This window comes from Alicyclobacillus herbarius DSM 13609 (assembly GCF_000430585.1).
GTDB classification, from domain to species: domain Bacteria; phylum Bacillota; class Bacilli; order Alicyclobacillales; family Alicyclobacillaceae; genus Alicyclobacillus_G; species Alicyclobacillus_G herbarius.
This window is the reverse complement of the sequence record NZ_AUMH01000011.1, coordinates 57,672-115,342: the sequence shown is the minus strand read 5'-3', so window position 1 is coordinate 115,342 and position 57,671 is coordinate 57,672. Positions and strand designations below refer to the sequence as shown.

58 protein-coding genes (2 of these 58 cut by a window edge) are annotated in these 57,671 nt (G+C 57.8%); 57 read left to right on the top strand and 1 reads right to left on the bottom strand.

Annotated features, from left to right (window positions below):
• From topA to H522_RS20515, 44 genes are all read left to right on the top strand, one after another.
• A protein-coding gene (topA, locus tag H522_RS0109340) for a type I DNA topoisomerase (RefSeq protein ID WP_026962107.1) crosses the window boundary here: on the top strand, positions 1 to 1,974 show its 3' portion. 156 nt of this gene lie to the left of the window's left edge; 1,974 of the gene's 2,130 nt are visible here — the last part of the coding sequence; its start codon lies off the left edge, out of view; the stop codon is at positions 1,972 to 1,974.
• Between the two features lie 8 nt (positions 1,975 to 1,982).
• Complete coding sequence (gene trmFO / locus H522_RS0109335; RefSeq protein ID WP_026962106.1) at positions 1,983 to 3,296, top strand: methylenetetrahydrofolate--tRNA-(uracil(54)-C(5))-methyltransferase (FADH(2)-oxidizing) TrmFO; 1,314 nt, start codon at positions 1,983 to 1,985, stop codon at positions 3,294 to 3,296.
• 4 nt (positions 3,297 to 3,300) lie between these two features.
• Complete coding sequence (gene xerC, locus H522_RS18600) at positions 3,301 to 4,233, top strand: tyrosine recombinase XerC (protein ID WP_081412019.1); 933 nt, start codon at positions 3,301 to 3,303, stop codon at positions 4,231 to 4,233.
• A 3-nt stretch (positions 4,234 to 4,236) separates the two neighbouring features.
• Positions 4,237 to 4,779, top strand: a complete 543-nt coding sequence (gene hslV, locus H522_RS0109325) for an ATP-dependent protease subunit HslV (protein WP_026962105.1) — start codon at positions 4,237 to 4,239, stop codon at positions 4,777 to 4,779.
• 26 nt (positions 4,780 to 4,805) lie between these two features.
• Positions 4,806 to 6,194, top strand: a complete 1,389-nt coding sequence (gene hslU, locus H522_RS0109320) for an ATP-dependent protease ATPase subunit HslU (RefSeq protein ID WP_026962104.1) — start codon at positions 4,806 to 4,808, stop codon at positions 6,192 to 6,194.
• Between the two features lie 194 nt (positions 6,195 to 6,388).
• Positions 6,389 to 6,775, top strand: coding sequence for a flagellar basal body rod protein FlgB (flgB, locus tag H522_RS0109315; protein WP_026962103.1), 387 nt, complete (start codon positions 6,389 to 6,391; stop codon positions 6,773 to 6,775).
• 5 nt (positions 6,776 to 6,780) lie between these two features.
• Complete coding sequence (flgC, locus tag H522_RS0109310) at positions 6,781 to 7,215, top strand: flagellar basal body rod protein FlgC (RefSeq protein WP_026962102.1); 435 nt, start codon at positions 6,781 to 6,783, stop codon at positions 7,213 to 7,215.
• Between the two features lie 69 nt (positions 7,216 to 7,284).
• The gene (gene fliE / locus H522_RS0109305) at positions 7,285 to 7,590 is read left to right on the top strand and encodes a flagellar hook-basal body complex protein FliE (RefSeq protein WP_026962101.1); all 306 of its coding nucleotides are present in this window, start codon (positions 7,285 to 7,287) and stop codon (positions 7,588 to 7,590) included.
• Between the two features lie 210 nt (positions 7,591 to 7,800).
• Positions 7,801 to 9,318 carry a flagellar basal-body MS-ring/collar protein FliF gene (gene fliF / locus H522_RS0109300; protein WP_026962100.1) on the top strand — a complete coding sequence of 506 codons (1,518 nt, stop codon included), beginning with the start codon at positions 7,801 to 7,803 and terminating at the stop codon, positions 9,316 to 9,318.
• A 15-nt stretch (positions 9,319 to 9,333) separates the two neighbouring features.
• The gene (gene fliG / locus H522_RS0109295; RefSeq protein ID WP_035453279.1) at positions 9,334 to 10,350 is read left to right on the top strand and encodes a flagellar motor switch protein FliG; all 1,017 of its coding nucleotides are present in this window, start codon (positions 9,334 to 9,336) and stop codon (positions 10,348 to 10,350) included.
• Position 10,351: 1 nt separating this feature from the next.
• Positions 10,352 to 11,128 (top strand): FliH/SctL family protein, encoded by a 777-nt coding sequence (locus tag H522_RS0109290; protein ID WP_035453277.1) that lies wholly within the window; start codon positions 10,352 to 10,354, stop codon positions 11,126 to 11,128.
• The gene (locus H522_RS0109285) at positions 11,118 to 12,434 is read left to right on the top strand and encodes a FliI/YscN family ATPase (RefSeq protein WP_155836312.1); all 1,317 of its coding nucleotides are present in this window, start codon (positions 11,118 to 11,120) and stop codon (positions 12,432 to 12,434) included. Before H522_RS0109290 ends, H522_RS0109285 begins: the two co-directional genes overlap by 11 nt.
• Positions 12,431 to 12,883 carry a flagellar export protein FliJ gene (locus H522_RS0109280; protein WP_026962096.1) on the top strand — a complete coding sequence of 151 codons (453 nt, stop codon included), beginning with the start codon at positions 12,431 to 12,433 and terminating at the stop codon, positions 12,881 to 12,883. The genes H522_RS0109285 and H522_RS0109280 overlap by 4 nt, the downstream gene beginning before the upstream one ends.
• A 46-nt stretch (positions 12,884 to 12,929) precedes the next feature.
• Entirely contained in the window at positions 12,930 to 13,574 is a 645-nt protein-coding gene (locus H522_RS0109275; RefSeq protein ID WP_162143500.1) for a magnesium transporter MgtE N-terminal domain-containing protein, read from the top strand.
• 281 nt (positions 13,575 to 13,855) lie between these two features.
• Positions 13,856 to 15,052, top strand: coding sequence for a flagellar hook-length control protein FliK (locus H522_RS0109270; RefSeq protein WP_162143499.1), 1,197 nt, complete (start codon positions 13,856 to 13,858; stop codon positions 15,050 to 15,052).
• A gap of 36 nt (positions 15,053 to 15,088) precedes the next feature.
• The gene (locus tag H522_RS21945; protein ID WP_211230669.1) at positions 15,089 to 15,493 is read left to right on the top strand and encodes a flagellar hook capping FlgD N-terminal domain-containing protein; all 405 of its coding nucleotides are present in this window, start codon (positions 15,089 to 15,091) and stop codon (positions 15,491 to 15,493) included.
• An 83-nt stretch (positions 15,494 to 15,576) separates the two neighbouring features.
• The gene (locus H522_RS0109260; RefSeq protein WP_026962093.1) at positions 15,577 to 16,407 is read left to right on the top strand and encodes a flagellar hook-basal body complex protein; all 831 of its coding nucleotides are present in this window, start codon (positions 15,577 to 15,579) and stop codon (positions 16,405 to 16,407) included.
• A 105-nt stretch (positions 16,408 to 16,512) separates the two neighbouring features.
• A complete protein-coding gene (locus H522_RS0109255) occupies positions 16,513 to 16,728 on the top strand; it encodes a flagellar FlbD family protein (protein ID WP_026962092.1) in 216 nt (71 codons plus the stop codon).
• A complete protein-coding gene (locus H522_RS0109250; RefSeq protein WP_026962091.1) occupies positions 16,725 to 17,159 on the top strand; it encodes a flagellar basal body-associated FliL family protein in 435 nt (144 codons plus the stop codon). The genes H522_RS0109255 and H522_RS0109250 overlap by 4 nt, the downstream gene beginning before the upstream one ends.
• Positions 17,160 to 17,174: 15 nt before the next feature.
• A complete protein-coding gene (gene fliM / locus H522_RS0109245) occupies positions 17,175 to 18,197 on the top strand; it encodes a flagellar motor switch protein FliM (protein ID WP_026962090.1) in 1,023 nt (340 codons plus the stop codon).
• On the top strand, positions 18,160 to 19,377 hold the full coding sequence (gene fliY / locus H522_RS0109240) for a flagellar motor switch phosphatase FliY (RefSeq protein WP_026962089.1): 1,218 nt from the start codon (positions 18,160 to 18,162) through the stop codon (positions 19,375 to 19,377). Before fliM ends, fliY begins: the two co-directional genes overlap by 38 nt.
• Positions 19,378 to 19,391: 14 nt before the next feature.
• Complete coding sequence (locus tag H522_RS0109235) at positions 19,392 to 19,754, top strand: response regulator (RefSeq protein WP_026962088.1); 363 nt, start codon at positions 19,392 to 19,394, stop codon at positions 19,752 to 19,754.
• Positions 19,755 to 19,770: 16 nt separating this feature from the next.
• Positions 19,771 to 20,388, top strand: coding sequence for a FliO/MopB family protein (locus H522_RS20520; protein WP_051344109.1), 618 nt, complete (start codon positions 19,771 to 19,773; stop codon positions 20,386 to 20,388).
• A 50-nt stretch (positions 20,389 to 20,438) separates the two neighbouring features.
• Positions 20,439 to 21,164: a flagellar type III secretion system pore protein FliP gene (gene fliP, locus H522_RS0109225; RefSeq protein WP_035453320.1), complete on the top strand. Its 726-nt coding sequence runs from the start codon at positions 20,439 to 20,441 to the stop codon at positions 21,162 to 21,164.
• 43 nt (positions 21,165 to 21,207) lie between these two features.
• The gene (fliQ, locus tag H522_RS0109220; protein ID WP_026962086.1) at positions 21,208 to 21,477 is read left to right on the top strand and encodes a flagellar biosynthesis protein FliQ; all 270 of its coding nucleotides are present in this window, start codon (positions 21,208 to 21,210) and stop codon (positions 21,475 to 21,477) included.
• Positions 21,478 to 21,481: 4 nt separating this feature from the next.
• On the top strand, positions 21,482 to 22,261 hold the full coding sequence (fliR, locus tag H522_RS0109215) for a flagellar biosynthetic protein FliR (protein ID WP_245578068.1): 780 nt from the start codon (positions 21,482 to 21,484) through the stop codon (positions 22,259 to 22,261).
• Positions 22,262 to 22,265: 4 nt separating this feature from the next.
• Positions 22,266 to 23,357 carry a flagellar biosynthesis protein FlhB gene (gene flhB, locus H522_RS0109210; RefSeq protein WP_026962084.1) on the top strand — a complete coding sequence of 364 codons (1,092 nt, stop codon included), beginning with the start codon at positions 22,266 to 22,268 and terminating at the stop codon, positions 23,355 to 23,357.
• Positions 23,354 to 25,390, top strand: a complete 2,037-nt coding sequence (flhA, locus tag H522_RS0109205) for a flagellar biosynthesis protein FlhA (protein ID WP_026962083.1) — start codon at positions 23,354 to 23,356, stop codon at positions 25,388 to 25,390. Before flhB ends, flhA begins: the two co-directional genes overlap by 4 nt.
• Positions 25,390 to 26,316 carry a flagellar biosynthesis protein FlhF gene (locus H522_RS0109200; RefSeq protein WP_026962082.1) on the top strand — a complete coding sequence of 309 codons (927 nt, stop codon included), beginning with the start codon at positions 25,390 to 25,392 and terminating at the stop codon, positions 26,314 to 26,316. The genes flhA and H522_RS0109200 overlap by 1 nt, the downstream gene beginning before the upstream one ends.
• Complete coding sequence (locus H522_RS0109195) at positions 26,313 to 26,897, top strand: hypothetical protein (RefSeq protein ID WP_026962081.1); 585 nt, start codon at positions 26,313 to 26,315, stop codon at positions 26,895 to 26,897. The genes H522_RS0109200 and H522_RS0109195 overlap by 4 nt, the downstream gene beginning before the upstream one ends.
• Before the next feature lie 2 nt (positions 26,898 to 26,899).
• On the top strand, positions 26,900 to 27,376 hold the full coding sequence (locus tag H522_RS0109190) for a chemotaxis protein CheW (protein WP_051344107.1): 477 nt from the start codon (positions 26,900 to 26,902) through the stop codon (positions 27,374 to 27,376).
• The gene (locus tag H522_RS0109185; RefSeq protein ID WP_026962079.1) at positions 27,373 to 27,996 is read left to right on the top strand and encodes a chemotaxis protein CheC; all 624 of its coding nucleotides are present in this window, start codon (positions 27,373 to 27,375) and stop codon (positions 27,994 to 27,996) included. Before H522_RS0109190 ends, H522_RS0109185 begins: the two co-directional genes overlap by 4 nt.
• Positions 27,986 to 28,477, top strand: a complete 492-nt coding sequence (locus H522_RS0109180; protein WP_026962078.1) for a chemotaxis protein CheD — start codon at positions 27,986 to 27,988, stop codon at positions 28,475 to 28,477. The genes H522_RS0109185 and H522_RS0109180 overlap by 11 nt, the downstream gene beginning before the upstream one ends.
• A 100-nt stretch (positions 28,478 to 28,577) precedes the next feature.
• Positions 28,578 to 29,180, top strand: coding sequence for a hypothetical protein (locus H522_RS0109175; protein ID WP_026962077.1), 603 nt, complete (start codon positions 28,578 to 28,580; stop codon positions 29,178 to 29,180).
• A 179-nt stretch (positions 29,181 to 29,359) separates the two neighbouring features.
• A complete protein-coding gene (gene rpsB / locus H522_RS0109170; protein WP_026962076.1) occupies positions 29,360 to 30,076 on the top strand; it encodes a 30S ribosomal protein S2 in 717 nt (238 codons plus the stop codon).
• A 125-nt stretch (positions 30,077 to 30,201) separates the two neighbouring features.
• Positions 30,202 to 30,855, top strand: a complete 654-nt coding sequence (tsf, locus tag H522_RS0109165) for a translation elongation factor Ts (protein WP_026962075.1) — start codon at positions 30,202 to 30,204, stop codon at positions 30,853 to 30,855.
• An 87-nt stretch (positions 30,856 to 30,942) separates the two neighbouring features.
• Entirely contained in the window at positions 30,943 to 31,674 is a 732-nt protein-coding gene (pyrH, locus tag H522_RS0109160) for a UMP kinase (RefSeq protein WP_026962074.1), read from the top strand.
• A complete protein-coding gene (gene frr, locus H522_RS0109155; protein WP_026962073.1) occupies positions 31,667 to 32,224 on the top strand; it encodes a ribosome recycling factor in 558 nt (185 codons plus the stop codon). The genes pyrH and frr overlap by 8 nt, the downstream gene beginning before the upstream one ends.
• Positions 32,225 to 32,261: 37 nt before the next feature.
• Positions 32,262 to 33,047, top strand: a complete 786-nt coding sequence (locus H522_RS0109150; RefSeq protein ID WP_081412014.1) for an undecaprenyl pyrophosphate synthase — start codon at positions 32,262 to 32,264, stop codon at positions 33,045 to 33,047.
• 8 nt (positions 33,048 to 33,055) lie between these two features.
• Positions 33,056 to 33,844, top strand: a complete 789-nt coding sequence (locus tag H522_RS0109145) for a phosphatidate cytidylyltransferase (RefSeq protein ID WP_026962071.1) — start codon at positions 33,056 to 33,058, stop codon at positions 33,842 to 33,844.
• Between the two features lie 63 nt (positions 33,845 to 33,907).
• Entirely contained in the window at positions 33,908 to 35,071 is a 1,164-nt protein-coding gene (locus H522_RS0109140) for a 1-deoxy-D-xylulose-5-phosphate reductoisomerase (RefSeq protein ID WP_026962070.1), read from the top strand.
• A complete protein-coding gene (locus H522_RS0109135; RefSeq protein ID WP_026962069.1) occupies positions 35,068 to 36,345 on the top strand; it encodes a M50 family metallopeptidase in 1,278 nt (425 codons plus the stop codon). The genes H522_RS0109140 and H522_RS0109135 overlap by 4 nt, the downstream gene beginning before the upstream one ends.
• A gap of 107 nt (positions 36,346 to 36,452) precedes the next feature.
• A complete protein-coding gene (locus H522_RS18585) occupies positions 36,453 to 40,871 on the top strand; it encodes a PolC-type DNA polymerase III (RefSeq protein WP_051344106.1) in 4,419 nt (1,472 codons plus the stop codon).
• A gap of 69 nt (positions 40,872 to 40,940) precedes the next feature.
• Positions 40,941 to 41,867 (top strand): prephenate dehydratase, encoded by a 927-nt coding sequence (locus H522_RS20515; RefSeq protein ID WP_051344105.1) that lies wholly within the window; start codon positions 40,941 to 40,943, stop codon positions 41,865 to 41,867.
• Positions 41,868 to 41,988: 121 nt separating this feature from the next.
• Here H522_RS20515 and typA read toward each other — a convergent pair whose 3' ends face one another.
• A complete protein-coding gene (gene typA, locus H522_RS0109120; protein ID WP_026962068.1) occupies positions 41,989 to 43,833 on the bottom strand; it encodes a translational GTPase TypA in 1,845 nt (614 codons plus the stop codon).
• Positions 43,834 to 44,218: 385 nt separating this feature from the next.
• On the opposite strand from typA, the gene rimP reads away from it, so the two are divergent.
• From rimP to H522_RS0109055, 13 genes are all read left to right on the top strand, one after another.
• Positions 44,219 to 44,692: a ribosome maturation factor RimP gene (gene rimP, locus H522_RS0109115; protein WP_026962067.1), complete on the top strand. Its 474-nt coding sequence runs from the start codon at positions 44,219 to 44,221 to the stop codon at positions 44,690 to 44,692.
• 34 nt (positions 44,693 to 44,726) lie between these two features.
• On the top strand, positions 44,727 to 45,854 hold the full coding sequence (gene nusA, locus H522_RS0109110) for a transcription termination factor NusA (protein ID WP_026962066.1): 1,128 nt from the start codon (positions 44,727 to 44,729) through the stop codon (positions 45,852 to 45,854).
• Between the two features lie 47 nt (positions 45,855 to 45,901).
• Positions 45,902 to 46,183, top strand: a complete 282-nt coding sequence (rnpM, locus tag H522_RS0109105) for an RNase P modulator RnpM (protein WP_026962065.1) — start codon at positions 45,902 to 45,904, stop codon at positions 46,181 to 46,183.
• Entirely contained in the window at positions 46,176 to 46,556 is a 381-nt protein-coding gene (locus H522_RS0109100; protein WP_051344104.1) for a L7Ae/L30e/S12e/Gadd45 family ribosomal protein, read from the top strand. Before rnpM ends, H522_RS0109100 begins: the two co-directional genes overlap by 8 nt.
• 19 nt (positions 46,557 to 46,575) lie before the next feature.
• Entirely contained in the window at positions 46,576 to 49,224 is a 2,649-nt protein-coding gene (infB, locus tag H522_RS0109095; protein ID WP_342664396.1) for a translation initiation factor IF-2, read from the top strand.
• A 70-nt stretch (positions 49,225 to 49,294) separates the two neighbouring features.
• Positions 49,295 to 49,654 (top strand): 30S ribosome-binding factor RbfA, encoded by a 360-nt coding sequence (gene rbfA, locus H522_RS0109090; protein ID WP_026962062.1) that lies wholly within the window; start codon positions 49,295 to 49,297, stop codon positions 49,652 to 49,654.
• A 4-nt stretch (positions 49,655 to 49,658) separates the two neighbouring features.
• Positions 49,659 to 50,654 (top strand): DHH family phosphoesterase, encoded by a 996-nt coding sequence (locus H522_RS0109085; protein ID WP_026962061.1) that lies wholly within the window; start codon positions 49,659 to 49,661, stop codon positions 50,652 to 50,654.
• 16 nt (positions 50,655 to 50,670) lie between these two features.
• Complete coding sequence (gene truB, locus H522_RS0109080; RefSeq protein ID WP_026962060.1) at positions 50,671 to 51,621, top strand: tRNA pseudouridine(55) synthase TruB; 951 nt, start codon at positions 50,671 to 50,673, stop codon at positions 51,619 to 51,621.
• Complete coding sequence (locus H522_RS0109075; protein ID WP_026962059.1) at positions 51,612 to 52,574, top strand: bifunctional riboflavin kinase/FAD synthetase; 963 nt, start codon at positions 51,612 to 51,614, stop codon at positions 52,572 to 52,574. The genes truB and H522_RS0109075 overlap by 10 nt, the downstream gene beginning before the upstream one ends.
• Positions 52,575 to 52,752: 178 nt before the next feature.
• On the top strand, positions 52,753 to 53,019 hold the full coding sequence (gene rpsO / locus H522_RS0109070; RefSeq protein WP_026962058.1) for a 30S ribosomal protein S15: 267 nt from the start codon (positions 52,753 to 52,755) through the stop codon (positions 53,017 to 53,019).
• A 241-nt stretch (positions 53,020 to 53,260) separates the two neighbouring features.
• A complete protein-coding gene (locus H522_RS0109065) occupies positions 53,261 to 55,366 on the top strand; it encodes a polyribonucleotide nucleotidyltransferase (RefSeq protein WP_026962057.1) in 2,106 nt (701 codons plus the stop codon).
• A 129-nt stretch (positions 55,367 to 55,495) separates the two neighbouring features.
• A complete protein-coding gene (locus tag H522_RS18575) occupies positions 55,496 to 56,428 on the top strand; it encodes a polysaccharide deacetylase family protein (protein WP_051344103.1) in 933 nt (310 codons plus the stop codon).
• 82 nt (positions 56,429 to 56,510) lie between these two features.
• Positions 56,511 to 57,671, top strand: partial view of a M16 family metallopeptidase gene (locus H522_RS0109055; RefSeq protein WP_026962056.1) — the 5' portion only. Its footprint extends 93 nt past the window's final position; 1,161 of the gene's 1,254 nt are visible here — the first part of the coding sequence; its start codon is at positions 56,511 to 56,513; its stop codon lies off the right edge, out of view.

Genomic DNA, 57,671 nt, shown 5'->3' with positions numbered 1-57,671 from the left:
AAATACATTACGATTCGCGGCAAGGGTGATGTCATCAAAGGACTGCGTGAGGCTGGAAAGAAGGCCAAGCGCATCTTTCTCGCGGCCGACCCGGACCGCGAAGGGGAAGCCATCGCGTGGCATTTGGCTCACTTGTTAAATGTCGATCCGTCGGATGCCTGCCGGGTTGTGTTTCACGAGATTACGAAGGATGCGGTGAAGGCGGCTTTCCAGCACCCGCGTCCGTTGGATTTGGATTTGGTAAAGGCGCAGCAGGCACGGCGAATCCTCGATCGCCTGGTGGGCTACCGGCTGAGTCCACTGCTGTGGAAAAAGGTCAAAAAAGGGCTGTCCGCCGGACGCGTGCAGTCGGTCGCGGTCCGATTGATTGTGGATCGAGAGCGGGAAATTCGCGCCTTCCAGCCGGAAGAGTATTGGACTGTGGACGCCACGTTCACAACTGATAAAGGGACGTTCACGGCGCGTTTTTATGGCTATGAAGAGGAGAAGACGCCCCTCCCGAACCGTGAGGCAGTCGATGAGTTGCTGCGGGCGGTTGAAGACGAGACGTTTGTCGTTCAGTCGGTGAAGAAGGCGGAGCGGCGTCGGAACCCCAGTCCGCCGTTTACAACTAGCAGTCTCCAGCAAGAGGCGGCGCGGAAATTGGGGTTTCGTGCTTATAAGACGATGTCCGTGGCCCAGCAGCTGTACGAAGGCCTGGATATCGGGGACGGGGGTACGGTGGGTCTAATCACGTACATGCGAACCGATTCTACCCGCATTGCGGAGTCCGCTCAGGCTGAAGCGCGTGAATACCTGCGGCAGCGGTTTGGTGCTGAATATGTCCCAGACACGCCGCGCCAGTACGCGACAAAAGGAGGCGCGCAAGACGCCCATGAGGCGATTCGCCCCACCTCCGCCTTGCGAGAACCGGATTCGCTGAAACCATTTCTCTCGCGAGACCAGTATCGACTATACAAGTTGATCTGGGAGCGTTTTATGGCCAGTCAAATGGCCTCCGCGCTGCTCGACACGACGACTGTGGAGATTCGGGCCGGAAAGGCGCACTTCCGTGCCACCGGCTCCATTCTGCGCTTTCCCGGGTTTATGGCGGTGTACACCGAAAGCCGCGATGACGGGGGTGGAGATGAAGAACAGACCCGTCTGCTGCCGCCGCTGGAAGCGAACCAGCGACTGGATGCGCCGCGGTTGCAGCCGGAACAGCACTTCACACAGCCGCCGCCGCGTTACTCTGAGTCGAGCCTCGTAAAGGCGATGGAGGAACTGGGCATTGGCAGGCCGAGCACCTATGCCCCGACCATCGACACCATTCTCAAGCGGGGGTACGTCGTTCTCGACCAGAAACGGTTTTACCCCACGGAGCTTGGGGAAATTGTGGTGGACCTTTTGCTCCAGTACTTCCATGAGCTGATTGACGTGGACTTTACGGCCAATTTAGAGAAGGAACTGGACTTGGTGGAAGAAGGAAAAATTGATTGGGTCAAACTGCTCAGCGAATTTTACGCCTCGTTTGAGGCGCATTTGAAGCAAGCAGAAGACCTTTTGGGGCAAGTGGAACTTACCGACGAAGAGTCCGATGTCGTCTGTGAAAAGTGCGGGCGTAAGATGGTCTACAAGCATGGGCGATATGGGAAGTTTCTGGCTTGTCCAGGCTTTCCCGAGTGCAGAAACACCAAGCCGATTGTCAAGGAAGTGGGCGTGAATTGTCCACAGTGCGGTAAGCCGCTGGTGGAACGTCGGGGCAAGCGCCGTGTGTTCTACGGCTGCAGTGGGTATCCAGAATGCGAATATGTGTTATGGAACCGCCCTACCGGGGCCATGTGTCCGGTCTGTTCTCATCCAATGGTGGAAAAGCGGGTGAAGGGCGAAGCGGTGGTTGTTTGCAGCAACGAAGCGGCACACCCGGATGCGGGTGAGTTGGTGGCAGAAGAACGGCCCAATCCGCTTGAAACCTCGCCGGGGGCTCGAAGATAGGGAGGTTGATGGCAATGGATGTAACGGTAATCGGAGCCGGCTTGGCAGGTTCGGAGGCCGCATGGCAAGCGGCACGCCAGGGGGCATCGGTGACCCTTTACGAAATGCGGCCAACGGTTAAGACGCCGGCCCATCACACCTCTTGGTTTGCGGAATTGGTATGCACGAACTCGCTGCGTTCGAACGTGTTGACCAATGCTGTAGGACTCCTCAAGGAGGAAATGCGGCGTTTGGACTCCTTGATTTTGCGCTGCGCGGATGCCCACGCCGTACCAGCCGGCAGTGCGTTGGCTGTGGACCGCGAAGGGTTTTCCCAGGCCGTGACGGAGGCGCTGGAACGTCATCCGCGCATTACCGTGCGTCGGGAAGAAGTCAAGGAGATTCCCGCAGAGGGGATTGTCATCGTGGCGACCGGCCCTCTAACTTCGCCCGATTTGTCTCAGTCTATCGAGCGGTTTGTCGGCAGACGGTATCTCTATTTTTATGACGCCGCCTCGCCTATCGTGACGACAGAGTCCATCAACATGGAGAAGGTATACGCTGCGTCCCGCTATGGCAAAGGGGAAGCGGCGTATCTCAACTGCCCGTTTACGGAGACGGAGTTCCACGCCTTTTACGAAGCGTTGGTGAACGCGGAAACGGCCCCTTTGCACGATTTTGAAGAAGAGAAGTATTTTGAAGGGTGCATGCCGATTGAGGTGATGGCGCGCCGTGGTTGGAAAACCCTGTTGTTCGGACCGATGAAGCCGGTGGGCTTGGAAGACCCAAGGACGGGTCGGCGCCCGTATGCGGTGGTGCAGCTCCGGCAGGACAATGCGGCCGGCAGCCTATACAACATCGTAGGCTTTCAAACGCACCTGAAATGGGGCGAACAAAAACGGGTGTTCCGTATGATTCCAGGTCTGGAAAACGCGGAGTTCGTCCGCTATGGGGTAATGCACCGCAACACGTACATCAACAGCCCGAGCATTTTGTTGCCCACCTATCAGACCCGCACGCGCCCGGACCTCTTCTTTGCTGGGCAAATGACGGGTGTGGAAGGGTATGTGGAATCGGCAGCCGCCGGCTTGGTGGCTGGCCTTAATGCGGGGCGCATGGCGATGAACAAAGACTTGATTGTCCCGCCCAGAGCCACCGCCATTGGCAGCTTGGCTCATTACATTACCGAAGCAGCGCCCGATAATTTCCAACCGATGAACGCTACGTTTGGGCTCTTTCCTCCGCTGTCGGAGCGGATCCGTGACAAACGGGAGCGGTATCAGAAGATGGCGGAACGGGCTTTGTCTGAATGGGACCAAGTGCTGCGCGGAATCGAGGTGTGAGCGGATGTCTGTCGTGTCTGCGCATGTCACCGCGTTTTTACAGCGGCTGCGAGATGAGCGGGGGGCCTCACCCCACACGGTGACCGCGTACAATCAGGACTTGACGGTTCTCTGTCGGTTCCTGTCGGAACGAGGAAAAGTGAGTCCGACCCAAGTGACGATGACGGATATTCGCGCCTTGTTGGCCCATGAAGTACGACGAGGACAGGCCAAGCGGACGCTTGCTCGGCGTTTATCGTGTTACCGGAGGTTCTTCGATTTTCTTTGCGGTGAAGGGGTGATGGCAGAGAATCCCGCGCGAGCGGTGCAGCTGCCTAAGCTGTCCAAACCGATTCCAGACTTTTACTATCAAGAAGAAGTGAAAGTGCTCCTCGAATCGATTTCCCAAGATGACCTCTGGTCCGCCCGGGATCGCGCACTGCTGGAATTGCTCTACGCGACCGGTGTGCGGGTTAGCGAATGTGTTGGGCTCAACATGGGGGATTTGGATTTGACCTCGGGCGTGGTGCGGGTTCTCGGCAAGGGCAATAAAGAACGGTATGTGATCATGGGGTCCTATGCGATACAGGCGATGCAAACGTATCTATCTCACCGTGAACCGGCGCTGGCTGCGGATTCACCGGTATTTATCAACCAACGCGGAACGAGGTTGTCAGACCGCAGTGTGCGCCGCATTCTCGACCGTCACATTGTGCGCGTCGGGCGTCTGCATCACATCAGTCCGCATGCCCTTCGGCACAGTTTTGCCACGCATATGTTGGATGGAGGCGCGGATTTGCGGGCGGTTCAGGAACTGTTGGGGCACGCCAGTTTGTCTTCAACCCAGATTTACACGCATACCACTCGTGATCGGTTGGCTCGCGTTTATGACCGAGCCCATCCGCGGGCGCGCCGTGCCGAGGCAACACAGTTGGAAGACGCGATGAAGGGGGAATAAAGGATGTCGGACATGCACGCGACCACGATATTTGCGGTGCTCCGAAATGGACGCGGCGCGATGGCTGGCGATGGTCAGGTCACACTCGGGAACACCATGATTATGAAGCAGAATGCGCGAAAGGTTCGGCGTTTGTATCAAGGACGTGTGATTGCCGGTTTCGCCGGGTCGGTCGCAGATGCTTTTACGCTGTTCGAGAAGTTCGAATCTCGGCTGGAGGAGTTTGACGGAAACCTGCAGCGAGCCGCGGTCGAGCTGGCCCGGGAGTGGCGTTCTGACAAGGTTTTGCACAAACTCGAAGCTATGCTCATCGTTATGAACGAGCAACACCTGTTTATCCTGTCTGGGAGCGGTGAGGTGATTGAGCCGGACGATGGGTTGTGCGCGATTGGATCCGGTGGGGCGTACGCCCTCTCCGCAGGGCGAGCACTGGTTCGCCACACGTCGCTCGATGTAGGGGATGTCGCGCGCGAGGCTTTGAAAATTGCTGCAGAGATTTGTGTCTACACGAACGAGCATATCATCGTGGAAGAACTGGGCGTTTAGTACGTGCATGGTTTGGAGGGCGGAAAATGGCCTATCGGGAATTGACTCCAAAGCAGATTGTGGAAGAGTTAGACCGCTATATCGTCGGTCAGCGGGCTGCCAAGCGCGCTGTGGCGGTGGCGCTACGCAATCGTATGCGGCGAGCGAAGCTGCCGCCGGACTTGCAGGCAGAGGTGACGCCGAAGAACATTCTCATGATTGGTCCGACGGGCGTGGGAAAAACGGAGATTGCACGACGTCTGAGCCGGTTGGTCGGGGCTCCGTTCATCAAGGTCGAAGCCACCAAGTTTACGGAGGTTGGGTACGTGGGCCGGGATGTGGAATCTATGGTCCGCGACTTGGTGGAAACCGCAATTCGCATGGTGAAGGCGGAGCATATGGAGCGCGTCAAAGATCAGGCGCGTGAACACGCTGATGAACGGATTGTGCAGGCGCTCGTCCCAGACCCCAGTGCAAAGCGTGGCATGAAAAACCCGTTTGAGATGTTGTTTGGCGCGGGTCCCGGCGGGCAAACGGAGACGGAGACGCCTTCGGAAAGTGTCCGCAACGAGCGGCGGCGCGTGCGCCAACAGTTGCAGAGCGGTCAGTTGGAGGACCGGGTGATTGAAATTGAAGTGGAAGAACAGGCCGCCCCAATGATGGGCTTTATGCCCGGCATGGGACCGGAAGGCATGGGAAACCTGCAGGAGATGCTGGGAAACCTGTTGCCCAAGCGGATGCGCAAGCGCCGAATGGCGGTTCATGAGGCTAGGCGGGTGTTGGAACAGGAAGAGGCGCAGAAACTGATTGACATGGACTCCGTTACGGCTGAGGCGATTCACCGCGTCGAGAACCATGGCATCATCTTTATCGACGAAATGGATAAAATCGCTGGCCGTGAGCAAAACACCCGGGATGTGTCGAGGGAAGGGGTGCAGCGAGATATCCTTCCTATCGTTGAGGGGTCTACTGTGGTGACGAAATACGGTCCCGTGTCCACCGACCATATCCTGTTCATCGCGGCAGGGGCGTTCCACATTTCCAAGCCGTCCGATTTAATTCCTGAATTACAAGGGCGATTCCCGATTCGTGTGGAATTGGAGAGCCTCACAGCTGACGACTTTGAAAAGATTCTCAAAGAACCTCAACACGCCTTGCTCAAACAGTACACGGCGCTCCTAGAGACCGAGGGTGTCCGTGTCCGATTTACGGATGACGCGATTCGCCGGATTGCGGAACTGGCTGTGCAGGTGAATAAAGAGACCGAAAACATTGGTGCCCGCAGACTTCATACTTTAGTCGAGAAACTGTTGGAAGACCTGTCGTTCGAAGCCCCGGATGTTCATTTAGAGGAAGTTGTCATCACACCCGAGTATGTACAAGAAAAACTGCAAAAGATTGTTGTCAACCGCGATTTGAGCCAGTTCATCCTGTAATTCCTTATTAACCTTGCCTATCCACGGACTTGGGGCCGCACGGAAAAAGTGCGGTCCTATTTCTTTCATAGGAAATTATGTCGAATCGTGCAGGAATCTGCGGTGGCGTGACGAATTAGTAGTCTTCAGAGCTAGTGGTCTTTACACTGGCATCACACCCCAGTCTTGAGGGAGCCGCGTCAAGGGGTGACAGGATGAGTTTCGATATTGCGACGTTTCAACTATTGCAAAACGCGCTGACCGCTTCAAACCTTCGTCAACGCGTCATTGCGAATAATATTGCCAATGTGGATACACCTGGATACCAGCGGCAGGACGTTTCCTTTGAGGCGCTGTTGCAAAAGGAGCTCGCTGGACTCCCAGGCTCTTCTTCCATCTCGGCTTCGCAGGTTGCCAACCTGGCCGCGGTTCAACCCCAGGTCGTGACCGATACGGCCGCGCAAATTCAAAACAACGGCAACGATGTCGACATTGATGCCGAGATGAGTGAGCTGGCTGCGAATCAGATTCGCTATAACGCGCTCTTGCAGGATGTGAATTCCCGCATTACTCGGTTCCGCGAAGCGATTCAGGGAGGTTGACGCACATGTCATGGTGGGGCGATTTAGGCATCAGTGCGTCCGGGTTAACTGCGGAGCGGCTGCGTATGGATGTCATCGCCAATAATATCGCGAATGCCAACACCACCCGCACGCCGTCGGGCGGACCCTATCGCCGGGAAATGGTTGTGTTGGCGCCTCGTACGAATACTTTTCAGGACGCATTGGCGGCGGAGCAGTCGACCGCGAGTGGCACAGCCGGTGTACAGGTAGTCGGCATCGTACAGGATCCAAGTCCGTTCCGGCTGGTCTACGACCCGAGCAACCCGGACGCGGTCAATGGGTATGTACAAATGCCCAACGTCGATATCGCTACGGAAATGGTCGACATGGTTTCGGCCGCGAGAGCTTATGAGGCCAATGCGACCGCGTTCGACGCCACCAAGCAGATGGAATCCGCAGCGATTTCCTTAGGGAAGTAGCGTTTACTGGATGACATCTTGATGGCAGGACGGTGCGAGCAGTGACTTCTTTGGCGAGGAGGAACAACCGTGGCCATCTCAAACATCACTAACGTCGTGCCCAGTTCAGCAACGGTGGGCACGGTCACCGGAATGGGCTCCCAGGGGCACCCCACCAGCAGCTTTAGCGACGTGTTGGGGGAGGCGCTCGATGAGGTGAACGGCGTCTTGCAGCAGGCGGATCAACTGGCGGCTTCCTATGCTGCCGGAGGCCCCACGACGATTGACCAATTGATGGTGGCAGAACAACAGGCATCCCTGGCTCTCGACCTAACCGTGCAAACTCGGGATCGAATCGTGAGTGCGTATCAGTCTTTGATGAACATGCAGATTTAACCTATTTTGTAAACATACTCAGGCAGACATAGAGAACCAGAAGATTAGAGAGAAAAGAATTGTACATAGGGACTGAGATGCTTCGTTTCATGCTGCATCTATGCAAAATCCGGGCGGCTGACAACCTGGATATGGGGAGACGCCCACCCTGCGTTGAGGATATAGGGGAAAAGGGGTTTCTTTCAAGAATGCGAGTAAGGGTGAACCAGTTTGAATGCAACGGTGCGCAGTTGGTGGCAACAGTGGAACTCACGCTTTAGCAGCTTGTCTGGTCGGCAAAAACGAAATTTAGCCATTGCTGCCGCAGCGTTGGCTGCTTCCATCGCCGCTTCCGTTTGGATCTTGTCGAGACCCCACTATGTCACCATCATGAGTGGGTTGGACGCCAAGTCATTGGGAGAAGTCCAATCGAAGCTAGAAGACCTCAAAATTCCTTCCGAGATCAACGGCACGTCCGTCTTGGTGCCGCAGCGTGATGCGGATGAAGCCCGCATCCAGTTAGCTATGGCTGGGCTTCCGGATTCTGGATATGTTGGATATGGATCTGTCTCCAGTTCATTTGGGATGACGGAAGACCAGTTTAACATACAAGTCTTGGACGCCCTCCAGCAAAGTCTCGATCATACCATTGAAAGCATTGACGGCATTGAGAATGCGCAAGTCCATATTGTGATGCCGCAGGAACAGGTCTTTGTGTCGCAGCCGCAGGATACGGCTAAGGCCTCCGTATTCGTTCAACTCGGTACGGGGGTACAGCTCTCTTCCGCACAGGTAGCTGGTATCCAACAATTGGTTGCCCATGCGGTCAAGGGCCTCACGGCAGACAATGTGACGGTGGTCGACCAGAACGGGGTGAACTTGTCGAGTTCATCGGCGCAAGGGGCTACCACGGGCGGGACGGAGTTAGCCGAGCGGCAGCAAATGGAACAGAACTTGGAGCAGAAGTTGACAGCCGGCTTGGATCAGATTGTGGGTCCAGGCAATGCGGTGGTAGTCGTTCACGCGAATGTGACGTTTGACCGGGTAAAGAGTAAATCGCATGTGGTCCAGCCGGTGCCCGGGCAAGACACCGGACTACCGAAGAGTCAGCAGGTGATTCGTAATTCGACCAACACTCAGGGGACAGGCGTCGGCGGACCAGCTGGACAGTCTTCGACCAATCCGGGTTTGCCCACCTACGCCGGAAACAGCAGTACGGGTTCCTCGTCGCAGTCTACAGACGATGAAACGACGACGACGTACGACAATAGCTATACTGATACAACCACGGTTCATGACCCAATCCAAATTAATGGATACGATGTGGGGGTCATGCTGAACTCCGGCAACACGAAATTATCTCCGGCCGTACTGCGCCGGGTTCAGCAGTTTGTCCAGAATGCCGTGGGTACGACAGCGGGGGCTGGCGCCCGTAACTCGGTCTCGGTGATGCAGGTTCCGTTCCAAACTCCCGTACAGGCAACGGTCAATTCCCCGTTGCGGGTGTGGTGGTTTGCGGCGGCGCTTGGTGCGCTCTTGGCCGGGGCCGGGGTGTGGCTGTGGCTTCGCCGGCGCAACCGGTCCGAAGCCGTTGAGCCTGAACCGTTCCGGATGCCGGTTGTGGAGAATCCTTTGCCGGAGACGGAGTTGACGGAAGAAGAACAGATGAAGCGTCAACTGTCGCGATTAGCTGAACAGCGGCCGGAGGAATTTGCAAACCTCATCCGGACGTGGCTTGTCAGTGATTAAGGTTTGGGGGTGAGGATGGTGCCTCGGCGTAGACGAGAATTGACCGGCAAACAAAAGGCCGCCGTCCTGCTCATCAGCCTGGGTCCAGAGATCGCAGCGCGGGTTTACCAACACCTGTCCGAGGATGAAATCGAGCAGTTGACTTACGAGATCTCCAACCTGCAAAAGGTGGATACCGACCAAGAGCAACAAGTCTTGAAGGAGTTCCACGACATAGCGGTGGCGAAAGATTACATATTAACCGGTGGCATTGAATACGCCCAGGAGGTTTTGGAGCGCGCCTTGGGGCGAGAACAGGCGGAACGCGTGTTTCAGAAGTTGACCTCGTCCCTTCAGGTGCGACCGTTTCACCAGATTCGCAGGGCAGACCCCCAGCAGCTGGCCACGTTTCTCCAGGACGAGCATCCGCAAACCATGGCGTTGGTGTTGTCGTACCTGGATGCGGATCAAGCGGCATTGGTCCTATCCGCTCTGCCGCCTGCTCTTCAGGCAGATGTGGCGCGACGGATTGCCTTGATGAACAGCACCTCACCGGACGTGGTGGCGGAGGTCGAACAGGTGCTCGAAAACAAGCTGGCGATGATGACCAACGTGGATACGCAACACACGGGTGGGGTGGACACGGTCGTCAAAATTCTGAACAACGTGGACCGCGGGACGGAAAAGTCCATTCTGGAAACCTTAGGTCAAGAAGACCCCGAGCTGGTCGACAACATCAAACAGCGCATGTTCACGTTTGATGACATCGTGCTGCTGGATGCACGCTCTATCCAGCGGATCATCCGCGATGTCGATCCGAAAGACCTGCAGTTGGCTTTGAAGGTGGCGGGTGAACAGGTGCAGGAAGTGATTTTCCGCAACATGTCGAAACGGATGGCAGAGTCTTTCCGGGAAGACATGGAATATATGGGCCCTGTCCGCTTACGGGATGTGGAAGACGCCCAGCAGCGTATTGTTGGGCTGATTCGCAGGTTGGAGGAAGCGGGTGAAATCATCGTAACTCGGGCGGGAGGAGACGACGTCATTGTCTAGGGTGCTCAAGTCACGGGTTGGCGCAACGTGGCGTGTTGTCGATTCGGTCACCATTGAGGGCCCCTCGCTCCATCAATTTGTTCATAGGTCTCAGGAGGCGTCGGCGAATCAAGTCAGTGTGACTGAGCCCGATACACCTGCCGCAGAGACGGCGCTCGAACAGGCACGGGCCGAGGCAGAAGCCCTGCTTGCCGCCGCTCGGGAGCAAGCCCGCCAGCTCACCGCGGAGGCTGAGCAGGAGGCGGACCAGATTCGCGCTGAAGCGGAGGCGCAAGGCTTCTCCAAAGGCTATCAGCACGGCATGGAGAAAGGGGAGGCCGAAGCCCGCCAAGCTTGGCTGGAACGCTTAGAGCAAGCGCAGGCGGTGATCTTGGGGGCGGAAAGAGAGCGACGACGTTTGCTTGCGTCGGCCCGACCGCTCCTCATTGAGGTAGCGATGGAGGCAGTCCGAGGTTTGTTGAAGCGGGAGCTCGCGCAGAAGCCGGCGGATGTGGAGAAGATGGTGCAGGAACTTCTCGATTACGTGGTGGATGGCCGTCACGTGGAGGTACGCGTCCATCCCGACGATTTCTTGCAGGCCAGCGAGGCACAGCCGAGGTGGCGTCTCGGGAAGCCGATGGAGTGGGAGATCGTTGTCCTGCCAGATGCGTCCATTTCTCTTGGGGGTTGTGAGGTACGCTGTACATCCGGACGCATGGACGCGCGCATGGAGACAAAACTGGAACTCCTGGAACAGGTGTTGCCCCAGGTGTTTGACGGAGGGCGAAATGATGACTGAACTGCGAGCCAATGTAAGTCTCATGCGGAACATGCGCTGGTTTCGCCTCTATGGGCGTGTAGCGAAAGTGGTGGGCATGACTGTCGAGTCGCAGGGTCCGTACGCCCGTATCGGCGACATCTGTTCCATTTCCTCGCAGGACGGAACGGAGTGTTTGGCGGAGGTGGTCGGATTTCGGGATGAGCGTCTGGTGCTCATGCCACTGGGAGAGCTGTCCGCCATCGCGCCTGGCGCCGATGTCTTGGCGTTGGGCAGGCGCCTTACGGTCCCGTGTGGGTCCGGCCTGATGGGGAGGGTCCTAGACGGTCTCGGGTATCCCATGGATGGTGGCGGGCCAGTCCACCCGGCGGTCTTGCGTCCCATCGACGGTGGCCCCCCCAGTCCGTTGGCGCGATTGCCGATTGAGCGGCAGGTACAGACAGGGGTACGGGTCATCGATGGGATGCTGCCGGTCGGTCAAGGTCAACGCATGGGAATTTTCGCTGGCAGCGGCGTGGGCAAGAGTACGCTGCTCGGGATGATTGCCCGTAACACCTCAGCCGATGTCAATGTCATTGCGCTTGTGGGGGAGCGCGGCCGCGAGGTGCGCGAGTTTCTGGAACACGACCTCGGGGATGAGGGCCGAACCCGCAGCGTGGTGGTGGTCGCCACCTCCGACCAGCCTGCCTTGGTGCGCCTGAAAGCTGCGTTTGTGGCCACGGCCATTGCGGAGTTTTTCCGCGATGAAGGCATGGTTGTGAACTTGATGATGGATTCGGTCACCCGGTTTGCCATGGCGCAGCGCGAAGTTGGGTTGGCGGTGGGCGAGCCACCGACCAGTCGGGGTTATACCCCTTCTGTGTTTGCGCTCCTCCCGCGGCTCTTGGAGCGGGCAGGCAACAGCGACCAAGGCAGCATCACGGCCTTTTACACAGTGCTCGTGGACGGCGACGACTTAAACGACCCGATTGCCGATGCGGTGCGAGGAATTCTCGACGGACATATCGTCTTGTCCCGTGACCTGGCCAACGCGGGCCGTTTTCCCGCCGTCGATGTTTTGGCCAGTGTGAGTCGTCTGTTTTCCGCACTGGTCGATCCGAAGCACCGTCAGGCTGCGCTCCAAGTCCGAAGCTGGCTCCAACGGTACAAGGATGTGGAGGATTTACTCCGAATTGGTGCCTACCAATCGGGCCTTGACGCGGAGACGGACATGGCCATCGCGCGCATGCCGGACGTCCGTGCATTCCTGGAGCAGCCTGCGGAGGAGGCTGCCAGTCTGGCTGAGACGCGGATGAAACTGTTTGAACTGGCAGGGATGAAAGAATGAGGTCCGATGTACGCGTCCCGGAACGCATGCATCACTTAAAAGCACAGCTTGAAGATGTGGTTCAGCTGCGCCTGGTCAAGGTTCAGCGGCAGCAGGTAGAGGTGGACACAGAACGGCTGCGGCTTGAGCAGGAGTACGAGCGGGCGGTCGGTGCTCGGAATCAGTGTCGGTCCGGGCGCGAGTGGTGGCTGTGGCAGTTGTACGCAGATGCGTTGCGGATTGCTCAAGGGCAAGTCGAAGGACGCCTTGCCGGATTGCGGCACGAGGCCGAGGTGCAGCGGCGCAATCTTCATCAGGCGCATCGGGAGCAGCTGCGCTGGGAAGTGCTCCTGCGTGAACGGAAGACGCGTCTGCGGCAGGCGGCGGTGAAGGCCGAACAGCGGGAACTGGATGAAACGGGGATGCAGATGCGGGTGCGGATGGGAGGCGATGGCGATGCAAGCTGGTAGTCCAAAACGCGTATCCCGTCCGACGACATCGGAGCCAAGAAAGGACATGTCCCGGAAGGATAGCGGGCTGGCGCGCAAATTCGTATGGTTTGTGATGGTCGTGGTCATTCCCTTATTGGCCGCGGTGGTCATGGTCGGTGCCGCGCTGCAATTCCTTGGGTTTCCGGTTTGGCAAACTGTAAAAACTCGCGTGCACTGGGGTTCTCAGCAGAGTTCTACAGTCGAGATGCGGGTTCAACAGCTGCATACCGCTCTTACGCAAAGCCAGCAGCAAGTGAAGAAGCTCACACGGCAAAACGCGGCTCTGCAAACCTCGTTGCAGTCCGAGAAGCAAAAGGAGCGGCGATTGGAAACACAACTCCACGCGACTGAACAGAAGATAGCCAAGGCGCAGGATGTCAGGGCCAAAGCCCAAGCAGAGGCAAAGGTATTGAAAGGAATGGGACCGGACGCGGCGTCAAAGGTTCTGGCGCAAATGTCGATCGATGAAGCCGCACAGGTGGTGGCGGAGATGTCGGCTGCGGATTCCGGACCCATCCTGGCCCAGATAGACCCTGCAAAGGCCAGCAAAATCCTTGCGAAGTCTGCGAGTGATTCTGCGGGTGCTGCGCAGTCGACCACTGCTGGGGGAAGTCAGTCGGTTGGAGGAGGACAGTCGGCTGGAGGAGGACAGTCGGCGACTACTTGGTGAACCTTCGAGAAAGGGGGTGTATCGTTATGCACCAGACTGGGTGGCATACGCGCTCGGAACCGGTTGTTAGCCGAGCGTTTCCCTTAGGGGAGAGGACTGTCGTCAACAGAACGGGCGGTCTCAGCCATCCGCGGTCATTGTCGGGTAAGACGGTACGAAAGGAAGTAGCCCCAACGCCAACCAAGGGTCTGCGCGAATCGACACTTGCGTCGGGTCGTGATGGCTTTTCAACATGGCTGAGTATGTGTATGCAGCTTGCTCCGTCGCTTCAGGGGGCCGACTTGTTCATCGAATCCGAGCAGGGGATTCAACCATCAGAAGTACCTGCTCTCGAGTCGACGAAAGCCGATGTCGAATCGGGCCGTGTTGCATCGTCCCCGTCAGAAATCATGCCAAAGCGTCATGTGGACAAGTCTTCACAGCATGTCGAGATCAATTTGCTGGAGAAGCGTGTTGGCGGTACCGTACCCGGTACCCCGATACCGGGTGGGAAAGGCGATGTTCGTCCGATGCATGCCGGTGAAGTCCCGGCGGGGGCAATCCGAGTCACTGGGGATGGGAAGAACCCATCGCTGAGCGCCACAGCACGTTCTTCTGCAAACGCACTAAAGACTCTGCCCACAGGTGGGCCTGCGGCGACAAAGGCGACAGAACAGATAAAAACGATAAAGGGCATAGGGGTGACAAATAGGACCGAGAAGAAAATCGACCCTACGGTCACCAGACTGAGTTCGATGAATACGGCGGCTTCTGAGCTGCGGCAAACGCTCTTGCATCCGCTTGCCCCGTCGTCTAAGTTCAGTTTGGTATCCGCTCGAGACCGTATCGCCGAGATGCAGGCGGATCGTACGGGTACGATCCGTACAGAGAAACAAATGGCTTCTCCGGATCCGGCCGTTCTCGCCCGTCGCGTGGCAGAACCACAAAAACCAACGGACGAAAGGAATGCGGTCAATGCCGGATGGCTGCAAGTGATGCGTGGGATAGAGGATGCCGAGTCCATGCCGCCACAGGTTCTGACACCCGTTTGGGATATGACTCATCCGTTGGCATCGCGGCACCTTGCACAGACAGTTCGGGCCCAGGTTGAGAATGGTGTGGCGACTATGCAAGTGACGGTGCATCCGCAAGGCCTGGGACCTCTTACGGTCAAGGTGTCGCAGACCGACCAGGGGAGCGTGAACGTTCAGATTACGGCAGTCCACCCGGCGACGGCGAATTGGCTCCATCACCAGTCCGCGGCCTTGGTGCAGGCGTTGTCTGAATCTGGCGTGAATGTGTCGGGGCTGCAAGTCGGCCTCAGTCTGGGCAGTGGTGGATCGGGGGAGTCAAAAGCTGGAGGCACCGGGGGCGACCGCCCGCGCGCCAAGGAGGACAAGATGCGCATGAGTAGCGTACGAGCGGTGAATCCGATCCAAAGACCGAAGCATCCTGTGGCACTGTCTGAAACGTCTGTGGGTTTTACGGCGCGTGCCTAGAAAAGCGAGCTATGTTCGTAAAGCGGGAGGATGCGTATGACAACAAGTTCTGTACCCGCACCCGGCGGGGACTTGGGCAAGGATGCGTTTTTGCAAATGATGGTCACGCAGATGCAGTATCAAGACCCGCTTCAGCCGATGGATAACTCGCAGTTTCTCGCTCAACTTGCTCAATTTTCGGCGCTGGAGCAGATGACCAATGTGGCTCAAACGGATAACTCCGTACTCAGTGCGGTGCAATCTCTGGTAGGCATCTATCAATCCTCATACGCCTATCAGTTGTTGGGTTCCCAGGTCCAAGTGCAGGGGAAGGATGGAGCGCCCGTGTCGGGCGTGGTGACCGCCGTGCGCTACGTGGACGGCACCCCGCAGCTAGTTATAAACGGAAATTCCTACTCGTTGAGTGACCTGCAGGAAGTAACGGGTGCGAACGGAACGTAAATTGAGGCGGTCAAATCCCGGCTCTTTTCGCCGTTCGGCCGCACCCATGAAATAGCAATCCATTCCTAAAGGAGTGATAAAATATGCTTCGTTCCATGTATTCCGCCATTTCTGGGATGCACGCGTTTCAAACACAACTGGATGTCATCAGCAACAACATTGCCAATGTGGATACACCTGGATTTAAGGCTGGCCGGGCTGATTTTAGTGACATCCTGAGTCAAACCATCAACTCCGGAAATGCCCCGGGGAACGGCCTGGGCGGAACGAATCCGCAACAAGTGGGGTTGGGTGTGCAAGTCGGTGCGATTGCCACGCTGTTCACCCAAGGTGCCCCGGAAACGACGAACAACCCGACGGATTTGGCGATCCAGGGGAACGGTCTGTTCATCGTCGATGTGGGCGGCGGTAATCAATACTATACGCGAGCCGGGAACTTTTCGCTTGATGACAGTGGGAACCTGGTTCTCCCGAGCGGGGCGAAGCTGATGGGATATGCCTACACGAACGGGGCATTCAGCAACACCCCGACCGACATTCAGATACCGCCGACCCAGTATACCGATGTCAGCGTGGGACTGGATGGGACCGTCACTGCCATTGATAAGAACAACAACACACGTACGACCATTGCCAAAGTGGCTCTGGCCATGTTCAACAATCCGGCCGGATTGGAGAAGGTCGGTAACACCATGTATCAGGTCTCGCCTAACTCAGGGCCTGCGACTGCGGTACAGCCGCAAACGTCTGGAGCCGGAATGATTCAATCGGGGGCGTTGGAAATGTCCAACGTAGACCTAACCCAGGAGTTTAGCAACATGATTATCGCGCAGCGCGGGTTCGACGCGAATTCCAAGGTCATCGGGACCGATAATGCCATTCTGAACGACATCGTCAACCTGAAAAATAGTTAACGGGGTTTACATGGGCTTGGCCAGAGTCCGCTGAGAAGTTGTTCGGAAAGGGAGCCGGACGCGCAGCTTGAACCTCTGGCCAGCCAATAGCAGGGGGAAACAACAGTGATCCAGCTTACGCGCATCAACGGCAGCGCCGTGTGGTTGAACCCGCTGCTCGTCGAGTCGATTGAACAGACACCCGACTCGGTAGTGACCTTATCGAATTCACATAAATACGTGGTCCGTGAATCACCCGAACAGATTCGATCCGCCATTGTGGAGTTTTGGTCCGCAACTGGATGGATGGGTGGGACGCCGAGGGGGGACGGGGTGTCATGAAGAGAATGTTGCTCATCATGTCTGCGGTCATACTGGGATTTGCCGTATGCCTTGCCGTGGCGGTCGGCTGGTATAAATACAAGCGGCCGACGGCCACAGCAAAGCCGGTCAACAAGTCGTTGTCGCCGGCTCAGCAGAACGCACTACTGGTTCAGTTGCCGCAAACTACGACCAACTTGAAAGGGGACGGGATCGTTCAATTTACCATCGCCTTGCTGCCTATGGATGGCGAAACAAAAAAGGAATTATCCGACTTGCAGCCAGCCATCTTGGACGTGCTGAATGAGACCATGCGTCAATTCACGGCTGCTGATTTATCCACGGTGGGCGGCGTCAATCGGCTGAAGCGGACGATCCTCGACAGGGTGAATCAGGTTCTGCCCCAGGGCAGAGTGGATAAGGTACTCATTGTGAGCCTGGTGACGCAGTGAAAAGGGGGGCGCGTTGTGTCCGAGGTTTTATCCCAAAGTGAGATTGACGCGCTGTTATCCGCGTTGACTAGTGGTGAAGTCAAGGCGGAGGAGCTTCGTGAAGCTTCTGCGGAGCCATCCGTTCGGGTTTACGACTTTCGCCGTGCGATGCGTTTTTCCAAAGACCATATCCGCATCATTGCGCGCGTCCATGAACACTTTGCCCGCCTTTTGACCACGCACTTGGCCGCCCAGCTGCGGAGCATTGTCCATGTGCAGGTGGAGTCGGTCGATCAGGTGCCATACGAAGAGTTCATCCGGTCGATTCCGGCTCTGACGGTAATCCAGGTCATGGAATTCCCTCCTCTGAAGGGCAAAGTGGTTGTGGAAATGAATCCGCAGATTGTCTTTGCCATTCTTGACCGGATGTTAGGCGGCATTCCCAAGGGGCCTTATCGGGAACGCGCGTTGACCGAAATCGAGGAAGGACTTTTAGAACGCGGATTGTCGGGAATGGCGAGCTTTTTCGCGGAGGCTTGGCGCAGTGTGGCAGAATTGTCACCGCGCCTGGTGAACTTTGAAAGTAATCCGCAGTTCCTGCAACTAGCGACGCCCAATGAGACCGTCTTGGTGGTCACGCTCAGCGCACGCATCGGCGGGGTCAGCGGTTTGCTGAATATTTGTATTCCGTATGTGACGATTGAACCGCTTGTGCCGAAATTGACCACCCAGTACCTGTTCGACGCGGGCAGGGCTCGGGAGCCCAGAAATCCAGACTCAAGCCTCGCAGGGCACGTACAAAAAGTCAACGTGGATGTAACGGTTGAGTTGGGGAGTGTCGATCTCACCCTGCAGGAGCTGTTGGACATGAGCGTCGGAGACATGATCCCCTTGAACACCGGGATCGATGAGCCGGTCCGCGTCTTTGTCGACGGGGTGCCCCTGTTCGTCGGCCGGTTGGGCCGTTCCCGGGAAAAGATGGCAGTGCAGGTTTTGAGCTTGTGGAAAGAGGTGCATGAAGATGGCGGACGACCAGAGGCTGTCGCAGGCGGAGATTGACGCATTGTTTCAACAGGCGTCCTCCGATGCGAGAGATGGCGCCAGTTCCGGCGGCGTGTCCGATTCCTCTCCGGCAGTGATTTCCGGGGACGAGATGGACATTCTTGGAGAGATTGGAAACATTAGCTTCGGAGCGGCCGCGACGTCGCTCTCTACCCTGCTCCAGCAAAGGGTGGAAATCACGACGCCGACGGTAAGCCTCTATGAGGCCGATAGCATCCGTGCGGAGTTCCCGAAGCCGTTTGTCCTGGTCTCGGTGGAATATACAGAGGGATTGACCGGTACCAACGCGCTGGTGGTACAGTTGCAGGACGCCAAGACCATTGCCGACCTGATGCTTGGGGGGAACGGGGAAAATGTCCCGGACGAATTGAATGAGTTGCACCTGTCGGCGGTCGCCGAAGCGATGAACCAGATGATGGGGGGCGCCGCCACCGCGATGTCGCAGATTTTTCATCGCACCATCAACATCTCTCCCCCGGACGTGCAGTTTGTCGATTTGTCCGAGAACGAGTGGAAGTTGGGACTTGAAGGCCAGATTGTCAACGTCTCTTTCCGCATGCGCGTGGGTAGCTTGCTGGATTCCACCATCATGCAGTGGATCCCGTTGTCCTTTGCTAAAGCAATGGTGAACCTAATCCGCTCCCCGGCGCCGGATGAGGCGCCCAAGCGCGAGATGAATGTCCATTCGGACGCGCTGTCCGGGCCGGTCGAGAGGACGACGGGGACAGAGCCATCCTCGACCTCGCCAGCGTTCCCAGCCGGAACCGGCGAGTCCGAAGCCGCGGCGGCCGTGGCACACAGTGCGACCGGCGGGACGACGGACGGCCCCTCAGCCTCTCGTGAACCACAACGCGTGTTCCGGCCAGAGTTTGTCGAACTATCGGCCGAGCCGATTGGGCTTAAGTCCGCAACCGAGATTCACAATCTGTCCTTGCTCTTGGACGTTCCACTCCACGTCACGGTGGAACTCGGGCGTACGAACAAAACCGTCGGTGAAATCCTCAATTGGGCGCAAGGGACCGTTGTCGAATTGGATAAACTGGCGGGCGAGCCGGTGGACATCCTGGTCAATAACAAGCGTGTCGCCATCGGCGAAGTCGTCGTGATCGACGAAAACTTCGGTGTTCGGGTGACGGAAATTATCAGCCCGTCTGATCGGGTTAAAAAGCTGCAGTGAGAGGTGGATGCATCATGTCGAAACGGATTCTGGTTGTAGACGACGCCGCATTTATGCGCATGATGATCAAGGATATCTTGACAAAAAACGGATACCAGGTGGTCGGCGAGGCGACCAATGGTCATGAGGCGGTGGAAAAGTATCAGGAGCTTAGGCCGGATTTGGTGACACTGGACATCACTATGCCTGAGCTGGACGGCATTGGCGCATTGAAGAAAATCCGTGCTTTCGATCCGGACGCGCGTGTCATCATGTGTTCGGCCATGGGCCAGCAGGCGATGGTCATCGACGCGATTCAGGCGGGGGCGCGTGACTTTGTGGTCAAGCCGTTCCAAGCGGATCGCGTGCTTGAGGCCGTGAAAAAGGCGCTGGCCTAAGGATGAGGGATACACCGTGGACCAGAAGCTAGTCGCCCGGCGCGTCCTTTGGGCTTGTGCCTTCGCATGGCTTGGGACTGGGTGCGGCCACGTGGTCTGGGCAAAGTCCGAATCGGCTAGCCTGGCCGCAAACCCGTGGCTGATGTGGATCCGTATGTTTTTGGCCTTGGGTGTTATTCTCGCGCTCGTGATGTTGAGCCTGCGTTGGCTGGGGCAGAAAGGCGGGGTGCCGGCCAAGGGTGCCATTGAGGTCTTGGCCGCCCGCCAGATTGCTCCTGGAAGGTTTGTGCAGGTCATTCAAGTCGAGAGCAAGCGGTATTTGATTGGGGTCGGGGAACAGGTTAGCCTGTTGGCCGATGTGACCGAAGACTATCCCGCGTGGGAGCCAGACCACACGGGCACCCGTCCCCAGCTGCAGTCGACTGCGTTAGTGGGGTCGACAAGCGCACGCTTGGCCGAGGCGATGCAGAGGATACGGTCGCAGAGGCCGTGGGATCGGGTTTGGCAGGAGAAGGACGGCGGCCACAGCGATGCGGCGACTATGGGAACACTGGCAGAGGCGAGCAAACCGAGTGCATTCTCGGAGGTTTTGTCGGAAGCGCGAGCCCGGACGGACGAGGAGGATGGGACATGAGCCGAAAAGGTCGCCTCCTGGGTCTTGGCTTCGCTGCGTGGGCAGCCGCGATGCTGGGCGGGATAAGCTGGGCGACTCCAGCGCAAGCGGCGACGGCAGCCCCCTTGCCGGGGATTCACCTCTCCATTGGTGCCGGGGGTTCGCCCGGGTCGGTCGAGGCGACGCTGCAGATTGTTGTTTTGCTGACTGTGTTGTCACTGGCACCGGCCATCTTGATTCTTATGACGTGTTTCACCCGCATCATCGTGGTTTTGTCGTTTACGCGTAATGCGCTGGCGCTCCAACAGACGCCGCCCAATCAGGTGCTCGTTGGGCTAGCGCTGTTCATCACTCTATTCGTGATGGAGCCGACGTTTTCGGCCGTGAATCAGCACGCGCTGCAGCCGTATCTGCATGGTCAAATTTCTCAGTCGACGGCGATTTCCCGTGCCGAACTGCCGTTCAAAGAGTTTATGGCGAAGCACACCCGAAACGCCGACTTAGAGCTGTTTTTGCAATACCGGCACATGGACAAGCCCAAGTCAGTTGCGAAGATTCCATTGTCGGCCTTGGTTCCGGCGTATACCATCAGCGAGTTAAAGACCGCGTTTGAAATGGGCTTTATGATTTATCTCCCGTTTCTTGTGATTGATTTGGTGGTTGCAACCACATTGATGTCGATGGGGATGATGATGCTGCCGCCGGTGATGATTTCTCTGCCGTTCAAGGTGCTTTTGTTCGTGATGGTGGATGGCTGGGACCTCATCGTCGGTTCGCTGCTGCACGGATACTCATAGTGGACCTTGGTTTGTAGCTGTGATCCACCCAGGGGGGTGCGCGATGGACGCCAATTTTATTTTGGGCTTGGGCCAGCAGGTCATCTGGCTGGTGATCAAGTTGACCGCTCCGATTCTGTTGTTTGGCTTAGGCATCGGATTGATTGTCAGCCTCTTTCAGGCGACCACGCAAATTCAGGAACAGACGTTGGCATTCATACCGAAAATCCTGGCGGTCATTGTGGCCTTGGCTCTGTTTGGACCGTTCATGTTGACGAGCGTGATTGAGTTTACCCGTTCGATTCTCGGAAATCTGATGTCGTTTGTGAGTTAAGATGTTGACTTATGCCATCTCGCATTATCCATCCGTATTCTTGGTGATGCTGCGCGTGGCCGCGTTCGTCGCGGCATCGCCGTTGATGTCGGTGCGGGCCTGGCCGCTGTTGGGGAAGGTCGGCTTGGTCGGGCTGGTCGCGCTGTGGGTTGCGCCCGAGGCTGGGGCGAGTTCGGCAAATCCGGTGGCTAATCCAGGTAGCTACGTCGTGCAAGCTCTCGCGGAGACCCTGACCGGGACGCTGCTCGGCTTTCTCGCCAGTTTGATTTTCTCGGCCATCACCATGGCTGGCCAGCTGTTTGATGTCCAGGTTGGCTTCAGCATGGCCACCTTATTTGACCAGACCCTCGCCGGCGGGAGTCAGACGGGCATCAGTGCCATGTTTTTGCAAGTCCTGTTCAGTCTTTACTTTGTGGCGGTGGACGGGCTGGACGGGCTCACTCTCTGCATTATGCAAAGCTATCACTATGTGAGGTTGGGCGCGTTCTCTCCGCCTCATTCTGCTTGGACCTTCCTTGTGCAAGTGCTGTCGATGACGATGGCGCTGGCGCTGCAGCTAGCGGCTCCCTTGCTTGTGGCTCTGTTGCTGACCGACATCACGTTCGCTTTGTTGACGCGGGCTGTACCCCAGATGAACGTGTTCGTGGTCGAGCTGCCCGTCAAGCTGTTGGTCGGCTTAGCCGTGCTCGCGGCGGTGATGCCCGCCATGGTCTACCTGTTTGGCCGCGTGTTTCAAGCCCTGTTTTCGGAGTTGAACGGCACGCTTCAGTGGTTGGGAGGGTAGGGTCGTGCTGGACCTCAATTTGCAGCGATTTGCCGGCGAAAAAACCGAGCGGGCGACGCCTACAAGAAGGCGTAAACTGCGCCGCGAAGGGCGCGTCGTGCGCAGCCCCGAGTTCGCTTCGGCCCTGGTCCTCATTGCCTCTCTGGCGGCGCTACGCGTATTCGGCCCAAACTTATGGAATCAGTGGCTGACCCTGATGCAGAACGATTTTCAACACGCGGCCGATGTGAGTTGGGCCGATGCCGATACCGCTTCGTTGTGTCGGCAGGCGCTTTGGGAGTTCATCCGGATGCTCGCCCCGTGGCTGGGAGTGGTGTTCGCCGTGGGCGGTGCCGCCGCGTTCGCTCAGGTAGGACCTGGATTTTGGCCCAAGCGTCTCCTTCCAGACCTGAAACGCGTCAATCCAGCCGCGGGCTTGAAGCGATTGTTCAGTATGCGGGCCGTCGTGGACGGCGTCAAATCTCTACTCAAACTGGCTGTAGTTGCCTTGGCCGCTTACGTCGGTCTGCGCGGGACCATCGCCGGGATCCCGAGTCTGAGCAACATCAATCCGGTGGCTTTGCCTGGTGTAGTCGGCCAGATGGTGTTTCGAGTGGCCATCCTCACCGGAGGCTTGATGCTGGTCATCGGTGCGCTCGACTATTTTTATCAGCGGTTTGATTTTGAACGCAGTATTCGCATGTCGCTGCAGGAGATTAGAGAGGAAATGAAGCACGAAGAGGGCGATCCGCTCATCAAATCGACCATTCGCAAGCGAGGACGGGCATTGGCGATGCAGCGGATGATGCAGGAGGTCCCGAAGGCAGATGTCGTTATCACCAACCCGACCCATTTCGCCGTGGCGCTCCGCTATGACGCGGCGACGATGCAGGCCCCATGTGTGACGGCCAAGGGTGCGGATGCACTTGCGTGGCGGATCCGCCAATTGGCACGAGACAACGGAGTGCCGGTGATAGAACAAAAACCGTTGGCACAGGCGTTGTATCGCACGGTTGACGTGGGTGAGGTCATTCCCGAGGAGCTGTATCAAGCGGTGGCCAAGGTGTTGGCCCAAGTGTATCGGATGCGCGATGAAAGGATGGCGGTCAGGTCGTGAAAAAACGGTCGGATGTTTTTGTGATGGCCGCTATTATCGGCATTGTGGCGATGATGGTTCTGCCCATCAACAAGACCTTGCTTGACCTGCTGCTCATCATCAATTTGTTCGTCTCCATCACGGTATTGTTGGTGGCGATGAATACCCGTGAGCCACTGGATTTCTCGGTGTTTCCGTCGCTCTTGTTGGTGACGACGCTGTACCGATTGGCGCTGAATGTGTCCTCCACGCGACTGATTCTGACTCAGGGCGACGCGGGTGAAGTGATTCATACCTTTGGCAATTTTGTCGTCCGTGGCAACTTGGTCGTTGGCTTTATCATTTTCCTGATCTTAGCCATCATCCAATTCATCGTGATTACGCGAGGGGCGGAGCGGGTGGCTGAGGTCGCGGCCCGCTTTACCCTGGATGCCATGCCTGGCAAACAAATTGCCATTGACGCCGATTTAAACGCAGGGCTCATCACGGAGGAGCAGGCGCGGCAGCGCCGTCAGGCCATCGAGCGCGAGGCGGATTTTTACGGAGCGATGGATGGCGCATCCAAATTCGTCAAAGGGGATGCCATTGCTTCTCTACTGATTGTCGCGGTCAATGTCGTCGGCGGTTTTATCATCGGTATGGCGATGAACCACATGAATTGGCAGCAGGCTGCCCAGACCTATACCCTGCTGTCGGTCGGTGACGGATTGGTCAGTCAGATTCCTGCCTTATTGCTCTCGACAGCGACCGGATTGATGGTGACACGCGCCGCTTCGGAAGCCAATCTGGGCGCCGACGTGATTGGACAGGTCTTCTCTACACCGCGGACGCTGTACATGGCGGGCGGGGCCATCCTGCTGCTCGGGTTGATCACGCCGATTGGCATCCTCCGTGCGTTGCCGGTCGGGCTCTTAGCCGGATTTCTGGGCTGGCGGCGGCAGCAGGAACAGACACGGGCGCAGGCTAAACGAGCCGAACAGGCTGTGCGCAGTCAACATGAGCAGACCAAGAAGCCGGAGAACGTGCTATCTTTGTTGACGGTGGAACCCATCGAGTTTGAATTTGGCTACGGTTTAATTCCCTTGGTGGATGCCAAACAGGGCGGTGACCTCTTGGAACGTGTCACTGCCATTCGCCGCCAATTGGCGTTGGAGTTGGGATTTGTCATTCCGACCGTACGCCTGCGTGACAACGTTCAGTTAAAACCGTCTCAGTATGTCATCAAGATTCGGGGGCTGGAGGTTGCCGGTTCCGAATTGCAAATGGGACACTGGTTGGCCATGAGCCCAGGCCCAGAGGACCCGAATGTTCACGGTATCGCGACGACCGAGCCGGCATTCGGGATGCCAGCCTTGTGGGTGAACAAGGACATGAAGCCTCGTGCCGAGGCGGCTGGCTACACGGTGGTCGACTTGCCGACCGTCATCGCCACCCATTTGACCGAGGTGCTGCGTCGCCACGCCCATGAGCTTTTGGGCAGACAGGAAGCGAAGGCGCTGCTCGATCACGTTCGCGAGAGCGCCCCCGCCTTGGTCGACGAGCTGGTGCCCGGGGTCTTAACCCTGGGACAGGTTCACAGGGTGCTGGTGAACCTGTTGCAAGAAAAGGTGTCTATTCGCGACCTCGTGACGATCTTAGAGACGCTAGCCGATGCCGCTCTGGTCTCGAAGGACCCAGACTTCCTTACGGAGCGGGTGCGTCAGGCGTTATCACGCCAGATTTGTCACCAGTTCCGCGCGCCAGGACAACCCTTGACAGTCATCACCTTGGCGCCAGGGATTGAAGAGCGTCTGCAGCAGTCTTTGGTCGTGCAGGAAGGGGCTTCGCAGATTGCGGTCGATCCGAATCTGGCGCAGCAGATTTACCGTCGTCTTCATGAGGAATCGCAGCGGTTGATGGCGATAGGGAAGACGCCGATCTTGCTGACGCATCCGCAACTGCGCCTGCCGGTTCGGCGTTGGCTGGCTCGCTTTTTGCCGGACTTAACCGTCTTGTCTTACAACGAACTGGACCCGGCCGTGGAAATTGAGAGCGGTGGGGTGGTGAATCTCTGATGATCGTAAAGCGTTATGTGGTCAACGAGATGCCGGAAGCCGTGCAACAAATTCGCCAGGACTTGGGTCCAGACGCGGTGATTTTGAGCAGCCGGCGGATTTACAGCCGCCGCTTTTGGGGCCTGATGAAGCGGTCACAGATTGAGGTGTTGGCGGCCGCAGGCGCGGAGCTGCCGCTGCAAAGTCATAGAGAGGTGGACGGCCTTGTCCGGCGGCTTGAGCGACATGGCGTGCGGATTCCAGACTTGTTGCGACCTGGGCTGACCTGGGCGGAGATTGAGCGTCTTCTCCAAACCCGTCTACGCGGGCAGGACGCCACTCCGCTTTCCGGCGACGCTCGAGTGGCCTTGTTCCTTGGCCCCACCGGTGTCGGCAAGACGACGACCATTGCCAAACTGGCCGCTTTACACGTGCTGGCCGGGAAACGGGTAGCCCTGATGACCACAGATACATTTCGCATTGCCGCTGTGGAACAGCTGCAAACGTACGCGCAGATTATGAACGCGCCGCTGGCTGTGGTGGATCATCTATCTGACCTACCGGATAAGCTGCAAGCCTTTGCTGGGTATGATCACGTGCTGATTGATACGGCCGGGCACAATCTGTTGGCGCCGCGGTATGTCCTGGAGATGAAACGTCTGTTGGCGCATGTCCATCCCGATGAGACGTACCTGGTCCTGAGCCTGACGGCGAAGGACGAGGACTTAGCGGCCGTCGCCCGGCAACTGGATGAGTTGGCCTATGACAAGTTTTTGTTCACCAAGTGGGATGAAACGAAGACGTACGGATCGGTATTCAATCTGTTATGGGCGTCTGGGCGTCCCCCGTCTTATGTCACCACGGGCCAAAATGTACCGGATGACATTTCGCTGGCTAAAATTGCCGACTGGCTGCGGTGGATGACATCGGAGGGACTGTCCGGATGACGGATCAGGCGGACCGTTTGCGCGACTTAATGCAGCAACATGACAGACACCGCCACTTGGACCGCCAGCAGCCCTCCTTACACCGCTTCGTCTGTGTGGACGGGCCGGGCGTGAACGTATCTCGGAGTTTTACGGGTGCATTTATCCCTGCGGTGCGGCGGTTGGTACAAGAATGGTCAGTGTCTGTCCCTCAATTGGAATGGGTCGAAGAGGACGAAGGACTGCCCCTTCTCAACCCATCACCGAGCGTGGGAGACGCGCTGGATGATGCCGTGGTCTGTATTCGGCCTGAGATAGATGAGCGGCTGTTGCTTTTTTGGCTGCGCAACTGGCGACCGTGGGCCGTCGCGAATCAACGTTGGCTGGTCGTGCAGGCATCGAGTGGGTTGCTGTCGGCAAGGTGGGCGGCCCATCGTCTGCAATCTTGTATTCAGAACGAGTGGGACGGTTTCACCCGTGTATTGGGCTACCTGTTCGGAACACCAGGGATGTCGCTGTTCCAAGCCTCGGTAGAGCAGATGGCCCGAAACTACGTACGCTTCGCGGCATCTGTCGATCCAAAGTCATGTCAGGGGGAATGAAGATGAGTGAGTTGCAAGCCGTGATGTTTCGTTTGGGCGAAGAACGCTTTGCCGTCGAAGCGCGGCAGGTGGTTTCGGTTGAACCTTACCAAGGCGTGCAGCGGGTGCCGGGAACACTGCCGTTCCTCCTTGGCGTCACGACTGTGCGAGGGGAGGTAATTCCAGTGTTCGACCTAGCGGTGCGCTTTGGCTATGCGGACGGACAGGGTGGACAGGAGGAAGGGGCATCCAAATTGATTGTGGTACGGACCGGAAAACACACGGTTGCCTTTGCGGTCGACGATGTGCTCGATGTCCTCAACCTGGAAGGTGACGCGTTGGTTCCTCCGCCTGACCTGGTCGGTGGGGTGGAAGCCCGGTATTTGGCTGGCATGGTTCCAGGGCGCGATGAAACCATCGTTCTTATGAACTTGGAACAGGTGCTCAGTGATGCGGAAATGGAACAGCTCCAGGCAGTGCGGGAGCGTGTTCGGGGATGACCTGCTTGCGCCTATCAGCCCAGCAGATAGACGCGCTGCGGGAAATTGGCAATATCGGGGCCAGCCACGCGGCGACCGCATTGTCGAAGCTGCTTGGCAGTCCCATCACGATGAAAATGCCGTCGGCCGAGGTGCGCGCGTTTCATGAAATTCCTGCGCGGGTTGGCGGTGAAGACACGGTGATGGCGGGCGTTTATATCCGGGTGGATGGAGATTTCGCGGCCAACTTCCTGTTTTTGATGCACCTTGAAAGCGCCAGCCGATTACTGTCCACGTTGGTTTCCGGTGCCGATAAGCCTGAATTGACATGGGATGAACTGGAGTTGTCCACGCTGGGTGAAGTGGCCAATATTCTGTGCGCTTCTTACATCACTGCGGTGACTAATTTGACACATCTGAATGCCCGTCCATCGGTTCCTGCGATGGCCGTGGATATGGCCGGGGCGATTTTGGACATCGCCTTACTGGATAGTGCGCCGTATGCGACCGAGGCTGTGTTGCTGCAAACCGAAATTCAACGCGGAAGTGAAGACATCGAAGGGCACCTGGTGCTCGTTCCCGATCTAGGGACAATGTCCGTTCTCCTGCAAGCGGTGGGGTGTGCGAACGGTGACGAGTGAGGACGCTCTCATCCAGCGTATTGGCATCGCCGAAGGCGCGGTGGTCCGTCGCCCCATCCGTTTACAGACGCTGGGCCTGGGGTCTTGCGTCGGTGTCGTGATTTATGATGAAACGGCTGGGATTGCGGGCATGGTGCACACGATGCTGCCGGCCGCGCCCGGGCCGCGAGGTGCGCGGCCGCAAAAATACGCAGATTTGGGGACGGAGTGGCTGATTCAAGCCGTCCTCTCTGCCGGCGGTCGGGCATCTTGTCTCAAAGCCAAGTTGGCGGGCGGAGCGCACATGTTCAAAGGACACCTGCAGTCGAAAGCGCTGAGCATCGGGGAACGGAATGTGGCCTCGATTCTCACCGTGTTATCGCAAGCCGGAATCCCAGTCGTTGGCGAGGATGTGGGGGGAACGGTGGGGCGAACCATCGAATTTGACACCGTGGCGTGCACCTTGTGGATTCGAACGCTGGCGGGGACGTATTTCATATAAAGTGGTGCGGATGGTGTTCCACCCGCGCCGCACCGCAAAATCTGAAATTGAATCTTCATCGCCGGATGAAGCGCCGGCTGTCGTCGGGAGGCGATGGAAAGTGCAATCTCTGCTGTGGGATTTACTGATGCTGCTGCTCTTAGCCGGACTTGGCTGGTTCTATGTCCGCCAACACCGACGTGCTAAGAAGATGGATCGTCCGCTCGGGGGGGCTGGATGGATGGCGGGGTTGTTGGACCCTCGTGGCATGAGCAGGGCCGGTCTGGACCCAGCACCGCAGACAAGCCGGGAGGTCGCGCCGAGTCTGGATGCCGAGGAAGAGGTCGAACAATTGGAGAAGGTTTTGGGAGAAATTTATGACGACGTGACCAAGCAGTTGCTTGAAATGCGCCGCTACGTAGAACAGCAGATGGATGAACTGCGCGCGGAGGTGCTGGCGTATGTCCAGACCGGTGAGGCGGCTGGCGGCAGTATGCCGGCGCAGGTGTCTCGAACGTCAGACGGTGAATCCTCTCGGTGCGGTGAACCCACTCTTGGCGGTGAACCTGCTTGGTGTGATGAAGCGACCGCATACCGCGTGCTGGACCTGCTTTATGCAGGGTGTTCGGACGAGGAGGCTGCGCTCCGTCTGGGGGTCACCCCGGAAGCGATTGCGCAGGTGCGCCAGCTGTTGCTCGCACCGGCCGTGGGTCCTACAAACTGAATTCGGTCATCCACAACATTGCCTTCACGCGGGAATTTATGATATATTCCTGTTCAGTGTGACGGCCCGCCAAGGGGCGGAGTACACACGTCTGTGGATCTGGGGTCGGTGCCGTTTTCAACGGTTCACTCTAGGGACGAAGCAGGCGGAGGATGAACCAAACAGGAGGTCTATTGAGCGTGGCTATTATTTCGATGAAACAACTGCTGGAAGCCGGCGTCCATTTTGGACACCAGACGCGTCGCTGGAACCCGAAGATGGCGAAGTACATCTTCACCGAGCGAAACGGAATTTACATTATTGACCTGCAGAAGACCGTCCGCAAAGTGGAAGAGGCGTACCACTTTGTCCGTGACCTCTCCGCGGAGGGCAAGAAGATCCTGTTTGTCGGTACGAAAAAGCAGGCTCAGGAAGCGGTCCGCGAAGAGGCGGAGCGGTGCGGCATGTACTATGTCAACCATCGTTGGCTGGGTGGCACGCTGACCAACTTTAAGACCATTCAGAAGCGGATTGCGCGTCTGCTCGAGATTGAGCGGATGGAAGCCGAGGGAACGTTTGACCTTTTACCGAAGAAGGAAGTCATTCTTCTGCGCAAGGAGCAGGAGCGGCTGGAAAAGTTTCTGGGTGGCATCAAGGGCATGACCGAACTGCCTGCGGCCATGTTCGTCATTGATCCACGGAAAGAGCGTATTGCGGTGTCGGAAGGTCGGAAACTGGGGATTCCGATTGTGGCGATTGTCGACACCAATTGCGATCCGGACGAGATTGACTACGTCATCCCCGGCAATGACGACGCCATTCGTGCGGTGCGGTTGTTGACCTCGAAAATTGCCGACGCCGTTTTGGAAGGAACGCCGCAAGAACCGGAAGAAGAGGAAGAAATCACAACCGCTTAATTGGAACTGGTATGTGGGTGCTGAGGGGATGGGGTGACGGGTGCTATCTGCCTCGTCACCCCATCGGTGTGTCAAGCATGCGCCTTCGATACAAGCAGCTGGACAGCATACGAGGAGGGGTTTTGATGGCAACTGTAACAAGCCAGATGGTCAAGGAGCTGCGCGAGCGCACGGGTGCGGGTATGATGGACTGCAAGAAGGCCCTGACCGAAGCGGACGGCAATATGGAGCGCGCGATTGAGATTTTGCGCGAAAAGGGATTGGCGTCTGCGGCCAAGAAGGCTGGGCGAGTGGCTGCCGAAGGATTGGTAGAGGCGTACATACACGGCGGCGGACGGATTGGCGTTCTGGTCGAAGTCAACTGTGAGACCGACTTTGTCGCGAAGAACGCCGATTTCCGCACCTTTGTCCGGGACGTGGCGATGCATATTGCGGCCAGCAACCCGTTATACGTCCGGCGGGAAGAAGTGCCACAGGAGGTCATTGCCAAGGAACGGGAGATTGTCCGTGCCCAGACATTGAATGAAGGCAAGCCCGAGCACATTGTCGACCGCATTGTCGACGGGCGGATCGATAAGTATTTGAAAGAAATTTGCCTGTTGGAACAGCCGTTTGTCAAAGACCCCGATAAAACGATTGAACAACTGGTGAAGGAAAAGATTGCGCAAATCGGCGAAAACATTTCGATTCGCCGTTTCTCTCGGTTTGTGGTCGGCGAGGGGATTGAGAAAGAAGAGAAAGACTTCGTTCAGGAAGTTATGGAACAAGTACGGAAGTGAGTCGGCGTCGGGAACACCAAGCGTGTTCCCTTTGCATATCGGTGTCAGGGTGGTTCTGGCGGCGTAGGATGGAACGGGGGTAGGTCGATGGCGACGCCGAAATACAGGCGGGTCGTGTTAAAGCTGAGTGGTGAGGCACTGGCTGGCGAACAAGGTTTTGGGATCGATCCGAACGTCATCCAGCGGATTGCGGAACAAATTCGTGAGGTGGTCGAGCTCAAGGTCCAAGTCGCCGTGGTGGTTGGCGGGGGCAATATCTGGCGCGGTGTTTCCGGAAGCCAACAGGGGATGGACCGAGCGACGGCCGACTACATGGGGATGCTGGCCACGGTACTGAACGCATTGGCCTTGCAAGACGCGTTGGAAAAGTTGGACGTCGATACGCGCGTACAGACTTCCGTGGAAATGCGTCAAGTCGCAGAACCGTACATTCGCCGTCGGGCTATCCGTCACCTAGAAAAAGGGCGGGTCGTAATTTTTGCGGGTGGAACCGGCAACCCGTTTTTCTCCACCGATACGACAGCGGCACTCCGCGCTGCGGAAATTGAAGCTGAGGTTATCTTGATGGCGAAAAACGGAGTGGACGGGGTATACAGCGCAGACCCACGACGTGACCCGGATGCGGTAAAATATGATGAGTTGGAATTCTTCGAAGTGCTGCGTCAGGGATTGGGTGTCATGGATTCGACCGCGACATCCCTGTGCATGGATAATGACATCCCGCTGTTGGTATTCGCACTCGGGGAGACGGGGAACATCCGTCGAGCCGTTCTGGGCGAACCAATAGGGACCATCGTGAGGGGGAAGACGCGTGCTTGAAGAGATTGTGAAATCGGCGCAGGACCGCATGCAGAAGGCGATTGAGGCGCTGCGGCGGGATTTGGCCACCGTCCGTGCTGGACGCGCTACGCCAGCGATGCTCGATAAGGTGATGGTCGAGTATTACGGGACACAGATGCCGGTCAACCAAGTATCCACCGTCTCAGTTCCGGAGCCGCGGCAGTTGTTGATTACGCCTTGGGATAAAGGCATGCTGTCGGAGATTGAGAAGGCGATTCAAAAGTCGGATTTAGGCTTAAACCCGATGAATGACGGTTCGGTGATTCGACTCGTCATTCCGCCGCTGACCGATGAGAGGCGGCAGGAGCTGGCCAAAGTGGTGCGGAGGATGGCGGAAGAGGCGCGAATCGCGATTCGCAACGTGCGCCGGGACGCAAACGATGAGTTAAAACGCACCGAGAAGGCGGGAGATGTCTCCGAAGACGAGGTGCGCCGCGGCATGGATAAAATCCAGCAGCTCACGGATAAGTTTGTGGGCGAAGTCGACAAGATGCTCGAAGTTAAAGAACGCGAGTTGAAAGAAATCTGATCGCTTTGACGAGTGCATCCGGGAGAGCGGCGGGAGCATGAAAGGGGACGCGGTGTTCGGCGTGATTCGACGATGGTTCCGCGGGGCGAGGCGGGGGCAGCAGGATGGGTCCGTCCCGACCCAAAACTTACCGCGGCATGTCGCCATCATCATGGATGGCAATGGTCGTTGGGCACGACGGCGCGGACTTCCCCGGGCTGCAGGCCACCACGCGGGTATGTTGGCCATGCGTGAGGTCATCCGCGCCTGTGACGACGCTGGCATTGAGTGTCTGACATTGTACGCGTTCTCGACCGAGAATTGGAAGCGGCCAGAGAGTGAAGTAGAATATTTAATGCGCCTGCCTGAGGAGTTTTTCCGTACTGAGATTGACGAATTGGTCGAGCGCGGCGTGCGGGTTCGGTTTATTGGCGACGTGGATAAGCTGCCTCCGTATACCCGGGATACGGTAGATCGGACCTTGTCGCGGACTCGCGAAGGTACGGGAATGACGGTCACGTTTGCGCTCAACTACGGTGGGCGTGCGGATGTTTTAGGGGCGGTTCATCGCGTGGCGAACGCCATTCGCCAAGGTCAGTTGACATGGGACGACCTCGATGAAGCCTCCTTTGCCGAATTCCTCGACACCGCCGGGCTGCCAGATCCAGACCTGATTATCCGCACGAGCGGCGAAAAGCGGCTCAGCAATTTTCTGATTTGGCAGGCGGCATACGCAGAATTTTGGTTTACAGACGTATTATGGCCCGATTTTGGCCGTCGGGAATTGTTTGAGGCCTTGACGGACTATGGTCGACGCAAACGCCGCTTCGGCGGTTTGAAGTAGGTGAATGAATGTTCAAGCAACGGGTCGTGACTGCAGCGGTCGGAATTCTCATCGTGATCGCGCTTATCGCCTGGGGGTATTTACCCTGGCGGGTCACGGTCTGGTTGGCCACGCTGTTGTGTGCTGCCGAGTTCACCGGCATGCTGGGTGGACGATGGTACGGTCCGTTGGCGGTATTCGGCTACGTCCTCGTGAGCCTTGTCGAATGGAGCCCAGTTTGGCACAGCGTATATATGCTTGAAGGTATGCTCGCGGTCACCTTGTTGTTTCCGGTGGCGACTCGGAACCGGGTCACCCTTGCCCAGGCTGCGAGCGCGTGGGCGGGGGCTTTATACATAGGATACGGCGGCCAGAGTTTGGCGGCCTTTCGCGGTTTAACGGACGGGTGGTTGTGGCTCTGGCTGTTGCTGATTGGTATTTGGATGACGGATACCATGGCCTACGTGGTCGGAAGGCGAGTCGGCGGGCCTAAGCTTTGGCCGGCTATCAGCCCGGCCAAGACGCTCAGTGGAGCAGCTGCAGGGGTGATTGGCTCTATTCTGGGCGTGGTCGTCTTTACGCTCATTGTCCGGCCGGGCGCCAACATTTGGGCATCCATTCTGCTTGGCGCAGTGATTTCGGTCACGGGCCAACTCGGCGACCTCATCGAATCGGCATACAAACGCTCTGCGGGCGTGAAAGATTCGGGACGGTTGTTGCCTGGTCATGGTGGTCTGCTCGATCGGGTCGACAGCCTGATCTTCGCTGCTCCGTTTGCGCTTTTTTTGATCTTGCAATTCCCTAATTGGTATCAATAGTCGTCGGCTTACGGACATCCCGGCAGGTGCTTTCCACAACGACCGAATAGGGAGGCAGAACAGATGGGTGAGTACATCACCATTTTGGGGTCTACGGGCGTCATCGGTCGACTGACCCTAGAGGTTCTCGAGTCCCTGGAGCCCGCGTTTCAGGTGCGGGCGTTGGCAGCCGGACGAAATGTGGATCGACTAGCTGAACAGGTGCAAAAGTGGCGGCCAGAAATCGTATCCGTGGCAGACGATGAGGCGGGGCATGAGCTTATCGGTCGCTTACGCGGGATGAGTCCCTTGCCTACGGTCGTGGTGGGAGATGACGGTCTCAAGGAAGTGGCGAGTGCCGATGCCAACGTGGTTGTGTCCGCTATCGTGGGCGCAAAGGGTCTTGTGCCGACGTGGATTGCACTGGCCCGTGGGGCGAAGTTGGCGCTGGCGAACAAGGAGACGCTGGTGGCGGCGGGGGACCTTGTCATCCCGCATGCCGCCCGACATGCTGCGACGATTGTGCCGGTCGATAGCGAACACGCAGCCGTCCACCAGTGTTTGCGATCCGGACGCGACGCTGAACTTGCGCACATTTGGCTGACCGCGTCGGGCGGTCCGTTTCGCACATGGGAGCGTGATCGGATGCGTACGGTCCGGGTAGAGGACGCGCTTGCACATCCGAATTGGTCGATGGGTAAAAAAATCACCGTCGACTCGGCGACCTTGATGAACAAAGGCCTCGAGGTGATTGAAGCGCATCATTTGTTCGCCGTGTCGTATGATAAGATTAAGGTGGTTGTACATCCTCAGAGTATCATTCATTCTTTGGTTGAATTCTGTGATGGGTCGATGGTGGCGCAGATGGGCCCCGCCGATATGCGAATGCCCATCCAGTACGCGTTGACGTATCCGGAGCGAAAGACCTCCGTTTGGCCCCGATTGAACCTGATGGAGTGCGGACCGCTGTCTTTTGAAAGCCCAGATTGGCATCGGTTTCCGAGTCTGCGGTTGGCGTACGAAGCAGGCCGCTCCGGCGGGCTTGCCCCTTGTATTTTGAACGCGGCGAACGAAGTCGCTGTGGCCGCCTTCCTGGCCGGGCGCATCTCCTTTTTGGAGATTCCTGAGCTGGTGGAACGGGTGCTAGACGCGGAACCTGCGGGTACGGCGTCCAGCCTGGAGGAGGTGCTCGAGGCGGATGCGCGTGCGCGGGTGAGGGCGAGCGCGCTGGTCGAGAGGAGTGAATGACTCTGTTGAGCGCTGCGATGCTGATGACGTTTCTCAAGTCGGCGGTCGCGATTGTCCTGGTCTTCCTGGTCTGCATTGTCCTGCATGAGTTCGGTCATTTCATTGTCGCGAAACGGTGCGGAGTTGCCGTTCCGCAATTTGCGGTGGGGTTTGGAACCAAACTGTTCAAATGGCACTGGGGAGACACGGAGTTCTCTGTGCGTTTATGGCCATTGGGTGGGTTGGTCCAGTTGGCGGGAGAGGTCCCGCAGGACGCCTTGTTTCGCAAAGGTGAGGAAATCGCGTTTCGCTTGGACAATTATGGCTGGATCGCGCAGCTGGGAAGCCCAAAAGACGTGCGCGGAGGGCAGGTCGGTGTGTTGCGTGAACTCGACCTCGTGGACCGCATGCAGATGACCATTGAGACGCACGGAGACATCCGGACCTACCAAGTCCGTCCCTATGCGGAATTACAGACCAGTCCTCGCAATTCCATTCCCTTGGTGGAAAAACACGAGCAGATGCTTGGCCGGCCGTTATGGCAGCGGGCCGCCATCATCTTGGCCGGACCGGTGATGAACTTTCTCTTGGCTGGGGTGCTCTTTGCCGCGTACTATACCCACACCGGAATTCTGGTCAATCAACCCACGCTTGGACCGATTGTCGCCGGTTCGCCGGCGCAGGCAGCTGGCTTGAAGCAGGGGGACCGGGTGATACGGATTAATGGCCACCCGGTGACTTCTTGGGTGGACATGGTCGAGGATATTCAATCCGATCCAGGCCATCCACCCCAGCCAATACGGATGGAGGTCGTGCGGAACGGACAGCCGCACGTCATCGTGGTGCACCCTCAACTATCCAGTACGGGGGTGCCGCAAATCGGCGTGAATAATCCAGTCACGCATAACCCGATAAAGACCGTGGCCAGCGGCTTCTCCGCCGTTTACTTTGGCTCGGTCAACATGCTCTCCGCGTTAGGCAATGTGTTTGTCCACCATCAGTTTCAAGACCTGGCTGGGCCGGTGGGCATTGCCGACGTCATCAGTCAACAGGCCCAGAACGGTTTTTGGCAGGTTGTGATGATTGCCGGGCTGCTCAGTTTGAATCTGGGGCTGTTTAACCTGTTGCCTATTCCAGCCTTGGACGGCGGCCGTTTGTTGTTTATGCTGATTGAGGCCGTGCGAGGGCGCGCCATTGACCCGAACAAAGAGGGTCTGGTGCACTTGGTCGGTTTTGCTCTACTGATGTTGTTTGCGGTGGTTATTACCTATCGAGATGTCACTCGATTGTTTTAGAGGTGGTCTGGCGAGGGGGCGTTGGGGGCTATCTCCCAACCTGAAAGGCGACCAGGCGCCCCGCCGGACACGCACTTTTATGCGAGCGCGAAGTTGGAGGAACGGATATGAACGAAACGCAATATGCACTCGCGGAACCGGTCAATCCAGACGATGGCGTCCAACTCCCTCTTACGGGGGTCGAGCAGGTCCAGCTGCACCTGAAAGCAAAGCGTTTGGTCGTTCGCCCGCTCCCTCCTTTTCCGCAAGGACCAGAATCTCCTTCACACACTTCGGATGACGTTGAGGGACTGTATCGCCAGGCGGTCGAGTCTCTGCAGAATTATCGCTCGATTCGCCAGGTCTGTCAGAAGGTGTTCGGATCAAAAGCGGAGTTTCAGTTTGTACCCCCCTTATGGCAACGCACGCCCACCCGGGCAGAATGCTTCGCGATGATAGAAGCCTTATTGGATGCCTATACCGAGGCCGAGCCGGTGGCGGGAAATCTGTTCAAACGCGCGGAAAAGGAGTTGGGACCGTCCAGCGAAGACCCTTCCTGCATCACAGCGACCTTCTTGCTGGAGAGTGACTCGATTCGCGACCAGCTGCAGCGAAAAAAGGCGTCTGCCTGGATGGAGAAGTGGGCGGAGCAGGCCTTTGGGATCAAGGTCGTAGTACACATGCAGGTGGCCGATGACGCCGATGAAAGGGCGGAACAACTGCGACGTGAGCTGTTGGAGCGGGAGCGGCAGGAAGTCGTGGAAATTGCGCGGCGAGAGCAGCAAGCCGCGGAAAGTCGCCCTCCTGTCGTAGAGGAGACGCGTAGGGAGACGAGCGGGTCTTGGCGGAATCGGCGCGATGAAGAGCCGATACCTGAACTGACCATCGGCAAGGCGGAGCCTGACGGGCCTGTCAGTTCGATACGGGACATTGTCGATGAGATGCGAAGAGTGGTCGTGGAAGGCCGCGTGTTTAAACTGGAGACCAGGATGTTGCCCAGCGGCCGAAAACTCTATCAATTCAACTTGACGGATGAGGAGGATTCAATTACCGCCAAGTATTTCACGAATTCGCAGCGGCAAATCGAAGCCTTGGACCCGCTTAAAGACGGGTGCTACGTCCGCGTATCCGGAGCGGTTCAGTTTGATCCCTATCAAAAGGAACTTGTTTTGATGATTCATGGGATGCGGCCGGCAACCCCGCCAAAACGGTTGGACACAGCAGACGAGAAGCGGGTGGAACTGCACCTGCACACACCGATGTCTGCCTTGGACGCGGTGACGCCGCTGGGGCGCCTCATTGCCCAGGCAGCCGAGTGGGGGCATCCGGCCATTGCCGTAACGGATCACGGCGGTGTGCAGGCGTTCCCGGAAGCCTTTGAACTTGGTAAGAAGCATGGCATCAAAGTGCTCTTAGGCGTTGAGGCGTATGTGGTCGATGACGGTACGCCCATCGTCTACCGGCCTGCTCCGGTGGAACTGAGCAATGAGACGACATACGTGGTCTTCGACACAGAGACCACGGGTCTGAATGCGCGTGAAGACACGCTCATTGAGATTTCCGGTGTTAAGGTGGCTGGCGGCAAGATCGTCGACACGTTTACGACCTTGGTCGATCCGGAGCGGCGTCTGTCGGCGAAAATCACGGAGTTGACCGGGATTTCTCAAGATATGCTGGAAGGACAGCCGAAGCTGGCTGAGGCGCTGAGCCGATTTCGAGATTTTGTCGGCGATGCCGTGTTGGTTGCCCATAACGCTGAGTTTGATGTCGGTTTCTTGCATCAGTGCGCGAAGCGCATTGACATGGAAGACTGGTCGCAGCCGGTCGTCGATACCCTTGCCCTGGCACGCCTGTTGTATCCGGGTGAGAAAAACTACAAGCTGAAGACGCTGACGCAAAAGTTTCGGATTGAACTGGTGAATCACCACCGTGCGCTTGCGGACTCCGAGGCGACGGCCAAGCTGTTCCTACATATGCTTGAAGATTTGCGACGCCGGGAAATCCTTGACCTGCAGGCGCTCAATCAGCTATCGGGAGACATCGATGTGACCCGCGTGCGACCGTTTCACGCGACCATTCTCGTGGTCAACCAGCTGGGATTGCGCAACCTGTATGAGCTGGTCTCGCTGGCCCATACCAAATATTTATACCGGACACCGCGCATCCCGCGCAGCGAACTGGTTCGATTGCGCGAGGGGCTCCTCGTCGGAACCGCGTGTCAGCGCGGGGAGCTGATTGAAGCGTTTCTGCGCGGAAAGTCGCTGGAGGAAATCGAAGAGATCTGCGAATTCTACGACTTCCTCGAGATTCAGCCGCCCAGCCACTACGAAAATCTGGTCCGCGACGAGACGCTGCAAGGGCTTCAGAGCATCCGTGACATTCACAGGCAGATTGTGGAGTTGGGGAAGCGTCTGAACAAACCGGTGGTGGCTACTGGCGACGTGCACTTTTTGAACCCGAAGGACGCCGTGTTTCGCGAGGTGTTCTTGCAGTCCCAGCACGGCTCCCACGATGCGAAGTCCGCGCCGCTGTTCTTTCGCACTACAGACGAGATGCTCAGCGACTTTGCGCACCTGGACGAAGAAGACCGACGCCGAGTGGTCATTGACAACCCGCGCGCCATCGCCGATACCTGTGAAGTCGTCCAGCCGATACCGGACGACCTATTCACACCGATCATCGACGGGGCCGAGGACGAAATTCGGAATATGGCCTATGAAAAGGCAAAAAGATGGTATGGGGATCCATTGCCGGAGCTTGTCGAGAAGCGTTTGGAAAAAGAACTGAACTCCATCATTAGCAACGGGTTTGCCGTCATTTATTTGATTGCCCATAAACTGGTCACGAAGTCTCTGTCGGACGGCTATCTGGTCGGGAGTCGGGGTTCCGTCGGGAGTTCGTTTGTCGCCACGATGACGGACATCACGGAGGTGAATCCGTTGCCTCCGCATTACCGGTGTCCAGAATGCCAATTCAGTGAATTTATCACCGACGGCAGTGTAGGGTCTGGGTTCGACTTGCCCGCCAAGGACTGCCCCCGCTGCGGGACGGCCATGGTGAAGGACGGTCAGGACATTCCGTTTGAAACGTTCCTCGGCTTTAACGGCGATAAGGTCCCGGATATTGACCTGAACTTCTCGGGGGAATACCAGCCGCGGGCCCATCGCTATACTGAAGAGCTGTTCGGGAAAGACCATGTCTTTCGCGCAGGCACCATCTCTGCCGTGGCGGAAAAGACAGCCTATGGTTATGTACGCAAGTTTGCGGAAGAACGGGGGTTAAACCTCCGCAACGCCGAAATCGAGCGCCTGGTCGAAGGCTGCACGGGCGTCAAACGGACGACCGGTCAGCACCCGGGGGGACAGGTAGTGGTTCCCCGTCACGAAACCATCTATCACTTTACGCCCGTTCAGTATCCGGCCGATGATAAGTCCGCGGGGACGTTGACTACCCATTTTGATTATCACTCTGGGTTGGAACGTTGCCTGCTGAAGTTGGATATCCTTGGCCACGACGATCCGACGGTGATTCGCATGCTGCAGGATCTGACGGGCGTCGACCCGAAAACCATCCCCTTGGACGATCCGGACGTGTTGGCGTTGTTTCGCGGCACGGAAAGCCTCGGCGTACGGCCCGAGGACATTCGTTCGAGCACCGGGACGTACGCGATTCCTGAGTTTGGGACAAAGTTCGTCCGGCAGATGCTGGAGGACACGCGGCCGACCACCTTTTCCGAACTCGTTCGCATCTCGGGTCTGTCTCACGGCACCGATGTCTGGCTGAATAACGCGCAGGACCTTATACGCGCCGGGACCGCCACCCTGTCTGAGGTGATTTGCGCCCGTGACGACATCATGGTCTATCTCATCTATAAAGGACTCGAGCCGGCGCGCGCTTTCAAAATCATGGAGTCGATACGTAAAGGAAAAGGTGTCAAAGAAGAGGACGCGGAATATATGCGGGAGCACGGAGTGCCGGAGTGGTATATTGAATCCGGCCGCAAGATTAAGTACATGTTCCCAAAGGCTCACGCTGCGGCATACGTCCTGATGGCGGTCCGTATTGCCTGGTTTAAGGTGCATCATCCGCTTGCGTTTTATGCCACCTATTTCACGGTCCGGGCGGATGACTTTGACGTGGAACTGATGGTGCGCGGGAAAGACGCCATTCGCAAACGGATCGAAGAATTGGAGGCCAAAGGCAATGCGGCTTCGGCAAAGGAGAAAAGTCTGCTCACCGTACTCGAGGTTGCGCTTGAAATGACGGTGCGTGGCTTTCGCTTCCTTCCTATCGATTTGTATCAATCCCACGCCACCCAGTTTCGTATTATGGAGGCGGAGAAAGCTTTGCTGCCACCGTTTGCGGCCATCCAAGGGGTCGGTGAAAGCGCCGCGAAGAGTCTCTACGAAGCCTGCCAAGCTGGTCCCTTCTTGTCCATCGAAGACCTGCAGGCACGGAGCAAAGTATCGCGAGCCGTAGTGGACATTTTGGATGGGTTGGGGTGCTTAGCGTCGCTGCCGGAAACCAACCAGCTTTCGCTGTTTTAATTGGCTGTTTTCGTATGTGTCCGGAAAGGAGTCTTTCCGGACATCTCTCATAAAATGAGGGGGGATATCGTGCGTCTATATTATCTTGGACCCGAGGGTACGTTTTCGCAGGAGGCGGCGACGTATTTCGCAGGATTGTGGCCGGACAGGCCCGTGAATTTGGTGCCCTTGCCGTCCATCGCAGCGGTTATCGAACGAACGCAAGAGGAGTGTGCGGAGGCCGTGGAGAGCGAAATCGAGGGCTCCGCTCCGTTTGCCTCGATTCCTTTGGAGAACACGATTCACGGTGGCGTGACCACCAGTTGGGACTTGTTGGGGAGAATTGCCTTTCAGACGATGGACAGGCGTTCCGGTCGGCGGGCTGAACTGCAGATTTTGGCAACACATACCCTGGCCATTGAGCACTTTTTGTTAACGGTCAGCGAAGACGTCCAGTTGACTGAGATTGAAGAGGTGTTTTCGAAAGCCGAGGCTCTGGCTCAATGTCAGACCTGGCTATCTCAACACTTGCCGCACGCCCGTCTGACTGCGGTGGAGAGCACCGGACAGGCAGCGCGCCACGTCCGAGAAGGAGGTCGGCGGCAGTGGGCGGCGATTGGTTCCTACCAGGCGGCGGAGGTGCAAGGGCTGGCTGCGCCTTATACCTGTCTGCCGGCGAGTGAAGGAAACCAAACACGGTTTGGCTTGGTGGGGCTCCCGGCGCTGACGCCGGGGTCCGTCCGCAGACACGAGGGGCGTCGCAAGCGTTCCTTGGTTTTGGAAGGGGTGCCGAATCGACCTGGGGGCCTGTTTGACACCCTGCGGGTGTTCGCGAGCAAGGGGTTTAACCTGAGTCGCATCGAGTCACGCCCAAGTGGGACGGGGTTGGGGACGTACATTTTCTTCGTCGACGTCGACTGGGACCCGGCCCATTCCAATCCATGGCGCCAGGTGCGGGCGGAATTGGCCGAGATGGGCATCCGCGCTGCTCACCTCGGCCTGTATCCGGAGGTCTGACCGTTTCCGCCCGTCAGCGCTTTAGGTGGGTCACAACTCGTTTCATGAGGAGATCCGTTTCATTTGTCGATCCGTTTCGCCGACCGGTCGATCCATCTGGCTATCCGGCCGCGCCTTCGGTTCAGGCTTCGGTCACCGAGGCCTGACGTTTTTGTTTGGCCGCCTTTTCCCGCTCGCTCTTGTTCAGATATCGTTTCCGCAGACGGATGCTTTTCGGCGTAATCTCGCACAACTCGTCGTCTTCGATGTACGTGATAGCCTGCTCGAGGCTGAGAATGCGCGGCGCTTTTAAACGCGTAGTCTCTTCTTTCGTTGAAGAACGGACATTCGTCATGTGCTTCTGCTTCGTGACATTGACGGTCAGGTCGTTCTCCCGCGTATGCTCGCCGACAATCATGCCCTCGTAGACCACCGTCCCGGGTGTGATGAACATGACGCCGCGGTCCTCGAGGCTCTGCAGGCTGTACGCGGTCGCGGTTCCGCCTTCGCTGGCAATCAGCACGCCTTGTCTGCGGGTGACCACATCGCCACGCCAGGGTCCATATTCGGCGAACGTGTGGTGCATGGTTCCATAACCTTTGGTCAGGGTCAGAAACTCTCCACGGAAGCCAATCAATCCGCGTGCAGGGACGAGAAACTCCATACGCGTCGTATTCCCCGACGGGGCGGTCGTCATCGATTGCATCTCCGCTTTCCGAACGCCCAAAGCCTCGACAACAGCTCCGACGAACTCGTCCGGGACGTCGACCACCAGTCGTTCCAACGGCTCCAGCACCTGGCCTTGCTCTCGCCGCAAGATGACGCGCGGCTTTGAGACTTGCAGCTCATAGCCTTCCCGGCGCATTGTCTCTATTAGGATGGACAGGTGCAGTTCGCCGCGGCTCGCGACCCGAAACTGGTCGGCGTCCTCAGTCTCTTCAACACGCAAACTCACATCCGATTCCAATTCGGCAAACAGCCGGTCGCGCAGTTTGCGCGAAGTCACGTAGGTTCCCTCACGGCCGGCCAACGGACTGTCGTTGACCATGAACGTCATTTCCAGGGTAGGCTCATCAATGGCCAAGAATGGCAGAGCCTCCGGGTGATCGCTTGCGGCCACGGTCTCTCCGACCGTAATCGCGCCCATCCCTGCCATCGCGACGATGTCCCCGGCCCCGGCGCTTTCCACCTCGCGTCGGCGCAGGCCCTCAAACGCGTACAGTTTGACCACACGTGACTTTTCTTGGCTGCCATCGCGCTTGAGAATGGTGACGGCGTCGCCGACCCGGACACGGCCACGGGCAATCCGGCCGATGCCAATACGTCCCAAATACTCGTTGTAATCTAGCATCGTTACCTGCCACTGCAGCGGTGCCTCAAGGTCAACCACCGGCGCTGGAATGTGTTGGAGAATCGATTCGAATAAGGGGCGCATGTCGGAACCAGGGTGGTCTGGGCTCAGGCTGGCGGTGCCGTGCAGCGCCGACGCGTACACCACCGGAAACTCGCACTGTTCCATTGAGGCTCCGAGATCGATGAACAGGTCGAGGACTTCGTCCACCACTTCCGTAGGACGGGCGTTGTCACGGTCGATTTTATTGACCACGACAATCGCCGGCAGCCCTTCGGTCAATGCGCGTTCCAGGACAAACCGCGTCTGTGGCATCACACCCTCAAACGCATCGACGACCAGCAAGACGCCATCGACCATTTTGACTATGCGTTCCACTTCCCCACTAAAGTCGGCGTGGCCCGGGGTGTCGACGATGTTAATCTTGACGCCTTGGTAAGGGATGGCCGTGGTCTTGGCCAGGATGGTGATGCCGCGTTCCCGTTCCAATTCTCCAGAGTCGAGCACCCGCTCTTCAATTTGCTGATTCTCTCGGAACAAGCCCGATTGGCGGAGCAGTTGGTCGACCAGTGTCGTTTTCCCGTGGTCGACGTGAGCGACAATGGCGACGTTGCGCAGGTTGTTCATGGTTTCCATGTGCGAAGTTCCACCTTCCGTAAAATCCAGCATTCGTATCTATAGGGGTCAAATACCGCGTGTTTACGTATCGTTAGTCCTTGTCCTTTCGCTCCGGGCGTGGTTTTACGAAAAGTCGCCGTGTGGTACAGTACCAACGCGTTTTCCACGATACCATCGACCACTGATGACTGCAATCGTGTGACCTTATGACTCCGGTTTTCCGATTGCAGGTCACAACCCACAATGCTATAATGACTCTGTTAGACTCCGTATAGGTTGTGCGGCGAAGAGTGGGGTACTACCCACTCTTCGATTTATGAAACTCGATTCACCCGTTTTCAAAGTCGGTCGCTTTCCCTTCGGAAACGGGGAACAACCAGTGCAGTCTGAGGGAGGAACGCTCGTGCCCAAGCAGTCCGTGACGGATATCGTACAAGAGTTGGCTGAACCCATCGTCAGCGCATCCGGTCTGGAACTGGTTGACGTGGAGTACGTGAAAGAAGGTACGACCTGGTATCTTCGCGTCTTCATCGATAAGCCAGGAGGCGTGGATATTGACGATTGCAGCCGGGTGAGCGAGGCTTTGTCGGAGCGTCTGGACGAGGTCGACCCGATTCAGAACGCATACATCCTGGAGGTATCGTCCCCGGGGGCCGAGCGTCCTCTCAAGAAGCCGGAGGATTATGAACGGGCCGTGGGCCGCGCGGTGCGTGTAAAGCTTTACGAGCCGCTGGCTGGTGACAAGGTTGTCGAAGGTGTGCTGGTCGATTTTGATGGGGAGACCTTGACGATTGCACGTTCGGTGAAAGGGGTCGAGCGCCGTATCCCAGTACCTTTTTCAAAGGTTGCGGCCGCCCGCCTGGCGATTGAGTGGTAATCGGGGCGACAGCCAAAGGGGGAATTGACGTCCCATGAATGTGGACTTCATTGACGCGTTGGAACAGCTGCAGAAGGAAAAAGGGATTGACAAAGACACACTCCTGGAAGCCATCGAAGCGGCTCTCATCTCAGGTTACAAGCGGAATTTCAACTCCGCCGCTAACGTCCGCGTGGAAATCGGTCGGGAAACGGGCGAAGTTCATGTCTACGCCCGCAAGACTGTGGTCGAAGAGGTCACCGATACGCGCCTGGAGATCTCCCTGGACGCGGCGTTGGATTTAGACCCGAAGTATCAGGTGGGGGACGTCGTGGAAATTGAAGTCACCCCGCGTGACTTTGGCCGCATCGCTGCGCAAACCGCCAAACAGGTGGTCACGCAGCGGATTCGCGAAGCAGAGCGCTCGATTGTCTACAGCAAGTTCTCGGACCGGGAAGAGGAGATTGTCACCGGGACCATTCAACGCCTGGATGCGCGGGCGGCCTACGTGGATGTGGGCCAGGCGGAGGCTGTGCTGCCGGCATCTGAACAGATGCCTGGGGATGCGTTTCGACCGGGGGACCGGGTGAAGGCGTTCATCGCACGTGTGGAAAGAACCTCAAAAGGGCCGCAGGTGGTCCTCTCGCGTACCCATCCTGGTTTTTTGAAACGCTTGTTTGAGCTTGAGGTGCCGGAGATTTACGATGGAGTGGTCGAGATCAAGGCCGTGGCCCGCGAGGCAGGGCATCGCTCCAAGATTGCCGTCCATTCCCGCAACCCTGAGGTCGACCCGATTGGCGCCTGCGTCGGTTCCCGAGGGATGCGCGTGCAGGCGGTGGTCGGAGAACTACACGGGGAAAAAGTGGACATTGTCAAGTGGGACGAAGATGTCGCCACGTTTGTGGCCAACGCCTTGTCGCCAGCGAAGGTCACCGAGGTGCAGGTGATGGAAGACGAACGCATTGCGCGCACCGTGGTGCCGGATCACCAACTGTCGCTCGCGATTGGCAAGGAGGGGCAGAACGCGCGTCTGGCGGCAAAGCTCACGGGCTGGAAAATTGATATCAAAAGCGAGACGCAGGCGGCAGAGCTAGGCATGTTTGGTACCCTCGACAGGTTCGCAGATGAAGAGGATGACGATGAGATTGGCACGCTGTCGGAGGATTGGCTGAACGAGCCGTAATCGTACAGCCGGAATCGTGCCGGGCGGTGTCCAGGGAGGGATACAGGGTGCAACGACAACGCAAGGTTCCGCTGCGCAAGTGCGTGGGGTGTCAAGAGATGTTCCCAAAGCGCGAACTCATCCGCGTCGTCCTGACGCCGGAAGGGGAGATTGCGCTCGATGCCACTGGCAAACGAAGTGGACGTGGTGCGTATCTGTGCGGGCGTCCGGAGTGTCTGCGGCAGGCGCGCAAGCGCAAGGCACTCGAACGCGCCCTGAAGACCCCTGTACCGGCCGGCGTCTACGACGAACTGGAAGTTCGCTTGCAGGGAGGGAACGGCGATGGATGATCCGACTGTGCATACGCCGGCCCTTGCTGCGAACGAACTTCGGGCGCTCAGCTGGTTGGGGCTGGCTCTGCGTGCTGGTCGGATACGGGTGGGTTCAGATGCAGTCTTCTCGGCGATACGCTCCGGTCAGGCAAAGCTGGTGGTGTTGGCTGGGGATGCGGGCAGCAACCTGGCGAAGAAAGTGGCGGACAAGTGTGCGTTTTACCAGGTACCCTTACGTAAGGGCCCGGATAAATCCGTGTTGGGGCAGGCTCTAGGCCGCAGGACGGTGGGCGTTGTGGCTGTTCTGGACGCGGAGTTTGCGGAACGGTTTAGACAGTCTGTTGGTGCAATTTACGGAGGTGAAGCTTTTGACGAAACTGAGGGTCTATGAATACGCGAAACAGCTGAACATGTCGAGTAAAGAAATTATCACCATTTTGAACCGGTTGGATGTGCCGGTGGCCAATCATATGAGCGTGATGGACAACGAGATGGTGGAGAAAGTGGAGCAGTTCTTCCGCGACGTCAAACGCCGTGCGGCAGAGCGGCACGCCAGCGAAGTGGAGCGGGAACTGCGGGAGAAACAGCGCAATCGTGAACGCGCCGCCCGGCAACAGGCGCAAGCCGAGGCACGCCGCGAGAGTGAAGCGTCTGGTGGGCATCATCGGCACGAGTCGCGTAGCGTTCCATCCAATCGCGGCACCGAACACGCCCAACGTGCACAAGGTGCGCCGGTTCGGTCTCGGGACGAAAATTCCCGCTCTGCACCAGAGCGGGCGGTTCGTCCTACGGGTGCCGGGGATGGCGGGACGCAAAATCGGGGTCCCGCCGCTGGCGGGCCATCGGGAGGAGCGCCTGCAGCCGCACGCGGAAACCGGCCAGCAGGTGGATACCCGGGGCGAACGGAGGGCGGTCGGCGTGAAGAACGGCGCGAGGAGCGGCGTGATGACCGGGGCGGACGCCGTCCCGACGGCGGTTTCGGCGGGCGGCCGGATCGTCGCTCTGGAGACCGACCTCAGGACCGCAGTGGCGGTCGCGGCCCACGCCCAGGCGGAAACTCAGGTGCCCGCGGGGGCCGGCCTGGAGGGCGTCCAGGCGGGCGGCCGGGTGGTGGCTTTGGCCGTCCGACGGCGATTCCGCCGGCACCCGTCGCGGCCAATCAGAATAAACCGGTAACCGGACGCAAGGACAAAGAACGCCCAGAGAAGGACCAGTTTGACCGCAAGGAACAGTTTAACGAGGAGAAGCTTTTGCAGCGTCAAGGTGGATCCCGGCGGCGCGGAAACAGTGGCAACCGGCAGCCGTTGCCAAGTAAGGTGACAGTCGAGGGGCCGATGTCAGTCGGCGAGTTCGCGAAGCTTTTGCACCGCGAGGCCTCGGAGATTATTAAAAAGCTCTTGTTCCTTGGCATTATGGCGACCATCAACCAGGAGATTGACACGGATGCGATGGAGCTGATTGCCGGCGAGTTTGGGGTCGAACTAGAAGTCGTTGAACCCGTGGATGAAGAGGCCATGGATATGCTGGTGACGGAGGATAATCCGGAAGACCTGCGTCCACGCCCGCCAGTTGTCACAATTATGGGTCACGTCGATCACGGCAAGACCACGCTCCTGGATGCCATTCGTCACAGCCGTGTCGCGGCTTCGGAGTCAGGGGGGATCACCCAACACATCGGCGCCTATCAGGTGGAGGTGGATGGACGGAAGATTACCTTCCTCGATACGCCGGGGCACGAAGCGTTCACCACAATGCGCGCGCGTGGGGCGCAGGTCACCGATGTGACCATTCTCGTCGTCGCGGCGGATGACGGCGTCATGCCGCAGACGGTGGAGGCGATTAACCATGCGAAGGCCGCCAATGTGCCGATTATTGTCGCCGTGAATAAGATCGATAAGCCAGGGGCTAATCCGGATCGCGTCAAGCAAGAATTGACACAGTACGAATTGGTGCCCGAAGAGTGGGGCGGCGATACCATTTTCGTCGAGATTTCTGCCCTTAAGCGGGAAGGCCTCGACCAGCTCCTGGAGATGGTGCTCCTGGTGGCGGACATTCAGGAGTTGAAGGCCAATCCAGACGCGCGTCCGCGCGGGACGGTGATTGAAGCGAAGCTGGATAAGGGACGCGGGCCCGTGGCCACGGTCCTAGTGCAAAATGGGACGCTGCGCGTCGGACAAATTGTGGTCGCGGGGACGTCCTACGGGCGCATCCGAGCCATGGTCAACGATTTGGGCAAACGGATTAAGGAAGCCGGTCCTTCGACCCCGGTAGAGATTCAGGGATTGGGTGACGTCCCGAGTGCGGGTGATCGGTTTGTCGTCTATGACGATGAACGGTCGGCGAGAAACCTGGTGCAAAAGCGGCTGAATCGGGAACGGGCGGCGCAAATGGAACAATCGTCGCGGGTCACCCTCAATGATTTGTATCGGCAGATTCAGGAGGGCGACATCAAAGAGCTCAATGTCGTGGTCAAGGCGGATGTGCAGGGCTCGGTCGAGGCCATCGTCGGGGCGATTGAGAAGATTGATGTTGAGGGCGTACGCGTCAAGGTTATTCACAAAGGGGCAGGGGCCATCAACGAGAACGACGTGCTCTTGGCGAAGGCGTCGAACGCCATCATCATCGGTTTCCATGTGCGGCCCGATGCGAATGCTCGACGTGTCGCTGAAGCGGAGAAGGTCGACATCCGCCTATACCGGGTGATTTACAACGTGACCGAGGAACTTGAGGCGGCCATGAAGGGCATGCTGGACCCCGAATTTCAAGAGGTGGTTCTCGGCCACGCCGAGGTGCGGGAAGTGTTCAAGATTTCCCGTGTCGGCACGGTGGCCGGCTGCTACGTCACCGACGGCAAGATGACGCGGGATGCCGAGGCGCGTGTCATCCGCGATGGCGTGGTGGTCTACGAAGGCGCCCTCGACTCCCTGAAGCGGTTTAAGGATGATGTGCGCGAAGTGCTGCAAGGATTTGAATGCGGCTTGACGCTCGAGCGCTTCAACGACATCAAGGTCGGTGACGTGATTGAGGCCTTTAAGATGGAAGCCGTCAAGAAACAATAGTCGATGTTGGACTCCCCCGGCGGCGGGAGTTGTTTCCGCCGCCTCTGTCTAATGAAGGAGGCGGAAAACATTGGCTCGTTTGCGTGCGGAGCGTGTTGCGGAGCAGATGAAAAAGGAATTGGCAGACTTGCTGCGCACCGATGTGAAAGACCCGAGAGTGGGTTTTGCCACGCTTACCCGGGTTGAGGTGGCGGGGGACCTGCAGCATGTGAAGGCCTACGTGAGTGTCTTGGGGGACGAGGAGGCCAAGAATCATACGCTGTCCGCGTTAACCCGGATGGCCGGTTACTTGCGTGGTGAGTTGGCTCGCCGGCTACACTTACGGCTCACCCCGGAACTGGTCTTCCGCTTAGATGAATCAGGGGAATACAGCGCCCGCATCGAGAGTGTGCTGCGGGAGTTGAGGAAGGAATCGCAAGGGGAGGCGTAAGTATATGTGGAGTCCGGCCCCGCGTCAAGCGGCCGATTTGCAGCAAGTGGCAAAGGTTTTAAGCGAGGGTGACGATTGGCTGATTGTTACCCACGAGCGCCCGGATGGTGACGCGTTAGGCAGTGCCTTCGCGGTAGCGCAGATGTTGTCCACACTCGGCAAATCGTGGCGCTTGCTGGTCGCGGAGCCGATGCCTCGCCGCTTTTCCTACCTGCCCGGATTCGCGCGGGCAAAGGTGGCGCAGGCCCAGGCGGATCGACAATTTACGCACATTGTCGCGGTGGACTGCGCGGACCGAGGGCGGTTTGACGCGTTAAACGCGTATGTGGCCAAGGACGCGCGGATTGTGAACATCGATCATCATCAGACGAATCCACGCTACGGAGTGGCAAATTATGTCGATCCGCTGGCAGCCGCAACCTGTGAGTTGTTGTATCACGTGGCGCGTCAGTTGGGGCTGCCGTTGACGGTCGAATTGGCCACCTGCTTGTACACCGGCTTATTGACGGATACCGGTGGCTTCTCGCTGCCCAACACCACACGTGAGGTGCACGAGATTGCAGCGGTTTTATTGGCCAGTGGGGTGCAGCCTTACGATATCGCGGAACCGGCGCTCGAGTCGCGGACGTGGCCGCAGATGTGTCTGCTTAAGGCTGCGCTTGCCCACCTGCGCGTGCTTCATCAGGGGCGTCTAGCGACGCTGTATGTGACGCGCAAGATGCTGGCGGAGGCTGGCGCGAATGACGACGATGCCGAGGGGCTGGTCGGTTTTGCGCGCAGCGTGGATACGGTTGAGGTCGGTCTTTTGTTTCGCGAGACTGCGGACGGCCGGGTGAAAGTATCGCTGCGCTCCAAGCGCCGGGTGGATGTGGCCGCGATTGCCCAGCAGTTTGGGGGAGGTGGGCACATCCGGGCTGCCGGTTGTACCTTAGATGGGCCGTTGGCCGAGGCTATGGAACGGGTGACCGAATCGGTCATTCACGCGCTCGGCGAAGAGTGATGGAGAGACCGAAGATATGATAGACGGAGTGCTTGTCATTGATAAACCCGCCGGCATGACGTCGCATGATGTGGTGAGTCGTGTGCGGCGACGTTTGCATACGCGTAAGGTGGGACACGCCGGCACGCTCGATCCGGACGCCACGGGTGTGCTTGTGCTCTGCGTAGGCGATGCCACGCGGCTGATTGAGTACGCCGTGGCGGCGGAGAAAGAGTATGTGGGCGAGGTGGTGTTCGGACAGGCGACCGATACGGACGATGCCAGTGGTTCTGTGACAGATGTCATGGACGCGACGCGTCTGGAACAGCCGGCGGTGGAAGCGGCTGCAGCCGAGTTTGTCGGTGGCTATGACCAACGAGTGCCCGCCTATTCAGCGGTACATATTGAAGGCCAGCGGGCGTATCAATTGGCGCGCCGCGGGGAGGTACCAGACCTACCGGTGCGTCACGTGGATATTTTAGAGTTTCAGGTGCTCGCGTTTTTTCCAGGGCCGGTGGGCCGGGCCGTATTTCGGGTCGTTTGTTCAAAGGGCACATACATTCGTGCGTTGTGTCGAGACTGGGGAGAGCGTCTGGGTTTTCCGGCGCACATGGGCAGCTTGCGGAGAACTCGCTCGGGCTCTTTTTCGCTGCAAGATGCCGTCTCGCTGGCGGCGTGGGAGGAACTGGATCAGCCGGCGGATGCGCTACAGCCCATGGCAAGCGCCGTGTCGATGTTGCCGCAGGTTTGTCTGGCTCCTTCACTCTGTACCCGACTTGCCCACGGACAGGCGATCGCGGTGGCCGATACGGTGGCCGTAGATGCATTGGCGGAAAATCGGGGCCTGAACCTGCGGCAAGACGACGAGGTGGCCGTGTTTGCTGCATGTGGCGATTTGGCGGCAGTGGCCCGGCTCACGGAACGTGAAGGGAGACCCTGGCTGCAACCTCGTAAAGTTTTTTGGAAGAAGGGCCATGCATGCAAGTAATTGACGTGAAGGACAGGCCGTCGGTACGAAACCGCACCTGCGTGATTGCGATTGGCAAGTTCGATGGTGTGCATATCGGTCATCAGGCGATTCTACAGGCGGCTCGTCGATTGGAGCCGGATGAAGAACTGGCTGTGTATAGTCTCTGGCCACATCCCGCCTGGGTGCTTGGCGGCCATGAAGCGTACCGAGCGTCGCTGACCCCGTATGCTGAGAAGGTGCGGCAAATGGCTCGCCTCGGGGTGGACAGCCTATACATGGTCGAGTTTTCGAAGACGTATGCCCAAACCAGCGCGGAGGCGTTTGTTAGGGACCATTTGGTTCCGCTGCGGCCACGGCGGGTGGTCGTAGGGGCGGACTTCCACTTCGGCCAGGGCGGTAAGGCGGATGTTCGTGACCTGGCAAGGTTGTGTGGGCAGTTTGCGATTCCGGTTTCCGTGATCGATCATGTGGAAGAAAATGGATTGAAAGTGAGCAGTTCCCACATTCGCGAACACCTCGCCGCGGGCCGGGTCGAGGCGGCCGAGGCGCTGTTGGGGAGACCGTACCGCGTGCAGGGAGAGGTCGTACACGGGGATGCGCGGGGTCGGACGATTGGTTTTCCGACCGCAAACCTGCAACTCGTCGACGACTACGTGTTGCCGGCCGCAGGGGTCTACGCAGTCTCGGTTGAATGGGATGAAGCGACAGACGCGAAAGATCCCCGGATGAGCAGCCAGAATTGGTTTGGGGTCCTGAACGCAGGTTTCCGTCCCACGGTGGGCGGGCGTGAGTTTCGCCTCGAGGTGCATCTGTTTGGGGTCAACGAAGACTTGTATGGGCGTACGTTGAGTGTGTCTTTCCTACGCCGCGTCCGCGAAGAACGCAAGTTTTCCGGATTGGACGAACTGCGCGCGCAGATTGCGAGAGACGTGGAGCAAGTCAAGGAGATGCTGGGTGTAGGGGTTGACTAAGACCTCGAACGATTCGCGAAGGGTTCGCGAACGATTTGCCCGAGACTCGCATTTATGCTATCCTGAAATGGTATGACAAATGTACGCCGCTCCTACGAACTGTGCCGCGGATTGCCGCTTCCTCCAGGCGCCTTCTTCGGTACAGGGTTCTGGCGGCCGCATGTGGAGGGATACATCCGTGTTGACCAATGAACGTAAACGTGAGATCGTGGAGAAATTCCGCACCCATGAATCGGATACGGGTTCTCCAGAGGTGCAGATTGCCCTTTTGACCGAACGCATCAATGATTTGACCGAACACTTCCGCGTGCATAAGAAAGACCACCATTCACGTCGTGGCTTGTACAAGATGATTGGCCACCGCCGAAATCTGTTGAACTACCTGCGGAAGAAGGATATCAATCGCTACCGTGAGCTGATTCAGGCGTTGGGCCTGCGTAAGTAAGCGGAAATTGAGGCGGGCTTCGGCCCGCCTTGTTTATATGGAAAGTATGTGTCCGGGTTGGGTCAGAGCTCAGCCAATCACCTCCTGCACATAGGTTTGGATAGAAGCTCCCCCTGGTACGCGGCTGTCCGTGCGTCCTCGCAGGGCTGAGGTCTATGGGGGGAGGAAATGCTATACATAGAGCCGAATTTATCCGATTAGCCTGGTCTGATGCAGGTATGAAGGGGGATTTTCGAAGGGTATGGTAAAGCAGCACGCGTTCGAGCTTGCGGGCAGAAAGTGTATTCTGGAGACCGGCAAGCTTGCGAAACAGGCTACAGCGGCGGTGACGGTTCGCTATGGGGATACGGTGGTCCTCGCTACCGTGACCGCATCGCAGGAGCCAAGAGAGCTGGATTTTTTTCCGTTGACAGTCAACTATGAAGAGCGTTTTTACGCTGTCGGAAAAATCCCTGGGGGATTTATCAAACGGGAAGGGCGTCCGAGCGAAAAGGCGATTTTGGCATCCCGTCTGATTGACCGCCCAATCCGGCCGTTGTTTCCCAAAGGGTTCCGGAATGAGGTTCAGGTCGTGGCGATGGTGCTCTCGGTAGACCAAGATTGCGCGCCTGAAATCGCGGCCATGATTGGGACATCCGCCGCGCTCACAATCTCCGACATCCCGTTCGACGGGCCGATAGGCGGGGTGATTGTGGGACGGGTAAACGGGCAATTGGTTATCAACCCCACGGTCGCGCAAAGCGAGAAAAGTGATATGCACCTAACTGTCGCTGGCACCAAGGACGCCATCGTGATGGTGGAGGCCGGAGCCAATCAGGTTCCAGAAAGGGAAATGTTGGAGGCCATTCTCTTTGGGCACGAAACGGTGAAGCAGATTATCACGGAGATTGAGGCCTTTGCCGAGGATGTGGCAAAACCCAAACGAGAGGTCGAACTGCACACTGTGCCCCCCGAATTGGAACAGCGCGTGCGTGAATTGGCAACGGAAGCCATCAAAGGGGCGGTCCGTAACCCGGACAAGCAGGCGCGCGAGACGGCGGTCGCCGAAGTCGGAGAGCAGGTGCAGGCGCAACTGGCCGAAGAATTTCCCGAGCAGTCGCAGGATATCGATGAGGTGCTGCACGACATCCTCAAGGAGGAAGTCCGGCGCGCCATCATTTATGAGGGCATTCGTCCCGACGGGCGTAAGTTGGACGAAATTCGTCCAATTTCCTGCGAAGTCGGCTTGCTGCCGAGGGCGCACGGGTCCGGACTGTTCACCCGCGGCCAGACGCAGGCCCTCTCCGTCTGTACGTTGGGGGCGCTGGGCGACGAGCAGATACTGGATGGCTTGGACCTGGAGGAGTCCAACCGCTACATGCATCACTACAACTTCCCGCCGTTCAGCGTGGGCGAGGCGAGGCCTTTGCGTGCGCCCAGCCGCCGGGACATCGGGCATGGGGCGCTCGGAGAACGCGCATTGGACCCCGTGATTCCACCCCCGGACGAATTTCCGTATGCGATTCGGGTTGTTTCGGAGGTTCTTGAGTCGAACGGATCGACCTCGCAGGCGAGTATTTGCGGGAGCACGATGGCTTTGATGGACGCCGGTGTGCCGATTAAGGCACCGGTGGCGGGCATTGCCATGGGATTGGTCGAGGAGAATGGGCAGGTCGCGATTTTGACCGACATCCAAGGGCTTGAGGACCACCTGGGCGACATGGATTTTAAGGTTGCCGGCACGGCCAAAGGTGTCACCGCGCTACAGATGGATATCAAGATTTCTGGCATCACGCGTGAGATTTTGGAAAAAGCGTTGGAACAGGCCCGCCAAGGGCGGCTGTTTATCTTAGAGAAAATGCTCGAGGCCATCCGGCAGCCGCGGCGGGAATTGTCCCGCTACGCGCCGCGCGTCATCACGGTCCGTATCAATCCGGAGAAGATCCGCGACGTGATAGGACCTGGCGGCCGGGTGATCAACAAAATCATCGAGGACACGGGCGTCAAGATCGACATCGAACAGGATGGACGAATCTTTATTTCGGGTGTGGATTCGGACGGAGCGCAGCGGGCAAAACAACAAATCCTCGACATTGTCCGTGAGGTCGAGGTCGGCACCACCTATGTCGGGCGCGTCACCCGGGTCGAAAAGTACGGTGCCTTTGTCGAGATTCTCCCCGGCAAAGAAGGGCTGGTTCACATTTCTCAGTTGGATATCGGCCGAGTCGGCAAGGTGGAGGACGTATGCAAGGTCGGGGATGAGATTACGGTAAAGGTTACGGAAATCGATAGCCAAGGGCGGATTAATCTCTCGCGCAAAGAGGTCCTGCGAGACCGCCAGCAGTCCGGCAGCATGGTCAGTCACTGAGCCCACGGGTGGCCAGGCAACCTCCAACAATATCTCGGCAAAAGAATCCTTCCGGGGAATCGGGGGGATTTTTTTCAGTTCGGGAAAAGATAACGTGGGATTAACCACGCGAACCCTGGAGGGATGAACATGCGTCATGAAACCTGGCGTTGGCTTCTCGCCGTCGGCATCAGTGGCTGGTTGCTGACCGGGATGGCCCCCGCATACAGAGCGACAGGCGGCAAGGATGTGCAAACGGAATTGCAAACCGTCGCAGAGCGCTGGGGACGCGCGCCAGTCAACGCGCGGTTGGATAGGGTGTGGCATGCCGTGCCAGGCCTTTGTGGGTGGAAATTGGATGTGGCGGAAAGTGTGAAGGCGTCCGAGGCGCACCACGACGGCCACTTACATATGGTATGGAGAACCGTTCCACCACGCGTCCGCCTGAACGACCTGCCGGCAGAACCGGTTTATCGGGGGCCCAAGGAAGAAAAGTCGGCCTGCTTGATGTTTAACGTCTCGTGGGGTGAGGAATACATCCCGGCTATCCTCGAGACTCTCTCGGCTCAGCATGCGAAGGCCACCTTCTTTTTGGATGGGAAGTGGGTGGAAAAGCACCCACAATTAGCCCGGCAGATTCGCGATACGGGTATGGACATCGGTAGCCACGGCAGCGGCCATCCCGACTTTCGCAAATTGTCTAACGCGCAGCTTGTTCGCCAGATTGAAGGTTCCAGAGAGGTCATCCGGCGTGCGACCGGAGCTCAGGTCGACTTATTTGCCCCTCCAGCAGGTAGCTATGATCAGCGATTTGTCAATCTGGCGCGTCAACATGGGGGTTATACCATCCTCTGGACGGTGGATACGGTTGATTGGCGCAGGCCGCCTGCGGCCGAAATTGAGCGTCGGGCCGTACAGTTGGCGGAACCTGGCATGCTCCTTTTGATGCACCCGACCCAGCCTACGGCCAAGGCGCTGCCCGCGGTTATCCGTGGCCTGCGTGAACAGGGGTATAGCCTAAAGACCGTGGATGACCTTGTCCATGAACAGCCAGCCACGACTCCTCCGGATTTGTTGAGATGAAGATGAACCGTCTGTTATAGTTAGGCTGGCAGATGCAGGCGTCCGGATCATCGGGCGCTTTGACTCCAGGGAGGCTGCGCTGGTGACGTATCGAGTCGTGTTGGAGAATGGAGTGCGTGTGGTCGGCGAGGAAATTCCGACGATGCGCTCGGTCAGTATGGGCATTTGGATAGGGACCGGATCGCGCTTTGAGACAGAGAGCAATAACGGGATTAGTCATTTTCTAGAACATATGTTGTTCAAAGGGACCAAGCGTCTGTCGGCGAAGCAGTTGGCGATGAGGTTCGATGAAATCGGCGGCCACGTCAACGCCTTTACATCGAAAGAATACACGTGTTTCTATGCGAAAGTTTTAGACGAACATTTTCATACGGCGATTGAAACGTTGGCGGATATGTTTTTTGAGTCTCAGTTTGCGCACGACGAGATGGAACGGGAGAAAAAGGTCGTTATCGAAGAGATTCGAATGTACGAGGACACACCGGATGAACTCGTGATGGATCTCATCGCGCAGGCCGCATATCATGAACACTCGCTCGGCTACACCATCTTGGGCGTCGAGGAGAATTTACAGTCCTTTACACGGGACGACCTGCTGCAGTATATGGCCCATCACTACCGGCCAGAACAGGTGGTCGTTGCGATTGCCGGGAATATCGGCCAAGACGAGGCGGTTCAAGCGGCGCAGGCGTTGTTTGGCCGCGCTTTTGCTGTTGATCCGCCGCGCGCCTTGCCTGCTGGCGCGCCTGGGTTCGATCGTCGCATCATGACGCGGACCAAAGACATCGAACAGGTGCATCTGTGTCTGGCTTCGGCAGGGCTTTCCGCCGGAGATCCCCGCCTGTATCCGCTGATTCTGTTGAACAACGCCTTAGGCAGCGCTCCCAGCTCCAGGTTGTTTCAGGAGATCCGCGAAGAGCGCGGTCTCGCCTATTCGGTGTTTTCGTTTCATTCCGCTTACCAGGACTGCGGCATGTTTGGCATTTATACCGGCACTTCGCCGGAACACCTGGATACCGTGTTGGAGCGCATCTATGCGATTTGTGAAGAGGTCGCGGAAAAGGGCTTGACGGACGGGGAACTGCAAAAGGGTAAGGAACAGGTGAAAAGTTCAATCATGCTCAGCTTGGAGAGCACGAGCAGTCGGATGAGCCGTCTCGGCAAGAACGAGTTGCTGTTGGGACGCGAGGTGCCGTTGGATGAAACTCTCGCCGGAATCAACCAGGTGACGGCGGCGGACGTC

Coding starts and splice junctions, on each gene's coding strand:
- trmFO (WP_026962106.1), top strand. CDS start 1,983: ATGGCAATGGATGTAACGGTAATCGGAGCCGGCTTGGCAGGTTCGGAG.
- xerC (WP_081412019.1), top strand. CDS start 3,301: ATGTCTGTCGTGTCTGCGCATGTCACCGCGTTTTTACAGCGGCTGCGA.
- hslV (WP_026962105.1), top strand. CDS start 4,237: ATGTCGGACATGCACGCGACCACGATATTTGCGGTGCTCCGAAATGGA.
- hslU (WP_026962104.1), top strand. CDS start 4,806: ATGGCCTATCGGGAATTGACTCCAAAGCAGATTGTGGAAGAGTTAGAC.
- flgB (WP_026962103.1), top strand. CDS start 6,389: ATGAGTTTCGATATTGCGACGTTTCAACTATTGCAAAACGCGCTGACC.
- flgC (WP_026962102.1), top strand. CDS start 6,781: ATGTCATGGTGGGGCGATTTAGGCATCAGTGCGTCCGGGTTAACTGCG.
- fliG (WP_035453279.1), top strand. CDS start 9,334: ATGGTGCCTCGGCGTAGACGAGAATTGACCGGCAAACAAAAGGCCGCC.
- H522_RS0109285 (WP_155836312.1), top strand. CDS start 11,118: ATGATGACTGAACTGCGAGCCAATGTAAGTCTCATGCGGAACATGCGC.
- H522_RS0109280 (WP_026962096.1), top strand. CDS start 12,431: ATGAGGTCCGATGTACGCGTCCCGGAACGCATGCATCACTTAAAAGCA.
- H522_RS0109275 (WP_162143500.1), top strand. CDS start 12,930: ATGTCCCGGAAGGATAGCGGGCTGGCGCGCAAATTCGTATGGTTTGTG.
- H522_RS21945 (WP_211230669.1), top strand. CDS start 15,089: ATGACAACAAGTTCTGTACCCGCACCCGGCGGGGACTTGGGCAAGGAT.
- H522_RS0109260 (WP_026962093.1), top strand. CDS start 15,577: ATGCTTCGTTCCATGTATTCCGCCATTTCTGGGATGCACGCGTTTCAA.
- H522_RS0109250 (WP_026962091.1), top strand. CDS start 16,725: ATGAAGAGAATGTTGCTCATCATGTCTGCGGTCATACTGGGATTTGCC.
- fliY (WP_026962089.1), top strand. CDS start 18,160: ATGGCGGACGACCAGAGGCTGTCGCAGGCGGAGATTGACGCATTGTTT.
- H522_RS0109235 (WP_026962088.1), top strand. CDS start 19,392: ATGTCGAAACGGATTCTGGTTGTAGACGACGCCGCATTTATGCGCATG.
- fliP (WP_035453320.1), top strand. CDS start 20,439: ATGCTGGGCGGGATAAGCTGGGCGACTCCAGCGCAAGCGGCGACGGCA.
- fliQ (WP_026962086.1), top strand. CDS start 21,208: ATGGACGCCAATTTTATTTTGGGCTTGGGCCAGCAGGTCATCTGGCTG.
- H522_RS0109200 (WP_026962082.1), top strand. CDS start 25,390: ATGATCGTAAAGCGTTATGTGGTCAACGAGATGCCGGAAGCCGTGCAA.
- H522_RS0109195 (WP_026962081.1), top strand. CDS start 26,313: ATGACGGATCAGGCGGACCGTTTGCGCGACTTAATGCAGCAACATGAC.
- H522_RS0109190 (WP_051344107.1), top strand. CDS start 26,900: ATGAGTGAGTTGCAAGCCGTGATGTTTCGTTTGGGCGAAGAACGCTTT.
- H522_RS0109185 (WP_026962079.1), top strand. CDS start 27,373: ATGACCTGCTTGCGCCTATCAGCCCAGCAGATAGACGCGCTGCGGGAA.
- tsf (WP_026962075.1), top strand. CDS start 30,202: ATGGCAACTGTAACAAGCCAGATGGTCAAGGAGCTGCGCGAGCGCACG.
- pyrH (WP_026962074.1), top strand. CDS start 30,943: ATGGCGACGCCGAAATACAGGCGGGTCGTGTTAAAGCTGAGTGGTGAG.
- H522_RS0109150 (WP_081412014.1), top strand. CDS start 32,262: ATGAAAGGGGACGCGGTGTTCGGCGTGATTCGACGATGGTTCCGCGGG.
- H522_RS0109145 (WP_026962071.1), top strand. CDS start 33,056: ATGTTCAAGCAACGGGTCGTGACTGCAGCGGTCGGAATTCTCATCGTG.
- H522_RS0109140 (WP_026962070.1), top strand. CDS start 33,908: ATGGGTGAGTACATCACCATTTTGGGGTCTACGGGCGTCATCGGTCGA.
- H522_RS0109135 (WP_026962069.1), top strand. CDS start 35,068: ATGACTCTGTTGAGCGCTGCGATGCTGATGACGTTTCTCAAGTCGGCG.
- H522_RS18585 (WP_051344106.1), top strand. CDS start 36,453: ATGAACGAAACGCAATATGCACTCGCGGAACCGGTCAATCCAGACGAT.
- typA (WP_026962068.1), bottom strand. CDS start 43,833: ATGGAAACCATGAACAACCTGCGCAACGTCGCCATTGTCGCTCACGTC.
- nusA (WP_026962066.1), top strand. CDS start 44,727: ATGAATGTGGACTTCATTGACGCGTTGGAACAGCTGCAGAAGGAAAAA.
- H522_RS0109100 (WP_051344104.1), top strand. CDS start 46,176: ATGGATGATCCGACTGTGCATACGCCGGCCCTTGCTGCGAACGAACTT.
- infB (WP_342664396.1), top strand. CDS start 46,576: ATGTCGAGTAAAGAAATTATCACCATTTTGAACCGGTTGGATGTGCCG.
- H522_RS0109085 (WP_026962061.1), top strand. CDS start 49,659: ATGTGGAGTCCGGCCCCGCGTCAAGCGGCCGATTTGCAGCAAGTGGCA.
- truB (WP_026962060.1), top strand. CDS start 50,671: ATGATAGACGGAGTGCTTGTCATTGATAAACCCGCCGGCATGACGTCG.
- H522_RS0109075 (WP_026962059.1), top strand. CDS start 51,612: ATGCAAGTAATTGACGTGAAGGACAGGCCGTCGGTACGAAACCGCACC.
- H522_RS0109065 (WP_026962057.1), top strand. CDS start 53,261: ATGGTAAAGCAGCACGCGTTCGAGCTTGCGGGCAGAAAGTGTATTCTG.
- H522_RS18575 (WP_051344103.1), top strand. CDS start 55,496: ATGCGTCATGAAACCTGGCGTTGGCTTCTCGCCGTCGGCATCAGTGGC.